Consider the following 56,980-nt stretch of genomic DNA (forward strand, 5'->3'; position numbering starts at 1 on the left):
CGTCATTCCCGGAGTTCCCCCATGGCCCGTATTTCCCCGGCCCCGCTCGCCCTGGCCGTAGCGCTGGCATTGTCCTGGTCCGCCCACGCCCAGCAGGCTCCCGACCAGGCGACCACGCTCGACACCGTGATCGTCACCGGCACCCGCGCCACCGACCGTACCGTGCTCGAATCCACCTCGCCGGTGGACGTGCTCAGCGCCGAGGACATCCGCAAGGCCGGCGTGGTCAACGGCGAACTCGGCAGCGCGCTGCAGGCGCTGCTGCCCTCGTTCAACTTCCCGCGCCAGTCCAACTCCGGCGGCGCCGACCACGTGCGCGCCGCGCAGCTGCGCGGCCTGTCGCCGGACCAGGTGCTGGTGCTGGTCAACGGCAAGCGTCGCCACAACAGCGCGCTGGTCAACACCGACAGCAAGATCGGCAAGGGCACCACGCCGGTGGATTTCAACGCCATCCCGGTCAGCGCGATCAAGCGCATCGAAGTGCTGCGCGACGGCGCCGGCGCGCTGTACGGCTCCGACGCGGTGGCCGGGGTGATCAACGTCATCCTCGACGACGCCCCTCAGGGCGGCGCCATCGAAGCCAGCTTCGGCGCGCACCACACCGACCTGGCGTCGATCAGCCGCACGCTGACCGACGGCCAGACCAGCTACTTCAGCGCCAAGGTCGGCACCGCGCTGAGCGAGGAAGGCGGCTTCCTGCGCGTGGGCCTGGAGCTGAAGAACCGCGAGGCCACCAACCGCGCCGGTTTCGACCAGATCCCGCCGTGGGAGGCGCAGACCCCGGACAACCTGGCGCTGGCCGGCAAGCGCAACTACGCCCTGGGCGATGGCGAAAGCCGCGACCTCAACGCCTGGTTCAACGCCGAGATGCCGTTCGGCGCCACATCCAAGGCCTATGCCTTCGGCACCTACAACCAGCGCGACACCGAGGGCGCCAACTACTTCCGTTACCCCGACGGCGAAGCCAACTGGAAGGAGCTCTACCCGCACGGCTACCGCCCGATCTCCGAGGGCGAGAACCTCGACGTGCAGCTGGTGGCCGGCGCGCGCGGCCAGTGGGGCGACTGGAACTACGACGCCAGCCTCGACCATGGCCGCAACGAATTCACCTATCGCCTGCGCGATTCGCTCAACGCCTCGCTCGGCCCGGCCAGCCCGACCCGCTTCAAGACCGGCGACTACGCCTTCGACCAGACCGTGGCCAACCTCGATGTCGGCCGCATCTTCGTGCGCCAGGACGACAGCCACAGCCTCGGCTTCGGCGTGGAAGCGCGCCGCGAGCGCTACGAGACCGGCGCCGGCGACCCGGCCAGCTATGCCGCCGGCCCCTGGACCGACCGCCCGACCGGCTCGCAGGCCGGCGGCGGCTTGACCCCGCAGGACGAGGCCGACCTGTCGCGCGACGTGTTCAGCGCCTACACCAGCCTGTCCTCGACCTTCGGCGAGAAATTCTCCACCGACGTCGCCGCCCGCTACGAGCATTACCAGGACTTCGGCGGCGAGCTGACCGGCAAGCTCGGCGCGCGCTACGCGTTCGCGCCGGCGTTCGCGCTGCGCGGCGCCATCTCCAACAACTTCCACGCGCCGTCGCTGAGCCAGACCGGTTTCGAATCCACCTCCACCGGCTACACCGCCGGCGGCCAGCTGGTGCAGGGCCGCCTGCTGTCGGTGAACAACCCCATCGCGCGTGCGCTGGGCGCCACCGACCTGAAGCCGGAGAAGTCGGTCAACTACAGCCTGGGCTTCACCAGCCAGATCGGCAGCCACCTGGACCTGTCGCTGGACCTGTTCCAGATCGACATCGACGACCGCATCGCGCTGTCGGAAAGCATCACCGGCGAGGCGCTGACCGACTTCGTGCAGCAGCGCTTCGGCGTGGGCGGCCTGGAGAGCGCGCACTACTTCGTCAACGCCGCCGACACCCGCACCCGTGGCGCCGAGTTCGTCGCCAATTGGCGGCAGACGCTGGCCGGCGGCGACCTGCTGCTCACCGGCACCTGGAGCTATGCCAAGACCGAGCTGAAGAACGTGCTGGCCACGCCGGCGCAGCTGCTGGCGCTGGACCCGGACTACGTGCTGTTCGGCGTGGAGGAAAGCAACACGCTGACCGACGCCGCGCCGCGCACGCGCGCGCAGCTGGCCGCCAGCTGGGCCGACGACCGCTGGTCGCTGAGCAGCCGCCTGAGCCGCCACGGCAGCGCGCGGCGCGTGTTCGATTTCGGCGGCGGCTACATCCCGACCCAGACCTATGCCGCCGAATGGCAGCTGGACGCGGAAGTGGAATACCGCATCACCCCGAAGTGGAGCGTGGCCGTCGGCGGACAGAACCTGACCGACAACTACCCGGACCGCTCCAACGAAGACATCCGCTACTTCGGCAACCTGCCCTACGACGTGCTGTCGCCGATCGGCAGCAACGGCGCGTACTGGTACGGCCGCGTGCGCTACGCGTTCTGACCCGGCGCCGGGCGCGCGCCGCCGCAGTGCGGCGTGTGCTCCCGGCGCGCGCGTGGCACGGTGCCGGCCTCTCCACGAGGACGCCGCCATGACCGACACCGATGCCATCGCCGCCCTGCAACAGCGCCTGTCGCGGCTCGACCGCAGGATCCACTGGCTGGGCGGCGCCTGCGCGCTGCTGTCGTGCGCACTGGCCGCCATGCTGCTCACCGGCGCCCGCGCGCCGGCGGCGAAGACGCTGGACGTGGAGCGGATCAACATCGTCGAGCCCGACGGCAGCGTGCGCCTGGTGATCTCCAACGCCAGCCGTTTCCCGCTGCCGCGGCTGGGCGGCAAGGACTATCCGCGCGCGGTGCAGCCGGCCGGCCTGGTGTTCTACGACGCCAAGGGCGACGAGATGGGCGGGCTGGCGCTGACCGACGTGCAGGCCGGGCGCGTGGCCGCGCTGGCCTTCGACTACCCCAACTACGACGCGCTGGGACTGGTGAGCCGGGTCGATGCCGACAACCGCAGCGCCACGGTCGGCCTGCTCATCAATTCGCACCCGCCGGCCGGCCTGGACGTACTGCAGGCGGCCAAGGTGGTGCAGCGGCGCATCGCCATCCAGAACCAGGACGAGAACGCCGAGATCCTGCTGGCCGATCCGCAGGGCCGCGAGCGCATCCGCCTGCGCGTGGACAACCAGGGCGCGGCGCGCTTCGAGATGCTGGATGCCGACGGCAAGGTGGTTTTCGCCGCGCCACAGGCCGATGCCCGCTAGCGTGGCGATGGCGCGATAACTTCGCGCTCACGTCGCCCATGGCATGGTGGGCGCATGTCAGATGTTTCCCCCAGCCCGCCCCCCGCGCTGGATGCCGCCTGCGCGTTGTTCCTCGACGTGGACGGCACACTGGTCGGCTTCGCCGCGCAGCCCGAGGATGTCCGCCTGCCGCCGCAGGTCCGCGACTGGATCGCCCGCATAGGCGAGCGCCTGCACGGCGCGCTGGCATTGGTCAGCGGCCGCCCGCTCGCCCAGCTCGACCACCTGTTCGCGCCGCTGCGCCTGCCCGCCGCCGGCCTGCACGGCGCGCAGCTGCGGCGCAGCGCCGGCGAAACGCCGCAGCCGGCGGAGACCGCGCAATGGCTGCACGACCTGCACCTGCAGGCGATGCGGTTCGCCCATGCCCACCCCGGCGTGCGCGTGGAAACCAAGGGCCAGGCGCTGGCCCTGCACTGGCGCAACGCGCCGGCAGCGGCGCAGGCGGTCGCGGCCTTCGCCCGCGCGCAGCTGCCGTCGCTGCCGGGCGTGCGCCTGCAACCGGGCAACCATGTGGTGGAGCTGGTTTCGGCCGACCATGACAAGGGCTCGGCGGTGACCGCGCTGATGGGCATGGCGCCGTTCGCCGGGCGCATGCCGGTGTTCGTCGGCGACGACCTCACCGACGAGCACGGCTTCGCCGCGGCGGCGCGGCTGGGCGGCTACGGAATCCTGGTCGGCGACCGCGGCGGCAGCCAGGCGCGCTACCGCCTGGACGACGTGGCCGCGATGCACGACTGGCTGCGCGCGGGCGCGGCATGACAGCGGCGCCGCATCGCCGGCGCGCCACCGGATCCACGACGGGAGGCGCGGACCTCCCCTGCAACAAGGAGGAAACGATGCTTCGGGCAGATCTCGACATGGGCGTCATCGGCAACGGCAGCTTCGGCGCCCTGGTCGACCGCCATGCGCGCGTGGTGTGGGGTTGCCTGCCGTCCTTCGACGGCGACCCGTCGTTCTGCGCGCTGCTGTCGCCGCGCGCGCACGAAGGCGGCGACTTCGCCATCGAGCTGGAGGACTACGCCGGCAGCGAGCAGCACTACATCACCAACACCGCGATCCTGCGCACGGTGCTGCGCGACAGCCGCGGCGGGCAGGTGGAAGTGATCGACTTCGCCCCGCGCTGGCGCCGCAACGGCCGCTTCTACCGCCCGCCCAGCATCATCCGCCGCATCCGCCCGCTGAGCGGCAGCCCGCGCATCCGCGTGCTGGCGCGGCCGCTGGCCGACTGGGGCGCGCGCGCGCCCGAAACCACCTGGGGCAGCAACCACCTGCGCTGGCTGCTGCCGGGCTTCACCCTGCGCCTGACCACCGACGTGCCGGTGCGCTTCGTGCGCGAAGGCCTGCCCTTCGTGCTGGCGCACCCGATGGAACTGGTGCTGGGCGTGGACGAGACGCTGGACTGCCCGCTGGCCAGCTACGCGCAGGAGGCGCAGCAGCGCACCGAGGACTACTGGCGCGAATGGGTGCGTTACCTGTCCATCCCGCTGGAATGGCAGGACGCGGTGATACGCAGCGCCATCACCCTGAAGCTGTGCCAGTACGAGGACAGCGGCGCGATCATCGCGGCGATGACCACCTCCATCCCCGAGGCGCCCGGCAGCGCGCGCAACTGGGACTACCGCTACTGCTGGCTGCGCGATGCCGCCTTCGTGGTGCGCGCGCTCAACCGCCTGGGTGCGACCAAGTCGATGGAGGACTTCCTGCGCTACATCTTCAACCTGGCCACCAGCGACGGCAGCCTGCAGCCGCTGTACGGCATCGGCATGGAGGAACAACTGGACGAGCACGAGGTGCAATCGCTGTCCGGCTACCGCGGCATGGGTCCGGTGCGGCGCGGCAACCTGGCCTGGCTGCAGCAGCAGCACGACGTCTACGGCTCGGTGGTGCTGGCCTCGACCCAGCTGTTCTTCGACCAGCGCCTGAAGGACCCCGGCGACGTGCACACCTTCGCCCGGCTGGAGCCGCTGGGCGAGCGCGCCTATGCCCTGCACGACGTGCCCGACGCCGGCCTGTGGGAATTCCGCGGGCGCACCGCGGTGCATACCTACACCGCGGCGATGTGCTGGGCCGCCTGCGACCGCCTGGCCAAGATCGCCGGCCGGCTCGGCCTGGCCGAACGCGCCGGGCTGTGGCGCGAGCGCGCCGACGCCATCCGCGGGCGGGTGCTGGCGCACAGCTGGAACGCGCGGCAGGGGCATTTCACCGACACGTTCGACGGCACCCACCTGGACGCCTCGCTGCTGCTGCTCGCCGACATCGGCTTCATCGACGCCGACGACCCGCGCTACGTCGCCACGGTCGAGGCCATCGGCCAGGGGCTGCGGCGCGGCGACGCGCTGTTCCGCTACATCGCCCCGGACGACTTCGGCGCGCCGGAAACCAGCTTCACCATCTGCACGTTCTGGTACATCGACGCGCTGGCCGCCATCGGCCGCCTCGACGAGGCGCGCGCGCTGTTCGAAAGCGTGCTGGCGCGGCGCAACCACCTCGGCCTGCTGTCCGAGGACCTGGCCTTCAGCGACGGCGAGCAGTGGGGCAACTTCCCGCAGACCTACTCGCACGTGGGCCTGATCACCGCGGCGATGCGGCTGTCGCGCAGCTGGCAGGAGGCCTCGTGAGCCGCCTGGTGGTTGTCTCCAATCGCGTGGCGCTGCCCGGCGAGAACCGCGCCGGCGGCCTGGCCGTGGGCCTGCTGGCGGCGCTGAAGGAACGCGGCGGGCTGTGGTTCGGCTGGAGCGGGCGCAGCGTGGCCGGCGCCAGCGGGCAGCTGCACGAACAGAGCGAAGGCGCCATCCGCTACGTCACCATGGACCTGTCGCGGACCGACCTGGACAACTACTACAACGGTTTCTCCAACCGCGCGTTGTGGCCGCTGCTGCACTTCCGCCTGGACCTGGTGGACTACGACCGCGGCAAGCGCGAGGGCTACTGGCGGGTCAACACGCTGTTCGCCGACCGGCTCGCGCCGCTGCTGCGCGAGGACGACACCGTGTGGATCCACGATTACCACCTGATCCCGCTGGCGGCGCTGCTGCGCGAGCGCGGCGTCGGCTGCCGCATCGGCTTCTTCCTGCACGTGCCGGTGCCCTCGGCCGACCTGGTGCAGGCGCTGCCCGAGCACCGCTCGCTGTTCTCGGCGCTGTACGCCTGCGACCTGCTCGGCTTCCAGACCCGGCGCGACGTGGACCGCTTCCATTCGTGGGTACGCCTGTTCGGCGGCGGCCGCATCGGCGGCGACGGCTGGATCGAAGCGCCCGGGGGCCGCCGCGTGCGCACCGCCGCGTTCCCGATCGGCATCGATACCGCGCATATCGCGCGGCAGGCGCGCGCGGCCACCGGCAACAGCGCGGTGCGCGCGCTGCGGCAGAGCCTGCAGCACCGCAAGCTGGCCATCGGCGTGGACCGGCTGGACTACTCCAAGGGCCTGCCCGAGCGCTTCCACGGCTTCGAGCGCTACCTCCAGCGCTACCCGCAGCAGAAGGGCAGCATGACCTTCCTGCAGATCGCGCCGGTCTCGCGCGGCAGCGTGACCGAGTACCGCACGCTGCGCGGCGAACTGGAACAGCTGGCCGGGCACATCAACGGCGGCCACGCCGAGGCCGACTGGACGCCGCTGCGCTACGTCAACCAGAACTACGCGCACAGCACCCTCACCGGTTTCTACCGCGAGGCGTCGGTGGGCCTGGTCACGCCGCTGCGCGACGGCATGAACCTGGTCGCCAAGGAGTACGTCGCCTCGCAGGACCCGGACGATCCCGGCGTGCTGGTGCTGTCGCTGCTGGCCGGCGCGGCCGACGAACTGAAACAGGCGCTGCTGGTCAACCCGCACGACCTGGACGGCGTGGCGGACGCCATCGCCACCGCGGCGAACATGCCGCGCGCCGAACGCATCGAACGCTGGCGGGCGATGATGGACCACCTGCGCGAACACGACATCAACCGCTGGCGGCGCGACTACCTGCAGGCGCTGGAAGGCGGCTGAGCGCCCCGGAAAACGGATGCCCGTAGGAGCGGCTTCAGCCGCGAATGCTTTCCGAACGTGCCCAGCAAAGAGCATTCGCGGCTGAAGCCGCTCCTACATTCCGCTGCCGTCTTCTGCCTAGTCCAGGAAACGGACCGCCTGTGCCGGCGTGGGCAGGTAACAGGCGTCGTGGCGCCCGAACCAGCGGTAGCGGTTGCGCGCCAGCCAGCGGTAGCCGCGGTCGCGCAACGGCCGCGGCAGCAGCCGCGCCAGCAGGGCCAGCTTCCAGAGGCCGCCCAGCCCGGCCAGCACGCGCACGATGGCGTCGGTGTCGGTATGGGCGCGGCCCCGCTCGACCAGCAGGAACGACAGCGGATCGTCCGGATCGAGCCCGTGCGCGGCCAGCAGGGCGCGTCCATGCACGGCCTGCATCGCCGCGAAACGGTAGCGGCCGCGGCGGTCGAAACGCAGCAGGAAACGCACCCAGCGGCTGCACAGCGCGCAGACGCCGTCGAACACGATCACCGCCTCGCCCGGCGGCTGGCAACCGTCATCAGCCGTCCCGTGCATGCTCTTCCCCGGGCAGCAACCAGCCTTCGTAGCGGATGAACGGGCCGGCCAGCGGCAGCGCCACATCCACCCGGAATTCGTAGCGGCCGGCATGCTCGCGTTCGCGGCAACGCACCTGCGCGAACCAGCTGGCCGGCAGCGGCACGATGCCGAAGGCCCAGGCCCGCTCGGCCCGCCAGTGGATTTCGCCGTCCACGGCGTCCAGCGCGAAACTGAAACGCAGCGCGCCCAGCCGCTCGAACAGGCGCTCTCCGCGCTGCCACAGGCGCGATTCCATGCGCGCATCGCCGAAACGGCGGTTCCAGCGCTCGTCGGCGACATCGACCACGAACTCGACCGTCACCGGTACCTCGTCCGCGCCTGGCGGCAGCCGCGCCAGCCAGGCGCAGGGCGCCACCAGCCAGTGGCGGCCGCGGCGCACGCTCCCCTGCCCGCGCCAGACCTGCCGCCGCGGCACCGAATGCAGCGCCCGCAGCAACGGCGGCAGCTGCCCGAACGCCGGACCCAGCACGCGCCCGAACAACGGGACGGTCACGGCGCCATCCACACCAGCGTCGCCATGCGCCCGCTGCGGCGGTCGCGGCGGTGCGAGAACCAGCGCGCCGGGTCGGCGATGGTGCACTGGTCGCCACCGTGGATGTCGGCCGGCTGCATGCCGGCCGCCCGCAGCCGTTGCCGCGCCAGTGCGTACAGGTCCACGCGCCAGTGCCCCGGCCGGGTGGCGACGAACGCCGCTTCGGCTTCGGCCGAATGCGCGAGGAAGGCCTCGCGCACGTCGGCGCCGATCTCGTAATGTGCCGGCCCGGCGGCCGGGCCGAGCCATGCCATCACCCCGCGCGCCGGCGTGCGCATCGCCGCCAGCGTCGCTTCCAGCATGCCGTCGGCCAGCCCGCGCCAGCCGGCGTGGGCGGCGGCCACCTCGCGGCCGTCGCGGGCGGCGAACACCACCGGCAGGCAATCGGCGGTGAGGATGGCCAGCACCACGCCGGGCACCGAGGTCACCGCCGCGTCGGCGACGGGTTCGGCATCCACGCCCTGCGCCGCGGGCGGCACCTCGAAGCGCAACACGCCGGTGCCGTGCACCTGGCGCAGCCAGTGCGGCGCCGACGGCAGGCCGGCCAGCCGCTGCAGGTCGTCGCGGTTGCGCTGCACCTGCAGCGGGTCGTCGCCCTCGGCCGAGGTGCGGTTGCCCAGGTTGAAGCTGTCGAACGGCGGCCGCGAACCGCCCGCGCCCTGCCGCAGCGTGGTGAAGGCATGCACGCCCGGCGGCGCCGGCCAAGCGGCCGGCAGCAGCGGGAGCCTGTCGGCCACCATGGCTCAGCGCCGCTCGCGTTCGGCGGAGAGCTGCGAATCCTCGCGCAGCGCCTTCATCAGCGCCAGCATGTCGGCCGGCACCGGCGCGCTGTTGCGGATCGCCTCGCCGGTGATCGGATGCATGAATTCCAGCGTCTCGGCGTGCAGCGCCTGGCGCCTGAAGCCACGCAGCTGCGAAACCAGTTCGTCGGTGGCGCCCTTGGGCAGCTTCAGCGCGCCGCCGTACAGCGGGTCGCCGATGATCGGGTGCTTCAGGTGCGCCATGTGCACGCGGATCTGGTGGGTGCGGCCGGTTTCCAGCCGGCACTCCAGCGCGGTGTGGGCGCGGAAGCGCTCGCGCAGGCGGTAGTGGGTGACGGCGTCGCGGCCGTCCTCGCGCACGGCCATGCGCAGGCGGTCGCGCGGGTGGCGGTCGATCGGCGCGTCGGCGGTGCCGCCGGACACCAGCGCGCCGCTCACCACCGCCAGGTACTGGCGGTGCACCTCGCGCGCGGACAACTGCTCGACCAGCGCGGTCTGCGCCTGCAGGCTGCGGGCCACGACCATCACGCCGCTGGTGTCCTTGTCCAGCCGGTGGACCACGCCGGCGCGCGGCACCGACGCCAGCGACGGGTCGCGGAACAGCAGGGCGTTGACCAGGGTGCCGGTGGGGTTGCCGGCGCCCGGGTGGACCACCAGCCCGGCCGGCTTGTCGATCACGAAGACGTGCTCGTCCTCGTACAGCACCGACAGCGGGATGTCCTCCGGCTGGGCGTCGGTCTCGGTCTCCAGCGTCGCATTCAGGGTGGCCAGCTCGCCGCCGCGCACCGGGTCGCGGCCGCGCACCGGGGAACCGTCGAGCAGGACCGCCCCGGACTTGATCCATTCGCTCAGGCGGGAACGGGAGAATTCGGGGAACAGCTCGGCCAGCACGGCGTCGAAACGGCGGCCGGCGGCGGCATCGGGCACCCGCGCCTGGCGGGAAGGAAGGGAAGCGTTGTCGGACATGGCAGGGGCCAGAGGAAGGAATTCGGGAGGTCCCGGCGACGGGAGTCAGTCGCAGGACAGGCCACTAGGCTATCATCGCCCCTTCGTATTCCTGCCGCGTCCCGCCCCGACCCATGATCCGACGCTCCCCGTTGTTGTCCGCGCCCGTCCGCATCACCGCCCTGCTGCTGGTCCTGGTCTTCGCCGCCACAGGCTGCCATCGCGGCACCAAGGGCAAGAACGCGGACGAAGGCATGCCGGTCGAACAGCTCTACGAAAAGAGCCACAAGCTGATGGAAGGCGGCAACTGGTCCGGCGCCGAGAACAGCTTCAAGCGGCTGATCGCCCAGTACCCGTACGGCCCGTACACCGAGCAGGCGATGATCGAAAGCGCCTACGCCCAGTACAAGGCCGGCAAGAACGACGACGCGGTCTCCAGCATCGACCGTTTCATCCGCACCTACCCGACCCACCGCAACATCGCCTACCTGTACTACCTGCGCGGGCTGGCCAACGGCAACAGCGACACCGTGTTCCTGCGCCGGGTGTGGTCGCTGGATTCCAGCCGCCGCGACCTGTCCACGCCGCGCCAGGCCTACGCCGACTTCAACATCGTCACCGAGCGCTACCCCAACAGCCGCTACGCCGCCGACGCGCGCCAGCGCATGATCGAGCTGCGCGACGTGTTCGCCCAGCACGAGATGGACAACGCCCTGTACTACGCCCGCCGCGGCGCCTGGGTCTCGGCCGCCGGCCGCGCCACCTACCTGCTGGAAACTTACCCGCAGAGCGCCTTCCAGAACGACGCGGTGGCCCTGCTCGGCGAGGCCTACACCCACCTGGGCAACAAGACCCTGGCCGACGACGCCCGCCGCGTGCTGGAACTGAACGAGGCCGACCACCCGTGGCTGCGCGGCGACTGGCCGAAGTATCCGTGGATGGTGCGCAAGCTCAACCCGTTCGCCGGCGAGAAGTCCGCCGCCACCGGCCAGCGCAACGCGCAGATGAACCGCCGGTAATCCCTACCCGCCAGGCCGGATCCAAGCACGACGCCCCGCAAGGGGCGTCTTGCGTTTCGGAGGGATGGTGTGTGCGCGAAGCGCTCCTGCCCCCTGTTCGTCGTAGGAGCGGCTTCAGCCGCGATGGGGCCTTCGCCGGGAAAGCCCCATCGCGGCTGAAGCCGCTCCTACCGGGTACCGGCCGTTACGGCTTGGTGGATTCGGCCGCGTCGTCGGCCTTGAACACCGTCCTGCAGTCGCGGCGGAATTCCTCGCCGCTGCGGCGCCAGACGAAGCTGCGGCAGTGGCGGTTGCCTTCCACGGTGTCGGCCACCTTCACCGCGTAGAAGGACTGGAAGAACTCGTCGCGGCTGACCTGGCCGTCGCCGTTCCAGTCCATCTGCTCCTTTTCCACGCCGCGGGTGATGGCGATGCCGGCGTACCAGGCCCAGCCCAGCCAGCCCAGCGCCAGCAGCACCAGGACCAGCAGCGCGCGGCGGCGCGGGGTGAACCTGCCGCGCAGGATCATGCGCTCACCCGGCGGATGCGCGCGCCGAGCGCACCGAGCTTCTCCTCGATGTTCTCGTAGCCGCGGTCCAGGTGGTAGATGCGGTCGATGGTGGTGTCGCCCTCGGCCACCAGCCCGGCCAGGATCAGGCTGGCCGACGCGCGCAGGTCGGTGGCCATCACCGGCGCCCCGCTCAGGCGCTCGACGCCGCGGCAGATGGCGGTATGGCCTTCGATCTGGATGTCCGCGCCCAGGCGCAGCAGTTCGTTGACGTGCATGAAGCGGTTTTCGAAGATCGTCTCGTTGATCACGCCCACGCCCTCGGCCACGCAGTTGAGCGCCATGAACTGCGCCTGCATGTCGGTGGGGAACGCCGGGTACGGCGCGGTGGTCAGGTTGACCGCCTTGGGCCGCCTGCCCTGCATGTCCAGGGTGATGCTGTCCTGCGTGGTCTCGATCTTCGCGCCGGCCTCGATCAGCTTGGACAGCACCGCGTCCAGCGTGTCCGGGCGCGCGTTGCGCGCGGTGACGCGGCCGCCGGTCATCGCCGCGGCGACCAGGAAGGTACCGGTCTCGATGCGGTCGGGCAGCACCGCGTGGCGGCCGCCGTCCAGGCGCTCGACGCCCTCGATCACCAGCCGCGCGGTGCCCAGGCCCTCGATCTTCGCGCCCAGCGCGATCAGGCAGTGCGCCAGGTCGGTGACTTCCGGCTCCATCGCCGCGTTCTCGAGCACGGTGGTGCCTTCGGCCAGCACCGCGGCCATCAGCACGTTCTCGGTGCCGGTCACGCTGACCATGTCAAAGGTGAAGCGGCCGCCCTTCAGGCGGTCGGCGCGGGCCTTGATGAAGCCGTTCTCGACGGTGATCTCCGCGCCCAGCGCCTGCAGGCCCTTGATGTGCTGGTCCACCGGGCGCGAACCGATCGCACAGCCGCCGGGCAGCGACACTTCCGCCGCGCCGTACCTGGCCAGCAGCGGGCCGAGCACCAGGATCGAGGCGCGCATGGTCTTGACCAGCTCGTACGGCGCCACGTGCTGGTTGACGCTGCGCGGGTCGACCACGATCGCGCTGCCGCGCGAGAGCGTGCCCTGGTCGATGGTGACCTTGGCGCCCAGTTCGCCGAGCAGCTTCACCGTGGTGATCACGTCGTGCAGGTGCGGCACGTTGGTGATCTCCACCGGCGCATCGGCCAGCAGGGTCGCGCAGAGGATGGGCAGGACGGCGTTCTTGGCGCCGGAGACATTCACTTCACCGTTCAGCGCGTTGCCGCCGGTGACCACGATTTTCGCCATGTGTGTGAGGCCAGTAGGTGGGAGGGGGCCGGCTCAGCCGGCTTCGCCGGGAGTGACGGTTTTCAGGGCCAGCGCGTGGATCGCGCCGCCCATCAGGTCGCCCAGCGTCGCATAGACCATGCGGTGCCGGGCCAGCGGCAACTTGCCGGCGAAGGCCTCGCAGACCACGGTGGCCTCGAAGTGCACGCCGTCCTCACCCTGCACCTCGGCGCGGGCGCCGGGGAGGCCGGCTTCGATCAGGTTCTGGATGGTCTCGGCGTCCAAGTCGCTTTCCTAATAAAATGAACGCCCATTCTACTCTCCGAGTGGCGCCCGCATGGCTGCTTCCCCCCCTTCGCTGGACTCGCTGCACGACGCCGACCTGGTCGCCAGCGGCCGCCGCGTGTTCGAGATCGAGCGCGCCGAACTGGAGCGGACCGGCGGCCGCATCGGCGCCGAATTCGCCGCCGCCTGCCGGCTGATCCTGGGCTCGCGCGGCCGCGTGGTCGCTACCGGCATGGGCAAGTCCGGGCACATCGCGCGCAAGATCGCCGCCACCCTGGCCTCCACCGGCACCCCGGCGTTCTACGTGCACCCGGGCGAGGCCGGCCACGGCGACTTGGGCATGATCACCGAGGACGACGTGGTGCTGGCGCTGTCCTATTCCGGCGAGTCGGACGAGGTGCTGATGCTGCTGCCGGTGCTCAAGCGCCAGGGCAACCCGCTGATCGCCATGACCGGCCGGCCGCGCTCCAGCCTGGCCGGCGCCGCGGACGTCCACCTGGACGTGAACGTGGACCACGAGGCCTGCCCGCTGGCGCTGGCGCCGACCTCCAGCACCACCACCTCGCTGGCCATGGGCGACGCGCTGGCGGTGGCGCTGCTGGACGCGCGCGGCTTCACCGCCGACGACTTCGCGCGCTCGCACCCGGCCGGCAGCCTCGGCCGCCGCCTGCTGCTGCACATCACCGACGTGATGCACAGCGGCGCCGACCTGCCCAGCGTGCGCGAGGACGCCAGCCTCAGCGAGGCGCTGATGGAGATGAGCCGCAAGCGCCTGGGCATGACCGCCGTGGTCGACGCCGGCGGCCGCCTGGTGGGCCTGTTCACCGACGGCGACCTGCGCCGCGCCCTGGACACCGACCTGGACGTGCGCACCGCCGGCATCGCCCAGGTGATGACCCGCGCGCCGCGCACCATCGGCGCCGACCAGCTGGCGGTGGAGGCCGCGCGCCTGCTGGAACAGCACAAGATCAACGGCCTGATCGTCGTCGACGGCGACGGCCGCGCGGTCGGCGCCCTGAACATTCATGACCTGTTGCGGGCAAAAGTGGTTTAAAAGCCCGCACAATCATGCCCTTGCCGCAATGGATCGCCCGCTGATGCCCTGGACTCCCCTCGCCCGCTTCCCCGCCGAACTGCACGCCGTCGCCGCCGGCATCCGGCTGGCGTGCTTCGACGTGGACGGGACGCTGACCGACGGGCGGCTGTTCTACGACCACGCCGGCAACGAGAGCAAGGCGTTCTTCGTGCAGGACGGACTGGGCCTGAAGCTGCTGCAGAAGCACGGCATCCACCCGGTGCTGATCACCGCGCGCAACAGCCTGTCGGCGCAGCGGCGCGGCGCCGACCTGGGCATCGACACGCAGATCGCCGTCGGCGACAAGCTGGCCAGCGTGCGCGCGCTGTGCGAGCGCTTCGGCATCGGCCTGGAGCAGGTGGCGTTCATGGGCGACGACCTGCCCGACCTGGCGCCGCTGTGCGCGGTCGGGCTGGCGGTGGCACCGGCCAACGCGCATCCGCTGGTCGCCGGGCGCGTGCACTGGCAGACCCGTGCCGATGGCGGCCGCGGCGCCGCGCGCGAGCTGTGCGACGTGCTGCTGGCCGCGCAGGGCAGGCTCGAGGCGGCCGTGGCGGAGTTCGCGCGATGAACTGGCGCATGGTCATCGGCGGCGGCCTGCTGCTGGCGGCGCTGGCCAGCGGCTGGTCGGCATGGCGGCACCGCGAAACGAAGGCGCCGTCCGGCGCCTCGCAGGTACGCGCCGATTACGTGCTGGGCGAGTTCGAGATCGTCACCCTGGGCAAGGACGGCAAGGAGGCGGCCACGCTGCGCGCACCGTCCATGGAGCGCAACGCCGCCGACCAGACCTCGACCATCGCCCGCCCGGTGTTCCTGCTGCCCGACGCCGAAGGCCGACACTGGCAGCTGCAGGCCGATACCGGCTGGGTCAGCGCCAAGGGCGAGGAACTGCGCCTGCGCGGCAACGTCGCCGGCGACAGCCCGCAGGACGGCAGCACCCCGCCGACGACCTTCCGTACCACCGCGCTGGACGTCTTCCCAGAACGCAACCTGGCCCGCACCGCCGAGCGCGTCACCCTGACCCGCCCGGGCCTGGAGCAGACCGGCGTCGGCTTCGAGGCCCAGCTCAAATCCCGGCAATACTCCCTTCTTTCCCAGGTCAAGACCCGTTATGAACCCACTGCTGCCCGCCAGGCCCGCTAAGCTCGCGCTGCCCGTCCTGCTCGCCGCCGCGCTCGTTCCCGGCGTGGTCGCGGCGAAGGAATCCGACCGCACCCAGCCCATGAACATCGATGCCAACCACAGCGAGGGCAACCTGGCCGGCGGCAACGGCAAGTACCGCTTCAACGGCAACGTGGTCATCACCCAGGGCACGCTGGAGATCCACGCCGACACCGCCGACGTGATCCAGAAGAACGGCGAGACCGAGCGCGTCGTGCTCACCGGCAAGCAGGCCACGCTCAAGCAGCAGATGGACGACGGCACCTGGATGAACGCCCGCGCCGACAACCTCGACTACAACGTCAACAGCGAGGTGATCGTGTTGACCGGCAACTACAAGGTCGATTCCGAACGCGGCTCCAACGCCGGCCAGCGCATGGTCTACAACACCCGCAGCGGCGACATGCAGAGCGGCGGCGACGGCACCCGCGTGCGCACCGTGATCCAGCCCAAGAACAAGGCGCCGGCCGCGGCGGGAGAGAAGAAGTAATGCTCGTCGCCGAAGGCCTGCGCAAGCGCTACAAGAACCGCGAGGTCGTGCGCGAGTTCGGCCTGACCCTGGACGCCGGCGAAGTGGTCGGCCTGCTCGGCCCCAACGGCGCCGGCAAGACCACCTGCTTCTACATGATCGTCGGCCTGGTCGAGAGCGACGCCGGCCGCATCGTGCTGGATGGCCGCGACATCACCGGCGAACCGATGTACGCGCGCGCCAAGCTCGGCGTCGGCTACCTGCCGCAGGAACCGTCGGTGTTCCGCAAGCTCAGCGTGGCCGACAACATCCGCCTGGTGCTGGAACTGCGCGAGGACCTGGATGCCGACGGCCGCGAACGCGAACTGTCGGCGCTGCTGGACGAACTGCAGATCGGCCACGTCGCCGACCAGGCCGGCGCCAGCCTGTCCGGCGGCGAGCGCCGCCGCTGCGAGATCGCCCGCGCGCTGGCCGCCAGGCCACGCCTGATCCTGCTCGACGAACCCTTCGCCGGCGTCGACCCGATCTCGGTCGGCGAGATCCAGCGCATCGTCACCCATCTCAAGCAGCGCGGGATCGGCGTGCTGATCACCGACCACAACGTGCGCGAGACCTTGGGAATCTGCGACCGCGCGTATATCCTCAACGAAGGCAGCGTGCTGGCGCAGGGGGCACCGGAGGAACTGCTGTCCAACACCGACGTCCGCCGTGTCTACCTTGGAGACAGCTTCACGCTCTGATCCGGCCGCGGCAGGTCGCCCTCCCTTCTGCCTGGAACCGGGATGAAAGCACGGCTGCAGACATCGCTTGGACAGCAGCTGGTCATGACGCCGCAGCTGCGCCAGGCCATCCGCCTGCTGCAGATGTCCAGCACGGAACTGGAGCTGGAACTGGTCGAGGCGGTGGAGAGCAATCCACTGCTGGAATGGGCCGAAGAGGCCGCGCCGGGCGAGCCGGCCGGCGAACAGGCCGACGCCCCGGCAACGGCCGACACCGGCGACAACCACGGCGGCGACGGCGCCGAATGGCCCGGCGAAGGCGAGCAGTGGAGCGGCGGCCAAGGGGGCTCGTTCGACGACAACGACGGCGACGCCGGCGAACGCATCGCCGAGATCGACACCCTCGCCGACCACCTGCTGTGGCAGCTGCACCTGTCCCACCTCAGCGCGCGCGACCGCGCCATCGGCGTCGCCCTGATCGACGCGCTGGACGAGGACGGCTACCTGCGCGAACCGCTGCCGGCCATCGCCGAGGCGCTGCGCCCGGACATCGTCGCCGGCGAGGACGAGATCCTCACCGTGCTGCACCAGATCCAGCGCTTCGATCCGCCCGGCGTCGGCGCCTGCACCCTGGGCGAATGCCTGTCGCTGCAACTGGATGCGCTGCCCGCGACCACGCCGGGCCTGTGCCTGGCGCGGCGGATCGCCGAAGGCCCGCTGGAACGCCTGCCGCGCGCCGGCATTCCCGGCATCGCCGCCGAACTGCGGCAGCCGGTCGAGGCCGTCGAGGAGGCCGTGCAGCTGCTGCGCACGCTGGACCCGCGCCCGGGCCGGCAGCTGGGCGAGGTGTCCACGGACACCTACATCGTCCCCGATTGCGTGGTCTGGCGCCAGCGCGGCGTCTGGAAGGCCGCCCTCGCCGGCCACGCCGGCCCGCGCGTGGTGATCCACCGCGGTTACGAGCAGCTGATCCGCCGCTGCGGCGACGCCGACGCCAGCTACCTGCGTGGCCAGCTGCAGGAAGCGCGCTGGCTGCTCAAGGGCCTGGAGGCCCGCGGCGAGACCCTGCTGCGCGTGGTCAACAGCCTGCTGCACCACCAGGCCGGGTTCCTCGAGTTCGGCGCGCAGGCGCTGCGTCCGCTGACCCTGCGCGAGATCGCCGCCGAGCTGGACCTGCACGAATCCACCATCTCCCGCACCATCGCCCGCAAGCACGTGCGCACGCCGCGCGGCACCCTGCCGCTGCGCGCGTTCTTCGCCTCGGGCATCGATACCGACGGCGGCGGCGAGGCCTCCAGCACCGCGATCCAGTCGATGATCCGGCGCCTGATCGAGGCCGAGAACCCACGCAAACCGCTTTCTGACGCCAAGCTGGCCGACATGCTCAAGAGCAGCGGAATACCGGTGGCGCGCCGCACCGTGGCGAAGTATCGTGAAGCCATGAACATCTCCGCCTCCCACGAACGCGTACGTCTTGTCTGAAACGCTCGCGGCCGGCGGCAGGGTTCATTGGCAACCCCGAACCACAGGAGGCATCCGATGCGTATCGAAACGTTTGGCAAAGACGTGGAAGTCACCCCCGCCCTGAAGGAGTACGTGGAAACCAAACTGCAACGGCTGGGCAAGCACTTCGACCAGCACTGCGAAGTCAGGGTGACCCTGTCGCTGCAGAAGAACGAACACCACGTCGATGCCAGCGCCAACCTTCCCGGCCAGACCCTGCACGCCGAGGCCGGCGGCCAGACCATGTACGCGGCGATCGACCTGCTGGCCGACAAGCTGGACCGGCTGGTGATCAAGTACAAGGAAAAGCATCTGCCCCACGCCTCCCATGCACTGCGCGACAATGGCTGACATCCGCCACCGTCCGTTGCAGTCATGCCCTTGAACGACCTGATGGCGGCCGTGAGTACCCGGGTACTCGCGGCCGCCGACCGCGACAGCGCCCTGCGCGCCGCCGCCGGCCTGCTCGCCTGCCGCGAAGCCGGCGCCGAAAGCATCTTCCGCAGCCTGCGCGACAGGGAGAGCGTCGGCAGCACCGCCATCGGCCATGGCATCGCGATCCCGCACGGCCGCTCCCCGACCCTGCAACGCCCGCGCGGCGCCTTCCTGCGGCTGCTGCAGCCCATCGATTTCGGCGGCCCCGAGCCGGTCGACCTGGTCTTCGCGATGGCCGTGCCCGAGCACTACACCCACCAGCACCTGATGCTGCTGTCCGAACTGGCGGAGATCTTCTCCGACGCGCACGTCCGCGACGCCCTGCGCGCGGCCGGCGACGGCAGCGCGCTCAAGCAGATCCTCGACCATCCGCAGCGGATCCGACCCTCATGAACACCCGCATCACCGCGCGCGAGCTGTTCGACCAGCAGCGCGAGAAACTGGACCTGCGCTGGGCCGCGGGCCAGGCCGGCGGCAACCGCGAGCTGGATGCCGGCGACACCGTCGCCCGGCGCCCGTCGTTGGCCGGCTACCTCAACACCATCTACCCGAACAAGGTGCAGATCCTCGGCACCGAGGAACTGTCCTGGCTGGATTCGCTGGATTCGCGCCAGCGCTGGGAAGTGATCGAACGCATCATCCAGGCCCGCCCGCTGGCCCTGGTCATCACCAAGAGCCACGGCTGCCCGGAAGACCTGCGTGCGGCCGCCGACGAATCGCAGACCCCGCTGTGGGTGTCGCCGCGGCGCGGCCACGAACTGCTCAACCACCTGTCCTACCACCTGGCGCGCACGCTGGCGCCGCGGATCATCCTGCATGGCGTGTTCATGGAGATCTACTCCATCGGCGTGCTGATCACCGGCGAGGCCGGTTCGGGCAAGAGCGAGCTGGCGCTGGAGCTGCTCAGCCGCGGCCACCGGCTGGTGGCCGACGACGCCCCCGAATTCACCCAGATCGCCCCGGACGTGCTCGACGGCACCTGCCCGGAACTGCTGCAGGACCTGCTGGAAGTGCGCGGGCTGGGCGTGCTCAACGTGCGCCAGATGTTCGGTGACACGTCTGTAAAGAAGAACAAGTACCTTCGGCTCATCGTCCACCTGACCAAACCGATGACCGAACCCGGCAGCTACGGCTACGAACGCCTGACCGGCGACTCCGGCAAGCGCCACGTGCTCGACCTGGACGTGCCGCTGATCACCCTGCCGGTGATGCCCGGCCGCAACCTGGCGGTGCTGACCGAGGCCGCCACGCGCCTGCACATCCTGCGCACCAAGGGCATCGACCCGGCGGCGATGTTCATCGCCCGCCACAGCAATCTGCTGGAGCAACGCAACCCATGAACGCCGCGCCCTCCCCGGTGCTGGTCATCGTCAGCGGCCTGTCCGGTTCGGGCAAGTCGGTGGCCTTGAAGACCTTCGAGGACCTGGACTACTACTGTTCGGACAACATCCCGGTGAACCTGCTGCCGGAGTTCGTGCGCGGCGTGCTCGGCGAGCGCAACGAGGGCCGCCCGCAGCGCATGGCGCTGGGCATCGACGTGCGCGGCCGCAGCGACCTGAGCCAGCTCGGCCAGTGGCGGCAGAGCGCCCGCGACCACGACATCGACGCGACCCTGCTGTTCTTCGAGGCCGACGACGACACCCTGCTGGCGCGGTTCGCCGACACGCGGCGGCGCCATCCGCTCAGCCAGCTGGGCCTGTCCCTGCCCGAGGCCATCGTCCGCGAGCGCGAACTGACCGCGCCGCTGCGCCACGAGGCCGACGCCATCATCGACACCAGCCGCCTCAACGTGCACCAGCTGCGGCGCAAGCTGATCACCGACTATGCGCTCGGCCACGGCGGCGGCCTGTCGCTGCTGTTCGAATCCTTCGCCTACAAGCGCGGCGTGCCGGCCGAGGCCGACTTCGTGTTCGACGCGCGGGTGCTGCCCAACCCGCACTGGGACCCGGAACTGCGCCCGCTGACCGGCCGCGACCGCCAGGTGCGCGAGCACCTCGACGCCCAGCCCGAAGTGGCCCGCTACGTCGCCCAGCTCGAAGACCTGCTCGACACCTGGCTGCCGAAGCTGGGCAGCGAGACGCGCAGCTACGTCACCATCGCCTTCGGCTGCACCGGCGGCAAGCACCGCTCGGTCTACCTGGCCGAACGCATGGCCCGGCACGCCCGCGCGCAGGGCTGGCCGGACGTGGCCACGTTCCATCGGGAACAGGACTGAATGGCACGCAGAAGACACGATCCGGGCGCTATCGCGGACTGCGCCTGACCTGTTAACGTTCGGCAATGACCTGCGGCATCCTTCTCGTGACCCATCCCGGCGTCGGCTCTTCCCTGCTGGAAGTGGCCACGCGCCTGCTGCGCCAGCTTCCACTGAAGGCCGAGGCCTTCGAGGTGCCGTTCGATGCGGACCTGGACGCGCAGCTGCCGCTGGCCTCGGCGGCCATGCGGCGGGTGGAGGGCGAAGGCGGCGTGCTGGTGCTGACCGATCTGTACGGCGCCAGCCCGAGCAACCTGGCCGCGCGCCTGGCACGGCTGGGAACGCCGGTGCGGCGGGTGTCGGCGCTGAGCCTGCCGATGCTGCTGCGGGTGATGAACTATCCGGAACAGGGACTGGAGCAACTGCCCGCGACCGCCGCGGCAGGCGCCCGCAATGGAGCCATCATCGACGATGCTTGAACGCGAACTCACCGTATCCAACCGCCTGGGCCTGCACGCCCGCGCGACCGCCAAGCTGGTGCAGCTGCTGTCCGGCTTCCGCGCCAATGCCACGCTGGTGGCCAAGGGCCGCGAGGTCAACGCCAAGAGCATCATGGGCGTGATGCTGCTGGCCGCCGGCCAGGGCACGCCGGTCACGGTGCGGGTACAGGGCGAGGACGAGACCGAGGCGATGGCGGCGGTCGTGGACCTGTTCGAGCGCCGTTTCGACGAGGACAGCTGATGGCGCCGGACACAGCGCCGCCGCCTGCACGCACCGCGCCCGGAGGCGCGGTGGCATGACGGCGCTGCGCCTGCACGGCCATGGCGCCTCCCGCGGCAGCGCGCTCGGCCGCGCCCGCGTGCGCCTGCCGCACGCGCAGGAAGTAACCGAAAAACGCATCGCCGCCCATGCGGTCGACGCGGAACTGCAGCGCCTGCACCAGGCCATCGAGTCGGCCCGCGCGGAAATGCGCGAACTGCGCCAGCGCCTGCAGGGCGCGCTGCCGGCCGAGGTCGGCGAATTCCTCGACCTGCACGCCATGCTGCTGGACGACCCCGAGCTGCTGGCGGCGCTGGACGAACGCATCCGCAGCCACCGCTACAGCGCGGCCTACGCCCTGCGGGCGCAGCGCGACCTGCTGGCCAAGGTGTTCGAGGGCATGGAGGACGACTACCTGCGCAGCCGCCTGGACGACCTGGACCACGTCATCGGCCGCATCAACGCGTTCCTGCACAAGCGCCCGGCCGGCATGAAGGGCCTGGCCGGCGAGATCCTGGTGTGCGAGAACGTCGCGCCCTCGGAACTGGCGCAGCTGCAGTCGCAGGGCGTGGTCGGCATCGTCACCAGCGCCGGCAGCCCGCTGTCGCACAGCGCCATCCTCGCCCGCAGCCTGCACCTGCCGCTGGTGGTCGGCGCCAGCGGCGTGCTGCACCGGATCAACGACGGCGACGTGCTGATCGTGGACGGCGGCAGCGGCGAGGTGGTGCTGGAACCGGCCGCCGACGACCTGCGCCAGTACCGCCAGCGCCTGCGCGAACTGGCGCGCGAGCAGCGCGAGCTCGGCCACCTGCGTTCCAAGCCGACCCGCACCGTGGACGGCGTGGACATCACCCTGCTGGCCAATGCCGAATCGCGCGAGGACGTGGCGCGCGCGCATGCGCTGGGCGCGCACGGGCTGGGCCTGTACCGCACCGAATTCCTGTTCCTGCAGCGCAACGGCCTGCCGGACGAGGAAGAACAGTTCCACCACTACCGCGACGCCGTGCTCGGCATGAGCGGGCGGCCGGTCACCATCCGCATCCTCGACCTGGGCGCGGACAAGGCCGACCGCAGCGGGCTGGTGCTGGGCCGCGAGGAGAACCCGGCGCTGGGCCTGCGCGGCATCCGCCTGCTGCTGGCCCATCCCAGGGTCGCCGACACCCAGCTGCGCGCGCTGCTGCGCGCGTCCGGCTACGGTCCGGTGCGCATCCTGGTGCCGATGGTCAGCACCCGCGAGGAAATCCTCGCGCTCAAGCGCCGCACGGTGCGGCTGGCGGCAACGCTGCGCGAGGAAGGCCATGCCCTGGCCGACCACGTGCCGGTCGGCGCGATGATCGAAGTGCCTGCCGCGGCCATCGCGCTACCGACCTTCATCGACCAGGTGGACTTCCTGTCCGTCGGCACCAACGACCTGGTGCAGTACCTGCTGGCGGCCGACCGCAACAACGAGGCGGTGGGCGAACTGTATTCGCCGCTGCACCCGGCGGTGCTGCAGTTGCTGGCGCAGGTGATCGAGACCGCGCGCGCGCACGGCACGCCGCTGTCGGTCTGCGGCGAAATCGCCGGCGATGCGCGCATGACGCCGCTGCTGCTGGCCCTGGGCCTGGCGGAGTTCAGCCTGCACCCAGCCACGCTGCTGGAAGTGCGCCGCGCAATCCGCGACTGCGACCATGGCCGGCTGCGCGCCGGCGCCGGCAAGCTGCTGCAGGCGCGCGACCGCCGCGGCATCGAGCGCTGGCTGGCAGGTGTGGGCGCACCGTAGAAACACACGCCTCTGCACGCAAGGCGCCCACCGGCGCATTCGTGCCGTACAAGGGTGTGCACCGAAACATGGGCGCGTGATAATGACGCGCCCGACACGTCCCTTGCCGCATCCTGCATCGCGGCCCTCCCCTGCCCGGAGCCCCGATGGCCGACCCCGTACGCCACGACAAGACCGCACGCCAGCTGCGCATGCTTTCCGACGCGCTGGACAGCGGCCGCCTGGGACCGGTGCGGCGACTGGTCAACACGCTGGCGCCGGCGGAGATCGGCAACCTGCTCGAATCGCTGCCGCCGGGCAAGCGCGAAGTGGTGTGGGGCCTGGTCGACCAGGAAGACGACGGCGAGGTGCTGGTCCACGTCGGCGAGGAAGTGCGCGAAAGCCTGCTGGCCGACATGGACCCGGACGAGATCATCGCCGCGGTCGAAGACCTGGACATCGACGACCTGGCCGACCTGGTCGAGGACCTGCCTGACACGGTCATCGACGAGGTCCTCAAGTCGATGGACCGCGAGAACCGCGAGCGTCTGGAACAGGTGCTGTCCTATCCGGAGGACACCGCCGGGCGCCTGATGAACCCGGACGTGGTCACCGTGCGCGCCGACGTCAACATCGACGTGGTGCTGCGCTACCTGCGGCTGCGCGGCGAACTGCCCGACCACACCGACTACCTGTACGTGGTCAGCCGCCGCCACCAGTACCTGGGCCGCGTCTCGCTGGCCTCGCTGGTCACCCACGAGGACAGCACCCCGATCAACCGCCTGGTCGACGACGAACAGCCCGCCATCGACGTGGGCGAGAACGCCGACGAGGTCGCGCGGCAGTTCTCCGACCACGACTGGGTGTCGGCGCCGGTGGTGGATGACAACAACATCCTGATCGGGCGCATCACCATCGACGACGTGGTGGACATCATCCGCGCCCAGGCCGAGCACCAGGCGCTGGGCGCCGCCGGCCTGGACGAGGACGAGGATCTGTTCAGCCCGGTCTGGCGCGCGATGCGCCGGCGCCTGGTGTGGCTGTTCGTCAACCTGTGCACGGCCTTCGTCGCCGCCAACGTGGTCGGCCAGTTCGAAGGCACCATCGACAAGCTGGTGGCGCTGGCGGTGCTGATGCCGATGGTCGCCGGCCTCGGCGGCAACGCCGGTACGCAGGTGCTGGCGCTGATGGTGCGCGGCCTGGCGCTGGGCCAGGTCGGCGCCTCCAACGTGAAGGCGCTGCTGTGGAAGGAACTGCGCGTGGCCCTGCTCAACGGCCTGCTGATGGGCGCGGTGCTGGGGCTGATCGTGCTGGTGTGGTTCCACAACCCCGGGCTGTCGCTGGTGATCTTCGTCGCCCTGACCTGCAACCTGCTGCTGGCCGCGTCGGCCGGCGTGCTGATCCCCATGACGCTCAAGCGGCTGGGGTTCGATCCGGCGCTGGCCAGCGGCATCTTCCTGACCGCCATCACCGACTCGATGGGTTTCTTCACCTTCCTCGGGCTGGCGACCCTGGTGCTGCTGCGCTGAGCGCCGCGCGCCGGAACCGCATGCGGTTCCGGCGCAGCATGCCCGGTTTTCCGGTCAGAAGCTGGCGCGCACGCCCAGGCGGTAGAAGCGCACGTCCTCGTAGAACTCCGCCTCGCCCACCAGGCCCCATTCCGGGGTGAAGCGGTACTGGAGGCCGACATTGCCGACCATCGAATGGTCGACCAGCAGGTTGTCGTCCACCCGCAGGTAACCAGCCTTCGACCACAGCTCCAGGTTCCGCGCCGGCCGGGCACGGATGCCCAGCATCAGCTTGCCGGCGTACAGATGATCGCGGCCGCTGATGTCGTCCTGCGGGTATTCGCCGTCGCGGTAGTCCAGCTGCGCCCCCAGCCGCAGCAGCGACAGCTCGCTGATGAAATCCGCGCGCGGGGACAGGGAAAGGCTCGCGCCAAGGCCGATCTCGGCCTGGTCGATGGCGACCTCCAGCTGCTGGGCGCCCATGTTCCAGTCCCGGGAAACCCGGTCGTAGCCGCCGAAGACGTAGAGGCCTTCGGCTACCGCCACCGAGCCGCGCGCATAACCGCCGTTGCCGTGCTCGCCGGCGTCGTACAGGTCCACGTCCAGCCGGGCCACGCCGGCCTCGACCCACGTATAGCCCGGCCCTTCGGTCTTTTCGCGCCTGACCGCGGGCGCCTGCGACCAGGACTGCCGTACGGGAGATTGTGCGGCATCGGCCGGCATGGCGACGCCGCCGCCGTCCGCCTGCGCGGCGGCCTGCGCCGCCTTCTGCCGCTCCCACCACGGCGCGCGCTGCGCCTGCGCATCCTGCATCGCGGCCATCGCCATCAGTACAGCGACACTGGCGCAGGCGGCCCTGACTTCCTTCTTCATGCGTTCACTTCCTGTGTGGACCGATGCCCGGACGGGCGGCGGCGATTCTAGCCGAAGCCGCGTCTCCGGCCGCGGCCGAGCCGACGGACGGATGGCGACGCCCGCCGCTATCATGCGGACGACACGCCGGACATTTGGCCATGACCACCACCGTCACCGATTACTACCAGCCCGGCTGGCGCGAACACCCCCACCCCTGCCCCGCCTGCGAATGGCAGGGAAGCTCGCGGCAGATGGAAATGGAACTGCACGACGAGCAGAGCGAATACGCCTGCCCGCAGTGCGAGCTCCCGCTGCTGGTGGTGCTCCATCCCGACCTGGCGCAGGTGCAGGCCGCGGCGGCGGCTGGCAATGCCGAGGCACAGCAGCAGTTGGCAATTCTGGCGATGGCGCCACGCGACTGATCCAAGGCCCACCGGATACTGGCAGGCGCATGGTTCGCATGCGAAGCTGGCCGCCAACGCCACTGCGCAAGGAAGTCGTATGCGTCTGCTGTTGATGACCGCCCTGCTGTACTGCACTTCCGCGCTGGCTCAAAGCAAAGCCGACAACATACGGATGAGCACTACGTGGTTGAAATCCACCCAGGCCGAGGCCGGTCTGGGCATGGAGTTGCGACCGATCGTGCAGCGTGCCGCCAGGGAAAGCCGGAATGGCGGCAACGACAGTGCAAGGGCGCTCCTGCTGGATGTTGCCCGACAATGCGATGCCTATCGCGCCGCACCTGATCGGCACGTGGTGAGCTTCCGCAGCCAGCGTCAGTACGAACTCTATCTGGACGCACACAGCGATGGCCGCCCCATTGACTGGCTCGATATGGCCTGCGGCGATGCATACAAACAACTTGGCTATCTTGCGGTCGAGAACCGCGACTACCCTCAGGCACTGCAGTGGCTGGACAAGGCGCAGGCTACCGCACCCTACGAGCCGGAGATGCTGACCGAGCGCGGCGCAGCCCTGAACCTGAGCAAAAACTGGAAGGCCGCACTGGAAAGCTACCAGCAGGCGCTGGATTTGATCGGCAGCCACCCCGAAGCCGCCTACGCAGAAGCCTTGGCGCTGCGTGGCATGGGCTTCGCGCTGATCGAACTCGGCGATCTGGACGCCGCCCGCGACGCCTATGAAAGTTCGTTGAAACTGGAACCAGGCAACAGGAATGCCGAGCGCGAACTGACCTACATCAAGCAGCAACAGGCACGCCTGGATAAACCATAGAAACAGACCCGAAGCGTTGGCCGGCCCCTGTTGCGGTGGCTCATATCAGCCCAGCAGCGTCTCCAGCACCGCCATGCGTACCGCCACGCCATTGGCGACCTGGCGCAGCACCCACGACTGCGGGCCGTCGGCCACTTCGTCGGTGACTTCGACGCCGCGGTTGATCGGGCCCGGGTGCAGGACCGCCGCATCGGTAGCAGCGCGGCGCAGGCGCGTGGCGGTCAGGCCGTACTCGGCGTGGTACTGCTCCAGCGACGGCACCAGGCCTTCCTCCATGCGCTCGCGCTGCAGGCGCAGCATCATCAGCGCGTCGGCGCCTTCGAGCATGGCGTCGAAGTCCTGCCCGACCACGCAACCGCGCAAGGTGTCGTCGTCCGGCAGCAGCGACTGCGGGCCGCAGACGCGGATCTCGCCCACGCCCAGCGTGCGCAGCGCGTGCAGGTCGGTGCGCGCCACGCGCGAGTGCTTCACGTCGCCGACGATCAGCACCTTCAGTTTCGAGAAGTCCGCGCCCTTGGCCTGGCGTAGGGTGAGCATGTCCAGCAGACCCTGCGTGGGGTGCGAACTGCGACCGTCGCCGGCATTGACCAGCGCGGTGCCCTCGCCCGCTGCAGCGGCCAGTTCGGCCACCGCGCCGTCGTCGGGATGGCGCACCACGAAACCGCGCACGCCCATCGCTTCGAGATTGCGCAGCGTGTCGCAGGCGGTCTCGCCCTTGCGCGTGGACGAGGTGGAGGCGTCGAAGTTCAGCACGTCCGCGCCCAGCCGCTGTGCGGCCAGCTGGAACGAACTGCGGGTGCGGGTGGACGGCTCGAAGAACAGCGTGCACACCGCGGTGCCGGCCAGCACGCCGCGCTTGTTGCCGACGCGCCCCACCGCCGCGTCGCGGATCTGCCCGGCGCGGTCCAGCAGCTGCAGCAGGTGTTCGCGCGGCAGGCCCTCCAGGGTCAGCAGGTGGCGCAGGCGTCCGTCGGCATCGAGTTGGGAGGCGGTCATGGCAGGGTCTTGGGGTCAGGAAACAGGGGTGGCGTCGCCCGGAGCGGACAGCCAGCGTTCGATGATGACCGCGGCCGCCACCGCGTCCAGGCTGGCGGCGTCGCGCCGGCGCTTGCGGCCTTCGGCACGTTCGGTGGCGAAACGGCGCGCGGCTTCCACCGAGCTGGAGCGCTCGTCCACCAGCAGCACCGGCAGCCGGTAGCGCTGCAGCAGTTGCCGCGCGAAGGCCTGCGCGCGCCTGCGGTTGGGCTGGTCCTCGCCGTCGAGGGTGAGCGGATCGCCGACGATCAGGCCGTGCGGCCGCCATTCCTTGTGCAGCCGGTCGAGCGCGGCCCAGTCGGGACCGTCGGCGCGCACGTCGATCATCGCCAGCGCGCGGGCGCCGACGCTGAAGGCGCTGCCGATGGCCACGCCGATCCGGCGCGAACCGACGTCGAAACCGAGCACGGTGCTGTCGGGCGAAAGCGCCGCCGGATCAGGCATGGCCGCTGTATCCGGCCAGGCGGAACAGGTCCACGCCGATGCGCGCGGCCGCCAGCTGCCAGCGCTCGTCCATCGGCGCGTCGAACAGCACCGCCGGATCGGCCGGCACGGTCAGCCAGCTGTCCTCGGCCAGTTCCTGCTCCAGCTGCCCGGCACCCCAGCCGGCGCAGCCCAGGGTGACCAGCGCGTTGCGCGGGCCGTCGCCGCGGGCCATCGCCTCGAGGATGTCGCGCGAGGTGGTCAGGTACAGGCCTTCGCCCACCGCCAGGCTGGAATCCCAGTCGCGGGCGTCATCGTGGATCACGAAGCCGCGGCCGGTGTGCACCGGGCCGCCGTTGAGCACCGGCACCGCGCGCAGGCGTTCGTCGCCGGTGTCGATCTCCATCTGCGAGAGCACTTCGCCCAGCGTGTACTCCGAGGGCTGGTTGACCACCACCCCCATCGCGCCGTTGTCGTCGTGCTGGCAGATCAGCGCGACGCTGCGCGCGAAGCCCGAATCGGCCAGCGAGGGCGAGGCCACCAGCAGCTGGTTGGCGAGATTGTCGAAAGGCACGGACATGGCGGCATTCTACCGTCAGGCCCGCGTACCCGCCCGTACCGCGCTCACGCCGCGACGACATGCCGCCCCGCCGGCATGCGTCCGGGGATGCGCAGGAAGAACACGCTGCCCCGGCCCGGCTCGCTCTCGGCATGGATGCTGCCGCCGCCGGCCTCGACCAGGTCCTTGACCACCGAAAGCCCCAGTCCCGTCCCCTGCCCGCGCGGCCGCGTGGTGAAGAACGGTTCGAAGATGCGCGCCAGCACCGCCGCATCCATGCCGGTGCCGTCGTCGCCGAAGGCCAGCAGCAGGCTGCCGCGCGCGTCCTGGCGCGCGCTGATGGTGAACGCGCCGCCGCCGGGCATCGCGTGGTCGGCATTGGCGGCGATGTTGAGCACCATCAGCTCGAAGCGGGTGCGGTCGAAATGGATTTCCGGCAACGGCGCGGCCAGCGACAGGCGGATCCGCACCGAGGGCGCGAGCAGTTGCCGCAGCATCGGCTCCAGCCCGGCGATCGCGGCGGCCGGGTCGAACCATTCGCGCGCTTCCTCTTCCGCGCGCGAGAACGCCATCAGCCGCCGGGCGAGCACGGCCGCGCGCGATGCGGCCGATTCCACGCCGGCCAGCGCGTCCTGCATGCGCGCCGCGTCGTCCGTGCATCGCCCCCGATGCGCGTGGCCGCGGATGATGCCCACCAGGTTGCCGAAATCGTGCGCCACGCCGCTGGCCAGCCGCCCCATGGCCTCGGTCTTCTGCGCCTGGACCAGCTGCGCCTGGGCGCGTTCGCGCTCGGCCATCTCCGCCTGCAGGCGCGCATTGGCCGCTTCCAGCGCGCGGCCGTGCGCGGTGGCCTCGCGCAGGCTGTCGCGCAGCGCGGCCGAACTGCGGTCGAGCACGATCGCCAGCATCAGGAAGATCGCCGCGCTGACCGCCAGGTCGGTCAGCCTTGCAGCCATCTCGCCGTTCGCGCCGATGTCCACCGCGATCCCGAAACCGAACGCGACCAGCAGGCCCGCGTACATCAGCCACAACGTGCCCCGCCCCAGGGCAAGGGCGGCGATCGCCATCCACACCCCGAGCACCGGCTGCTCGAAACGCTGGGCGGCAAAGCCGGTGGCGGCATGGGCCAGCAACGTGGATGCCACGAAGCCGACCAGCAGCAGCCGCGCGGCAGGCATGAAGCGCCCGCGCCGAAGCAGCCCGAAACTCAGCGCCGCCAGCGCGCTGACCGACAGCCCGACCAGCATCGAGGTGATCTCGCCGGGGCGCCACGGCACATCCGGCATCATCGCCCGCAGCAGCCACATCAGCGGCGGCAGCACCGCCAGCAGCAGCGCGATCACCTGGATCACCGGCGCGTTGCGGCGATCCACCGGATCGGCGATGGGCACATCGCGCAGCCAGCCACGCAGCGACCGCAGGGCAGACGACGGGACGGCAAGCAAACGAACGACGAACGGCCGCGGCATCTGGAATCCGGTTCTGCGGGGGGCGAGGGCACGATGCGCGAGGCGGCGCCTCCGGGCAAGTGCGGCATCGGCCAGCCCCTATACTGGCCCGCCCCACGGTCCAACGCCGCCCCATGAGCGCCTACTGCGACATCGCGCCGGGCCATCCGGTCCATGCCCGTTACCACGCCCGCGAATATGGGTTCCCGCAGCGCGCCGAGGCGGAACTGTTCGAACGCCTGCTGCTGGAGATCAACCAGGCCGGACTGAGCTGGGAAACCATCCTGCGCAAGCGCGAGGGCTTCCGCCGCGCCTACGACGGCTTCGACGTGGACACCGTGGCCGCCTACGGCCAGGCCGACATCGCGCGCCTGATGGCCGACGCCGGCATCATCCGCAACCGGCTCAAGGTGCTGGCCGCCATCCACAACGCCGGCGTGATCCGCGGCCTGCGCGATTCGCACGGCGGCTTCGCGCGATGGCTGGACGCGCACCATCCGCGGCCCAAGGCCGACTGGGTGAAGCTGTTCAGGAAGACCTTCCGTTTCACCGGCGGCGAGATCACCGGCGAATTCCTGATGAGCCTGGGCTACCTGCCCGGCGCGCACCGCGACGATTGCCCGGTGATGGCCGACATCCGCACGGCGTCGCCGCCGTGGCTGCAGGAAGCTACACGCTGACCGCGGCCAGCCGGCTGCCGCCGCTCCACATCGACATCGCCGAGGCGGAAGGCACCCTGCCGGGCGCCTTCCGCGGACGAACGACGTCGCTTCCCTACAGGATCAATAACGACCGCTGAGATTGACGAACCACCCCTTGTGGTCGTAATCGAAGTCCGTCAGGTCGTCGCTGAACTCGGTGAAGTTGTAACCGGCGCCGATGCGGAAGTTCCTGCCCAGGTCGCGGTCCACGCCGGCCAGGAAGCCCTGCCGGCTGCCGCCGTCCTTCACGTCCAACCGGCGGTACTCGCCCAGCGCGTGCCATTGCGCGCGCAGTTCGTAACGGACCTGCGCCGCCATGAAGGTGGTCGCCGAATCCAGCCAGACCCCGGCGCCGCGCCCCATGCGCACCTCGCCTTCGCGGCGCGCCAGCTTGCCGGCCAGTTCCCAGTGCTGGTCGTGCCGGTAGACGCCCTCGAACGAAACGATCTGCGAGCGCTGGTCGTACTGCGCGCCGCCCAGCTGCCCCATCGACGCCAGGTCGTACAGGTAGGTGTAGCGGCCGAACAGGCCCCAGCGGGCGCTGTTCCACGGACGGTAGGCGAAGCCGAAGTTGCCTTCGACGAACTTGGCGCCTTCGCCGGGATGGATCGCGTCGTCGGTATCGGCGTAGTTGAAGCGCGCGGCGATGCGCCAGCTGTCGTTGATGCGGTGGGTCAGGCGGGTGGTGCTGACCCACTGTTCGCGGCGCTCGGCACCGCTGTCCTCGCGCCACTCGACCTTGCTCTGCCAATCGGTATCGGGCGAGGTACGGCCGCCGGAAACGCTGATCGCCCGCCGCTCGACCACACCGCCCTGCGCGTTCTCCAGTTCGCCGTCGGACAGCGTGAAGCCGGTGTTCCAGCCCTGCGCCGGATAGAAATCCATGCCGAAGGTATGGGCCAGGCCGGCCTCGCCGCGTTCCTTCAGGAACTGGCTTTCGTTGAACACGTTGACCTGGCTGGAGAGGCGCCAGCGCTGGCCCAGGCTCCAGCCGTTCTGGCCGCGCGGGTTGAACAGCGGATCGCGTTCGGTGGTATCGGCCGAATAGGTATAGGCGCCGTAGAACGAATGCTCCGGACTGAGCCGGTACTCGGCGTCGAGCGTGGCCGCATGGCCGCGATCGCCATCGGTGACTTCCGCGCCAACCGACGAGTTGTTGCCGAACAGGTGCTTGGCGCCGAGGGTCCAGGCGTCGTTGTCGGCATACTTGCCGCCATCGTCGTCCACCGTCAACTGCGCCAGTCCGTACAGCTCCATCGTCGCGCCGAAACGGTGCAGGTACTTGACCGCGGCGAGCGTGCCCACGGCATCGAGATACCCGCCCTGCTGGTCCACCCGGCGCAGTTCCGCGCTGAAGGTGCCGGCGTCGCTGGCCTGCCACTGCAGCGTGGCCTGGGCCTGGGTCAGCGTGTCGGCGCCGCGCTCGGCGCGGGTGTAGCGGCTGTACAGCCCGAGGTTGGGCGTGAACTGCCCCAGCAGTTCGGCACCGTATTCGGTTACCGGCAGGCCGTTGTCGTAGCGGGATATCGAATAACCGGCATCGGTGCGGCGCCACCAGGCACCGCTGCTCCAGTCCTGCTGGGTCCAGCCGAGCTCCCTGAAATTGGCGCGCGCCTCGAGCGACAGGGCATCGCCCTTGCGGTTCAGGGCCGTGTCGTTCTGCTGGACGAAGCTCAGGCCGCCGTTGTCGGAGAAGAACGCAGGCACGCCGAAGGATTCGGTGCGGGCGTACTCGGCCTTCAGATAGGTGCCCTTGCCGGCCTGCAACGTCAGGTCGGCACCCTTGAGGGTGTAGTCCTGGCCGGCACGGTTCTCCTCCACCCAGGTCGCGCCCAGGCCGACGTGGTCGCCCAGCCAGTGCTTGCCGCGGAACCCGAGGGTCACGTCGTCCGCGTCGAAGCCGTTGGGGACCCATTCGTAGTCCACCAGCAGGCGCTGCTCGAAACCGTCCAGCGGCGTGTCGCGGGTCAGCGTCGGGTTGTTGTCGCGGGCGATCTGCGCCAACGGGCGCGTGAGCAGGATGCGGCCCTGCAGTTCGTCGATCTCGTAGTCGGCGCCACGCTGCAGCACCGCCCTGCCTTCGGTACGGCCGGTGCTGCGGTCGCGGATCTCCAGCGTCACCACGTCCGAACCCGGGAGCAGGTCGGTATGGCGCAGGTAGTACAGGCTGCCGCCGGTGCCGATGAACTCGTTGTGTCCCGGTGCGGTTTCGGCCTGCGAACCGAACACGCGCAGTTCGCTGCCGGCGTCGCCCCAGCGGTTGCTGGCGTTGGAGCGCCAGTTGAGCGCAGCGCCGTACAGCGAGCGCTGGTACTGGCCGAACTCGGTGCCGGTCAGGCCGGTGGCGTAGTTGCCCCACAGCGCCTGGTTCTTGTCCCAGTCCATGCGCAGGTAGAAGCGCCCCATCGTGTCCACGTCGCGGCGGGTGCTGGAATCGTCGCCGTACACCGGGTAGTACAGGTCCGGGTCGAGGCGGCGGAAGATGTCCTGCGGATCGGCCTTGCCGAAGCCGTCGAACAGGCGGTCCAGGTCGCGCTCGGTGGTATCGGCCTGCGCCGTCACCAGGTAGCGGCCGCGCAGCTTGGCCTTGCCGTAGAACGCCAGGCGGCCATCGCTGATGATGTCGTCCCGGTAGTTGGCATCGCCGCGGAACGCTTCGCTGGAACCGCTGACCTTGTTCTGCGCGATGGTCACGTCGGCCAGGGCCACGCCGAAGAAATAGCGCCCGGTGACATCCACGTTCAGGCTGTGGGCGGGCTTGCCCTCGCCACCCAGCCCGATGTCGAAGCGATGCCGGCCGACCGGCATCAGGTACTCGGCGACGAACTTGCGCTCCAGGTCCACCGGGTAGTTCTCGCCGTTGATGCTCAGCGCCTTCCCTGCGGGGATGTCGCGGCCCTGGATGCGGATGCGCGAACCGTACAGCGGGATGTTCTGCTGGCGCAGTCCGCTTTCGCCAAACACATCGTCGATCAGGCTCTGCGTCTGCGCCTGCTCGACGCTCAGCGCATTGCCCAGCCGCTTCTCGGTGCTGTTGCGCAGCGCGCTGGCGCCGCGCTCGGCATCTTCCGGCGATACCAGCTGCAGCGTGCGCGGCGAGGTCTCGTCGAACTGCCCGCCGGCGCCCGTGGCGCGCAGCACATAGACCAGTTCGTCGCCCTTGCGGAAGCGGTACCTGCCCGGCAGCGCGCCGTCCCAGTCGGCATGGCTGACCGCCGCCACGTCCAGCGGCACGGTCGCCAGCGGTTCGATCAGGTCGGCATCGCCGGCGCGGTACAGGCGGACTTCCAGGCGTTCGATGAAGGCCGGGTAGTTGCCGCGCACGTAGAACTGCACCGGCTTGAGGATGCGTTCGCCGTCGAAGGCCACCATCGTCGGCGCCGATACCGACAGCTCCGGCACGCCGAGGGTGGGATCCTCGGTCGCCCAGATCACCCCGCCGCCCGGCAGGTCGATGGAGAACTTGCCCGTCGCCACCGCCTTGCCCGGCGGCTCGACCGATACCTCGACGCGGCGATCGGGCTGCAGCGCGTCGGAGGACGAACGCGCGTCGGTATCCCGGGTCACCGGGACGTCACGGCTGCGCGTGCGCAACCGGAACAACAGGCCTTCCTCGCCGGCGCAGGCATCGGCGCCACAGTCCACCGGCGAGACCGGCTGCTGCGTCGCGCCGGCCTTGCCGGGTCCGGGGCCTTCGGTCTGCTCGCCGGCGACAGCCAGGGGAGCGGCGGTGCCGGCCAGCAGGCACAGCAACGTGTAGTCCAGCACCTTCATCTTCATACGCTTGTCCATGACCGGCCCCCTCACTTCCGCACGCCAACCGGCGCGGCCGGAACGTCTGCGATGTCCACCCGTAGCCTGCTTCGCGCTTGCGCTCCCAGGCGCTTGCCCAGCGCATCGGACACGGCCTTGGCGCGGTCCAGGCCCAGGGCCGTGTTGTAGGCGTCCGAGCCGCGTACGTCGGTATGCCCGACGATCGAGACGCGGCCGCCCCCCAGCCGTTCCAGCGCGGCGGCCACCTTGTCCAGCAGCGGTCCGAATTCGGGCCGGATCGCCGATTTCCCGGTGTCGAACAGCACGGTTCCCAGCAGCACGCCATCGCCATCCATGCCCGCCACCAGCGATGCGGCGTCGTCCACCTTCGCCCGCGCTACGACGCTCAGTCCCTTCGCCGCAGTGGCATCCAACTGCGCCAGCAGGGCGGCCTTGACGGCCGCGGCGCGCTCGAACGCCAGCGCCTCGGTCGTGGCATCGGCCTGGATCACCACCTCCACGCCGGGGTGCTCGCGCACCTTCGCGGCCATGGCCTCCACCACCGGCAGATAACGCGCCGGTACCTCGGCGCTGCCGGGGGCGAAGAACACTTCGCCCATTTCCAGCTCCACCTGGCGTGCGCCGGTCTCGGCCGGCGGCGCCGGCAGCTTCACGCCCCAGTCGAAGCGGACCGGCATGCCCGGGGTGACCCGGCGCAGCAGCGGGTTGTCGGTGCTGAACTCCGCACCGACCGGCAAGGTGGACGGATCGACCTTCAGGATGACGTTGCGGCCGCGCTCCCACGCACCGCCGGGCATGCCGGCCAGGTGGTAACGGCCATGCTGGTCGGTTTCGATCAGCAGGCCTTCCACCGACGCGATGCGCACGCCGGGAATGCCGCGCTCGTCGATGCCGGCATTGCCGATCACGTAGTCCACCACGTAGTCGTTCTCGCCACGGGCGATGCGGCGCTCGACGATCGGGGCCGCGGCGTTCATGCCCTTGGCCGCTTCGCCGCGCTTCTCGACCGTGGTCGCGCCCGCGCGGTCCATGCGCACGGTCACGCCCTGGTCGCTGGTCAGCACGAAGTCGTCGGTGAATGCCAGTTCCCGCAGGCGCTGGCGGATCACCACCTGGCGGGCCGCGGCGGGATCGGCTTCGGACTGGCGCCCACCGATCGGCCCCACCGCGATGCCATGCAGCAGCGGCGAACTGGCGTCCGCCTCCGGCTGCATGCCGGCGCCGCGGTCCACGGTGGTGGAATGGGCCACGTAGGCGTCCGGCGCGAAGCCGCCCTGGACCGCCACGCCGGTGAGCATGGCGCTGTCCTGCCAGCCGTCGCCGTCGCGGTCGTTGAAGACCGTGCCGAACACCAGGCTGTCGTCCAGCAGCGCATCGGACGCCAGGGTCACCTCGGCCGTGGCCACGTTGGACAGCGGCTCGCCCTCGGGCGAGCGCGCCTGCGCCTGGTTCACCAGGGTGCCGGCGCGCACGCCCGCCCCCACCCGCATCAGGTACACCAGCCGCGCCTTGCCGCCGGCCGGGACATCCACGCCGTCGAAGCGCAGCGGATGCTGGCCGGCCACGGTGGCGGCGTTGTCCGCATCCTCGGCCAACAGCGAGCCTTCCACGTAGCTCAAGCCCGCCGGTGGCGTGTCGACGATACTGCCGCCGGCCAGACCGACGTTGCCGCTGTTCTCCACGGTCAGGGTGTAGCGCACCAGATCGCCCAGCCGCACCTCACGCATGCCGGCGGTCTTGGTCACGCGCAGCTGCACCTGGCCGGCGACGATCACGGTCGCCGTGGCCGAAATGCAGTTGGTGGGGTTCAACACCTCGCAGATCGTGTACGGATAGGTATAGGTACCGGTCGGGATCGAGGTCCCGATGCGGATCGTGCCATCCGGGTTCATCTTCAGCCCCGGGTGCGACGGTACGCCCGGCGTCACCGTGACTTCGCCCGGACGGATCGGACGGCCGCCCAGCGTGTGCCTTTCCAGCACGCTCGGCGTGGTGCCGCCGCCATCGCCGGAAAGCGGCTCGGAGGTATCGCCCACCGGCTCGAACGCCGGTGCGGTCACCGTCAGCGTCACGCTCGCTTCGGCGCAGTTGCCCGGATACAGCACCTCGCAGATCCGGTAGCCGATGGTGTACTCGCCCGCCGGCGTTCCCGGCGGCACGCTCACTTCGCCCGTGACCGGATCCAGCATCGGCACCGGGCCGCCGTTGACCGGCCGGGCCGGCGCAGTCACCGTGCCGGTGATCTTCGACGGATCGACCGGCATGCCGTCGATGGTGTCATTGCCGTAGACATTGCCCACGGAGGTCGCGCCGGCGCTGCCATCCACCGCCGGCAGCGCATCGTCTTCCGCCACGATCACCAGCAGGGTCACCGACACCGTCACCGTGGCGGTGTCGCACACCGTCGCGTTGGGGGCGGCCAGGCACACCTGGTAGGAATAGCGGGTGGTACCCGAGAAACCGGGAGCCGGGATGAAGGTGATCGTCCCCGTCGCCGGGTCGATGCCGACGGTACCGTCCGGCGAGGGCGTGGTCACCGTCACGCTGGCCGGATCGATCGCCCCGCCGGTGTGGACATCGTTGCCCAGCACCGGCGTGGCCACCGGCGTGCCGACCTTGGTCGTGGCGGTGTCGTCGTTGGCGCGCAGCGACACCACCGGCGTGGTGATCGTCGTCGTGCAGCGCGGGTCCACGGTGCCAGCCGGGCACAGCGGGCCGCCCGCACGCGCGGTGTTGCGGATCTGGCCGGCGTCGGCATCGGCCTGGGCCACCGTATAGCTGCCCACCAGCTGGCAGGTCGCGCCGGGCGCCACGCTGGCGCAGACGACGCTATGCGGCGTGATCAGCGCATCGCTGACCTCCACGTCCAGCAACGTGGTGTTGCTGCGGTTGGTGAGCGTCACCGTATAGGTCAGCACATCGCCCACGGCCGCGTCGCCGCCGTTGCTGTCGGCCGTCACCGCCTTGACCAGCGTCTGGTCCAGCGAATGGGTGATCGGGGTGCTGGTGCTGCTGCTCCCGGTCACGGCCGTCGGCGGGACGCCGGGCGCCGGGGACGGCGGCAGGCCGCTGGCGCTGGCGGTATTGACCAGCACGCCGGCATCCACGTTCGCCTGGGTCAGGGCGTAGATCCGCGGACCGCAAGTCATGGATGCTCCCACCGCCAGCGTGGTGGCCGGGCAGGCCACCGGACCGCCCAGCAGCGGATCGTTCAGCGCGATGCCGGTCAGCGCCACGTTGCCGGCGTTGGTCAGGGTGAAGGTATAGGCAAGGGTCTCGCCGGCGCCGTAGCCCGTCGGCGAGGTCGCGCTCTTGAGCAGGTCCAGCACCGGGTTCTGCGCGATGAGCGCGGTCGTCACCGGCGCACTGGCGCAGGGCGCGCCCACCGGGCAGGCCGGATCGCCGGCGCCCGCCACGCGGGCCGTGTTCAGCGCATTGCTGCCATGGACGATCGGCGACACGTTGATCGTGATCGTCGCCGTGCCGTTCACCACCAGGCTGGCCTGGGCCACGACGCAGGTCACCGTCTGGCCGCTGATGTTGCAACCGGCCGCCGAATTGATCACCAGGCCCGCGGGCACCTCGTCGGTGACCGTCGCATCGGCCGTGGCGTCCGCCGTTCCGGTGTTGCTCACGGTGATAACGTAATCGAACGGCACGCCCACGATCGCGCTCGCCGGGCCGCTCTTGGCGAGCGTCAGCGCAGGCGCGGTGATCGTGGTCGGCGTCGCGTTGCTGCTGCACGGCGCCAGCAGGGTGCAGGCCGGATCGCCACCGCCGCCCACGCGCGCGGTGTTGCTCACGCTGCCGCCGGCGGCAACCGTCGGCGTCACGTTGATGGTGAAGTCCGCCGGAACCGCGGCCGTCAGCCCTGCCGGAACCGTGCACGTCACCGTCTGGCCACTGATGGCGCAGCCGGTCGCGGTGTTGATGTCCAGGCCCGCCGGCACCTCGTCGGTGACCGTCGCGGCGGCCGTCGTGTCGGCCGTGCCGGTGTTGCTCACGGTGAGGGTGTAGTCGAACGGCACACCCACGACCGCGCTCGCCGGCCCGCTCTTGGCGATCGCCAGCTTCGGCGCGGTGATGGCGGTCACTACCGCCGGGCTGGCGCAGCCGGCCGCGCAATCCGGGTCGCCGCCGCCGCTCACGGTGGCGGTATTGCTGACGCTGGCGGCAGCCGCGGCGGTCGGCGTCACCGGAATCACGAAGGCCGCTGTGTTGCCCGGCGCCACGCTGGACAGACCGGTGGCGACGGTGCAGACCACGGTCTGGCTGCCGGCCGGGTCCACCGCGCAGGCAGCCGGCAGGCTGCCGATCGTCAGGCCATCGGGGATCACGTCGGTCACCGTCGCAGCGGCCGTCGTCGGGCCCGTGCCGGAATTGGTCACGGTGAGGGTGTAGTCGAACGCCACCCCGCCCACCGCCGTGGCCACCGACGCACTCTTGGCGATGGCCAGATCCGGCAGGCTGCCGAGCGAGGTGGACACGGTGTTGCTGCGGCAGGGCGTGGCCGCGGGACAGGCGGTGTCGCCACCGCCGCTCACCGTGGCGGTGTTGTTCGCGGTGGCGGTGGCCGTCGGCCTGACGGTGATGGTGAAGGTGCGGCTTTCAAGCGCCGGCAGGCCGGCACCGATGGTGCAGCTCACCAACTGGCCGACCACGGCGGCGCAACTGGTGCCGGCCACCGCCGGGGTTACCGCCACCGAGATGTTGCCCAGGCCGACCGGAATCATGTCGGCCATCGTGGTCACGTCGGTGGTGGCCACGCTGCCGATGTTGGTGACCTTGACGGTGTAGGTATAGCTGGCGCCGATCGCGGCGCTGGTCACCGAGGCGCTCTTCTCGACCTGCAGCTGCGGCGCCGGGAACGACACCGTGAACGCGCAGTCGGCGTGCATCGCATCGGTGGTGAAGGTGTAGTTGCCCGCGACCGGCCCGGTCAGCGTACCGCCGCAGGTCGCGATGGTCAGCGTCGCCACCGCGCCGGGCGACGGGGGAATGATGGTGAAGACGCCGGTCTGCCCCTCTTCCACCTGCGGCTGCCCGCTCCAGGTGCCGCCGATGACGGTGGGCGTCACCACCCAGGCGCGGACGAACTCCGCCGTGACGTTCTTGTCGGCGGTCCCCATGTTCACGTGGCATTCGTTTCCGGTGACGGCGGCGCACTGCCCCGTCCATCCCTTGAAGAGGGTTCCCGCACCGGGGACCGCCGTCAGGTAGACGTCCTCGTTCTGGCCGAACTGCCGCACGCTGCAGCTTGCCGCCGGGACGGCGGCCGATGCGCAGGCCGCCGCGGCGGGCACCGCGTTCACCGCGCCGATGCCCAGGCCGTCGGTGTTCACCGTCAGCGTCTGCTGGGCAGCACTGACCGGCGTGCTCAATCCGGCGGTGTTGTTGGAAGCCACGCTGTCGGTCATGCCGGCCGGCGCGGCCACGGTGACGACGGTGACGACCGGGGTACCGGCGGCCTGCGCGTTCAACGTGGTGATGGTGTAGACCAGGCTCTGGCCCACCGGCAGGTCGCCCACGGTATCCAGCAACCCGCTGCCGCTGGCGGCACCGCAGGTGGCCGTGCCCGCGCCGGCGCAGGTCCAGGTGGCCCCCGCGGCGTTGGTCACGCCGCTCAGCACGGTCTGCTTGATGAGCGCGCCCGCGACGTCGACCGGACCATTGTTGGTCACCGTCACCGTGTAGGTGACGGCCCCTCCCACCGCGTGCGACGGCACGCCGCCGTTGTCGATGGCGATGCCCAGATCGACCAGGGTGGTGCCGCCGACGATGTTGGTCCTTACCAGCGGGCCGATGTACGGGCTCACCGAGCTGGCGCGGATGTCGTAGTCGCCGTTGTTGATGACGTTGTTGGGACCGCTGGTGGCCGCATCGGCCGGCACGGTGAACGTGACCGGGAAACTGCCGCCGGCGCCGTTGACCAGGTCGCCCACCGGGCAATCGATGTAATCGGCACGCGGCGGAACGCCGCTCTGGACGCTGCTGCACGAGGCCGGGTACGAGCCGGGCACGAAGGTCAGGTACTTGCCGTCCACGGTGACCGGCGCCGCCAGGCGTACCCGCGAATCCAGCGCGTAGACGCCGCTGTTGTTGGTGTAGCTGTAGGTATAGGTGACCTGCTCGCCGGGCTTGGTGGTGGAGGGGCCGGTGGCGGCCACGCTCAGGCCCGGCATCTTGGAGCCGAACACGTCCATGTAGATCTGGGCCGTATGGCTGGAGCCGCCATCGGCGCAGTTGGACACCACCACCCGCAGTTCCACCACGTCGCCCGGATCCAGCTGGCCGTTGCCCGGCGCGATGTCGAAGCCCTGCCAGTTGGTCGAGCGGTAGCTGCCGACCTTCGTCCACGGGATGCCGGCCTGGTTGGCGAAGTTGAAGGTAGTGAAGAGCCGGGCATTGCCCTTGCTCCTGTTGATGACCTCGACGAAGAAGAACGGCTGCCGCCAGGCGTTGTGCCCGGCGTCGTACAGCACCGGCGCCATGGCGAAGCGGATGTGCACCTTGCCGTCGACCGGATCGACGTCGGAAAGCGACATCGTGGCGGTCTGCTCGAGCGTGGTGGCTTTGAAGCCTCCGTCGGAGCCCAGGCGCGCCGAAGCCGAACCGGCGAACGGATACCTGACGATGCCGCCGGTATTGGCCGCCGTTCCCGCGGTCGTCAGGATTTCCGAGCGGTAGGTCGCGTTCTGGTTCGCGCCGCCGTTGGTGATCTGGTTGTTGGCATAGTCCAGCTTCAACTGGCTGAACTGGGTGGGGGCGACGAACAGCAGGTTATGCGGACCGTCGCTGTTGGGCTGCCCCGCTCCGCCATCGAGCATGGCGTTGCGCGTGTAGTCCTTCAGCGTCCAGTCGGCGAACGTGCGGGTCTCGAAACCGCCGTTCTTGATCTGCGCCTGTGCGACCGGCGCGACCGACAGCAGGGACACCAGGCCCAGCGCGGCAAACGCCCCGCCGATGCGGCGCCGCCAGTCCATGAAGCCGGCGCGCCGATGCCGCGGCGCCCTTGCCTCAGGCATGGCCTGTCCTGCGTTGACGACGGAATGATCTGAAGCCTTCATGGGCGGTACCCGTGATTCGAATGCAGCGTGTGGATTGGAGAAGCGGCCACGTGGCCGCGTCCGGACACTCCCGCGATGCGGGAGCCGGAAGGTGTGATGTCGTTCAATGGGCGTGTTCCTGGACGCGTGCGGCGTCGTCCACCACGTTCACCGTGACGCCGTTGGGCAGGACCATGTCGCCGGCGCGCTGGCCCGGCCTGCAGCTTCCCAGCCAGCGGCCCTGGAACGGCACCGGGCCCACGTTTTCCTGGGGGGCCTGCGGGAACCTGACGCTGAACGTTCCGCCGTAGACCGACTGCAGGTCGCCCCACAGCTCCATGCGCCCCTGGACAGGGCTGCCGTGCGTACTGCAGGTCGTGGCGATCTCATGGCCTCCGCCCGGCCCGGCGCGCCTGGCCACGCGCGTTGCGCTGCAGTTTTCCTGCCCCGGCAGCAGCGCGAGCAGCATGACCGGCTCGGCGGCGGGACTGGTGCATTGCTGCACCGTCACATCGGGCTGCCTCGCACTGCCCGGGCCCTGCGGGGCATGCGCCGACAGCGTCACCTCCCACAGCCCCGCCTTGCGCGCCGGCAGGTTCGAAGCGGCAGCGGGAGGAGTTTTGCCCGCCGGTCCGGCAGAGGCCACGCCAGACAGGCACAACAGGAACAGGGACAGGGCCAGGCACCACCGGCGCGAAGCACGCGCGAACAGCGTGCCCGGCAGGCCGGCAAACGCGGCCCGGGCAACCTCTCCAGACACTGGAACCATCACGCCCCCTCTTCAAACCGTGCCGCCATCCGCCGCCAAAGGACCACGGAGACACGAAACGCCCACTCCCGCGCACGAACCCGCGCCACTACCGTCCGGCAGCAGCGCGTCCTACGAAAAATCGGAAGCCCCCTTGCGAAACCGTGCCATTCCCCACAGCACAATTCCTGTATGCATCACATTTTCATGAAAATTTCACGAAATTACAACTGTCGTCTTACGGTGCCGTCGAGCGAAGCGCCTGGCTTACGTTCCGCCGTTTCGCGGTTTCCAGCAGTTGAGATGAGAACGGTAAAGACGCGCCGACCGCCGTCACTCCACGGACTCTAGCCGTGGAGTGACCGCATCACACTCACGCATACTCTCGATCGGCAACACCGCAGATCGGGATCTACGGAAGAATCAGTTTCCGCACCGCGTGGTGCGAGGCGGGAAATCCGGAACCGCGGCACGTGGTGGAAGCAGCACGTGGTGAAAAAGCAACGCGGCTTCCCGCCACGGACGACGGCGCATAAGGAGCGCCACATCCAGGGCAGGAAGCCGCGTCGATTATCCAGTGGCCGGCAGTCGACCGCCCGCCTACCCCTTCAGGGAGCGCAGTCGCCCGCGGGCACGGAGCCCCGCGGCTCAGCGCGTACCGGCGATCTCCACCCCGTCCAGCCCCTGCGACAGGGTCTTGGCATCGCCGCCCTGCGAGAGCTTGATGCGCAGGCGCACCTCGTTCTGCGAATCGGCATGGCGCAGCGCGTCGTCGTAGCTGATCTCGCCGGCCTGGTACAGCTCGAACAGGCTCTGGTCGAAGGTCTTCATGCCCAGCTGCACCGATTCCTTCATCAGCTCCTTGAGCTTGTGGATCTCGCCGTCGCGGATGTAGTCCTGCACCAGCGGCGTGCCCAGCAGGATCTCCATCGCCACGCGGCGGCCCTTGCCGTCGGGCGTCGGCACCAGCTGCTGCGCGACCACGCCCTTGAGGTTGAGCGAGAGGTCCATCAGCAGTTGGCCGCGGCGGTCTTCCGGGAAGAAGTTGATGATGCGGTCCATCGCCTGGTTGGCGTTGTTGGCGTGCAGCGTGGCCAATACCAGGTGGCCGGTCTCGGCGAAGGCGATGGCGTGGTCCATGCCCTCGCGGGTGCGGACCTCGCCGATCATGATCACGTCCGGCGCCTGGCGCAGGGTGTTCTTCAGCGCCGCCTCCCAGCTGTCGGTGTCGATGCCGACCTCGCGCTGGGTGATGATGCAGCCCTCGTGCTTGTGCACGAATTCGATCGGGTCCTCGATGGTGATGATGTGCCCGGTCGAGTTCTGGTTGCGGTAGCCGATCATCGCCGCCAGCGAGGTCGACTTGCCGGTGCCGGTGGCGCCGACGAACAGGATGATGCCGCGCTTGGTCATGGCCAGCGTCTTGATCACCGGCGGCAGGTTCAGTTCCTCCACCGTCGGGATGCGCGTCTCGATCCGGCGCAGCACCATGCCGACCTGGTTGCGCTGGTAGAAGCAGCTGACGCGGAAGCGGCCCACGCCGGACAGGCCGATGGCGAAGTTGCACTCGTGGGTCTTCTCGAACTCCTCGCGCTGCGCCGGCGTCATCACGTTGAGCACCATGTCGCGGCTCTGCTGCGGGGTCAGCGGCGTCTGCGTGATCGGGCTGATCCGCCCGTGCACCTTCATCGACGGCGGCATGCCGGCGGTGATGAACAGGTCCGACGCCTTCTGGTGCGCCATCAGCTTGAGGAACGAGGTGAAATCGATGGTGCTCATGATGGGCTCCTGTGGAACCTTGATCTGCATGCCGGCGCCGCCCTCCCCCCGGATGACGGCGCTGCCGGTACGGACTGTACGCCTTCGCCGGCGCGACGGCGACGCGGTCGCCCGCGCCAGCGTCCTGCCTTATTCGAACAGGCGGCGGTCCTTGGCGTACTCGCGGGCCTGATTGCGGGTGATCAGGCTGCGCTTGACCAGGTCCTGCAGGTTCTGGTCGAGCGTCTGCATGCCCACCTGCTGGCCGGTCTGGATCGCCGAGTACATCTGCGCGACCTTGTCCTCGCGGATCAGGTTGCGGATCGCGGGAGTGGCCACCATGATCTCGTGCGAGGCGATGCGGCCGCCGCCGACCTTCTTCAGCAGCGCCTGGGAGATCACCGCGCGCAGCGACTCGGACAGCATCGAGCGCACCATCGGCTTCTCGCCGGCCGGGAACACGTCGATGATGCGGTCGATGGTCTTGGCCGCCGAACTGGTATGCAGGGTGCCGAACACCAGGTGGCCGGTTTCCGCGGCGGTCAGCGCCAGGCGGATGGTTTCCAGGTCGCGCAGTTCGCCGACCAGGATGTAGTCCGGGTCCTCGCGCAGCGCCGAGCGCAGGGCCTCGTTGAAGCCGTGCGTGTCGCGGTGCACCTCGCGCTGGTTGATCAGGCACTTCTGCGGGGTGTGCACGAATTCGATCGGGTCCTCGACGGTGAGGATGTGGCCGTATTCGTTCTTGTTGATGTGGTCGACCATCGCCGCCAGCGTGGTCGACTTGCCCGAGCCGGTCGGGCCGGTGACCAGGATCAACCCCTGCGGCTGCTCGATCAGCTGGCGGAACACCGGCGGGCAGCCCAGGTCCTCCAGGGTCAGCACTTCGGAGGGAATGGTGCGGAACACCGCGCCGGCGCCGCGGTTCTGGTTGAACGCGTTGACGCGGAAGCGCGCCAGCGAGGGAATCTCGAAGGAGAAGTCGACCTCGAGGAATTCCTCGTAGTCGCGGCGCTGCTTGTCCGACATGATGTCGTACACCAGCGCGTGGACCTGCTTGTGGTCCAGGGCCGGGATGTTGATGCGGCGCACGTCGCCGTCGACGCGGATCATCGGCGGCAGGCCGGCGGACAGGTGCAGGTCCGAGGCCTTGTTCTTGACCGAGAACGCCAGAAGTTCAGCGATGTCCATGCGCTGCGTTTCCCCGAGGTTGCGGATGGATGGAAGGTGTTTCCCCTGCCGCGCAGTATAGCCCTCCGGCGTAAGAGGTCGATCCGCGTCCGCCGGATGCCGGCAGCGCGTCACAACGGTTCCCCGGCCCCGGGTGCGGCGCCGCGGACGCGGGGCGGAAACGGCCGCCGGCGGCCCGTCGCCCTCCCCGCTGGCTACACTGTCCGCAGGCCGGGGCGGCCCTTCGGCCAAGCCCCCGGGACACTGGCCAACATCGCAACCGAGGCTCCCATGAACGGCAACCACGACACCTCCCCCCTTCCTTCCGGCATCGCCTTCGTCGGCGGGGGCAACATGGCGCGCAGCCTGATCGCCGGGGTGACCCGGGCCGGCGTGCCCGCCGCCGCGATCGAAGTCGTGGAACCCCAGGTCGCCCTGCGCCAGACCCTGCAGCAGGAACACGGCGTGCGCACCGCCGGCTCGATCGCCGCGGCGGCGCTGGACGCGCGGGTCGTGGTGCTGGCGGTCAAGCCGCAGGTGATGGCCGCCGTCTGCGCCGAACTGGCGCCGCGGCTGGCGGCCGGGACGCTGGTGGTATCCATCGCCGCCGGCATCACCACCGCCGCCCTGCGCGACTGGCTGGGCGCGGGCGCCGTGCTGGTCCGCGCCATGCCCAACACCCCCGCGCTGCTGGGTGCCGGCATGACCGGGCTGTACGCCGGCGCCGAGGTGGGCGATTCCGACCGCCAGGCCGCGCAGGCCATCCTCGCCGGCGCCGGGCAGACCCGCTGGATCGACGACGAGGCGTTGATGGACGCGGTCACCGCGGTATCCGGCAGCGGCCCGGCCTATGTATTCGCGCTGGCCGAGGCGATGGAGGACGCGGCGCGCGCGCAGGGCCTGGCCGACGATGCCGCGCGGCAGATGGTGGTGCAGACCGTGCTCGGCGCGGCGCGCATGCTCGCCGAGAGCGGACAGGGCGCAGGCGCCCTGCGCCAGGCCGTCACCTCGCCCAACGGCACCACCCAGGCCGCGCTGGAAACGCTGGCCGACGGCGGCTTCCACCAGCTGGTGGGCGACGCGGTGGCTGCCGCCGCGCGACGCGGACGCGAGCTCGCGCGCGACGGCTGAAACGGTCGCCCTTCATCCGATGCCGGTAACGCGCGCCCTGTCCGCGCCGCCCGGCTTTCCCGCGGGCGGTGAGACCGCCGATCCGTTCCTGGCACAGAGCGCGGGCAGGAGGACCGTTCGTCGCGGCAACCGCTGGACCATACCCCGCCGGCATCCGGCGGCCACCGTCTTTCAGCGGTGCGCGCCGGCCTGGTGCGCGCGCAGGTCCTCGTGCAGGATGCGCCGCACTTCGAGCACGGCCTCCGGCGTTTCCTGCACGCTGTGCCCGGAGACGATCACCTTCTCCGACAGCACGTTGTCCAGGTGCGCGCTCCAGTAAGGCACCAGGCCGTCGTCGGAGTCGGCCAGTTCTCCTTCCGCCTTGCGCCTGGCGATGATCGAGTGGTACTTCACCCCCGGCGCCATCGGCAGCGCCGACGAGGCAAGGATGAACGGGTCGCTGGCCTTGAGGTTGTCGATGCTGTTGCCGATGCGCGGCGCCTTGGGCTTGCCGCCGGGCTCGCCGGCGTCCTGCATGGCCAAGAACACGTCCTCGAACTTGCCCAGGATGGTCAGCGGCAGGCGCACCAGCTTGCCGATCAGGCGGCCGAGGCGGTCGCCGGCGATGTTGGTGCCCCGGTGCGGCGAGGCGATGAAGATCGCGCGCCCGACGTCGGGCTGCGGCGAGAAGCGCGCCAGCGGACCGAGCCGGGCCTCGACCCGCCGCAGCCGCTCGCCGTGCAGGTTGAAGCGCTCCACCGCGCCGTTCCACAACGTGTCGCCCGAGTCGCTGAGCATCAGCCGCGCGATCACCCCGCCCATGCTGTGGCCGATGAACACCATGTCGTGGCTCGCCGGTGCGCTGCGATGCGGATCGAAGTGGTCCAGCGTCTGGTTGAAAGCGTTGCTAACCGTATAGCGGTTCAGCGCGATCGGCGCGTTGGTCGGGTAGTAGACCGACCATATCTGGTAGTTCCGGCGCATTTCCGGGTCGCCCATGATCTCGTTGGCGAGGTTGACCCAGGCCTCCGGGCTGCTGGCCAGGCCGTGCAGCAGGAAGATGATGCGGCGGTCCGGGTCGTAGGGCTGCATCAGGTAGATGTGCGGCTCGCGGATGCCTTCGCCACGGCCGAACAACGTCCGCAGCGACTCGGTGGCGAACCCCGACTGCGCCATCCACACGCCGTAGGCCGCGGTGAAGTTGGCCGCCAGCGGCACCTGCTGGCCCTGCAGCTGGAGGGTGGCGGTGGCGTCGGCCGGCCACGCTTCCAGGCCGATGTCGCGCGTGGCCAGCACCTCGTCCAGCGTGGTCCCGCCGAACCGCAGCAGGGCGGTGGCGTTGACCGCCGGCATCTCGCTGAACACCGGCGACGACGCCGCCGCGCTGCCGCCCTCCACCGGGATCGCCAGCGGGGGCGCGTCCATCACCACCACCAGTTCGGCACCGAAGCCGTCACGGCGATAGGTGCTGCGCAGGCCGGCGAAGCTCACCGAGGCCGCCGCCACCAGCTGTCGCGGAATGCCGTTCAACGGCAGCCGGTCGAAATCGGAGCGGATGGTCCAGCGCCCCACCTGCACCGGGCTGCGGTAGTCGGCGCCTTCCAGCGCGCGTGCGCGGACCTGCTGGAACACCACCGCCGCGGTCTGTTCGGCCGCGTAGTTGTAGTAGTCGCGCACCTGGGTGAGCCGGTCCTCCAGCGCGCGCTCGGCCGGCGTGCGGCCGCTGAAGAACAGGTAGGCGTAGGAATAGCGCGCGGTTTCCAGCCAGGCATCGAGCGCGGCATCGGACAGCGCCGCCGGCTCGCCCATCCTGGCCTTCGGGGCCAGGGCCAGCGCTTCCTGCATCCACAGTTCGGCCAGCGTGGACAGCCGCTGCTCGGTCGGCAGGCCGTCGATGTCGGCGACCGTCCGCCGGCACGCGTGCAGGTCCTTCGCGCATTGCCCCGGGGTCAGGCCGATCACGCTCAGCGATTCCCGCGACAGCGCGCTCAGGCGCCCGCTGTTGAGCACGTCGTCGCGCTTGAGCATCGCGTAGTCGGCCGGCGTGACCTGCTTGATCTTCACCATCGCGCAGCCGCTGGACAGCAGCAGCGAGGCGGCGAACAGCGGAACCAGGCAGCGGCGCAGACGCGCCTGCAGTCCCTGCATCATGGAGCGCCTCCCTCGGCAATGCCGGGGACGCCTTCGCGGATCCGCCGGGAAAAATCGTCCGTATCGCCCGCCGCGCGCGCGCGCAGGGTGATGCGGCCGCGCTCGTGCAGCTGCGCGTACGGCACGCCCGGCGTCAGCCCGCCCACGTCGGCCGCGTACCGGGCCAGATAGCCGGACAGCAGCAGGCGGTAGTCCAGCGGCAAGGCCGGCACGATCCGCCGCATCAGCGCGAAGACCACCGTGGTGCAGTTGCTGGTCAGCGTGTTGTAGAACGCCGGCGCGCGTTCCAGCGCCTGCGCCTGCCCGACGTAGAAGCGCAGCAGTTCGCGCATGTCGCCACGGGTGAGCCCATGCAGGCGGTACAGGTAGACGTCCTCGCCGCGCACGCTGGTGCGTACCTGCACGATGTCGCGCTCGTCGGCGGCCACCAGCACCGCCTCGAACCTGCGGAAGAAGCCGCCCAGCGCCGAGAACGATTCGCCGCGCTCCTTGCGGATCTCCAGCGAGAACACCAGTTGCCGGCCGTCGGCGAAACCGAAGGAGACCAGCGTGTGCGCGATCGCCGGCCCCATCCAGTAGGAAAGGATCAGGTCGACCGAACGCACCTGCGACAGGTCGTACTCGCGCCGTTCCCAGCGGATGTCGTAGTCGTCCTCCGTGCGCCAGTGGAAATCGCGCACGTTGTCCAGCAGCAGACGGTCGCCCTCGATGCGGGCATGCAGCGGCTGGGCGACGTCGTCGGCCCACTGCCGGTCCTGCGCCGGCCGGATCGTCGTCCACCAGCCCAGCAGCAGGACGAAACACGCGGCGAATACCGCGAACGAACGCCAGTGCGGTTTCCACGCCAAACCGACGCGCAGCGCCAGCATGCAGGGCACGCACCAGACAAGGATCGCCACGCCCTTGGCGACGGCATTGCCGGGAAACTGGAACCACAGGGCCAGCCCGCCCCAGATGCCCGCCGCCAGGCAGGCCAGCACCAGCGCGAAGCCGCCGACCCGGCGCAGGAGCCTGCGCGGACCGCCCAAGTCAGTGATCGCCAAGCCCGCCCCCGCATCCGGCCGATACGCACGACGCACGGCCACGGCCGACCCTTCCCTTCCGGTTTGCCGCATCGACTTCCGATGCCATCGCGATCGCTCCCTTCCGTTGCGCCTTCCCGGCCGCGCAACGATAGCGTGCAGGCCGCCGAAAGCCGAGTGAAGCCTGCCCCGCCACCGCGAAGGCCTACCCGCAGGATCGCCCCGGACCGGAGGCATAAACGCGCACGGGCGACGCCTCGCCCGGCCTGCCGGCGGCACCGGCTTCCTTCATGGAAACAGGCACAAAAAAACCGCCGGGAGCGGTTTTCGACATCGCCTGTCGATGGCCCGAAGGGTGACCGCCACGGAGATGGCGGGCACAAAAAAACCGGCCATGGGGCCGGCTTTTTCTTCGCTTGGTGGGCGGTGCAGGGTTCGAACCTGCGACCCTTGCCGTGTGAAGGCAATGCTCTACCGCTGAGCTAACCGCCCGTGTTGCGAGCCGCTCATTATAGGGGCAATCGCGACGACGTCAACGGATCGAAGCAACTTTCTGCGATCCCTTCCGGTAGCGGCCGCGGACATGCCGATGGCGGCATCCCTGCTGGCTTTCCGGGCCTTCCGGCGCACGCCGGATGGCTCACATGGTCTGGGTCGGCTTGTCCGAGCCGGCGGTGCCGGCCAGCAGCGTCTCGATCCGGCTGCGGATCGATTCGCCATCGACGCCGTCGGCCAGCTGCACGCCGATGCCGGCCTGGCGGTTGCCCTGCGCGCCCAGCGGCGTGACCCAGACGACCTTGCCCGCTACCGGCAGGCGTTCGCTGGAATCGGGCAGGGTCAACAGCAGGAACACCTCGTCGCCCAGGAAATAGCGCTTGGGCGTGGGCACGAACACGCCGCCGTTCTTCACGAACGGCATGTAGGCGCTGTACAGCGCCGCCTTGTCCTTGACCGCCAGGGAAAGGATGCCCTGGCGGGCGTTCGTCGCACTCATCGGATGCTTCCTTTGGATGGCGCCGGGTTGGCTGCTGTCCAGGCCAGCAGCAGTTCCACCACGGCCAGATCGGCGCGCACCGTGGTGCGCAGCAGGTCGCGGGTGCGGTTGGCCGCATCGAACCAGGCCGCCAGCTTGTTCAATCGATTCGGGTCGGTCAAGCCGTCGCCGGCCCGGCGCAGGGCCAGGTCGGCGGCGTGGCGCAGGCGCAGGTCGGCGTGTTCGTCGCCGCTCCAGCGCTGCGCCAGTTCCACTGCGCCGACGCGGCCGGCGGCGAGCCTGTCCAGCTCTTCGGCGACCTGGCGGCGCAGCACCATGCCCTCGCCCTGCAGCCAGCGGTCGGCCAGGCCGGGATGGCCGCGCGCGGCATCGAGCGCCTCGCGCGCCGCGTTCTCGTCGTGGCCGCGGCGCTGCAGCCAGGCCAGCGCTTCCTCGCGCGGCGGCAGACGGAATTCCAGCCGCTGGCAACGGCTGCGGATGGTCTGCGGCAGGCGCGCCGGATCGGCGCTGACCAGCCACAGGTAGCGGCCGGGCGCCGGCTCTTCCAGCGTCTTGAGCAACGCGTTGCAGGCGGCGCGGTTGATCGCGTCGGCCGGGTCGACGACCACCACCTGGGCCACGCCGTACTGCGGCGTCAGCGCCAGCTTCTGCGAGATCTCGCGCACCTGCTCGATCACGATCTCGGTGCGCAGCTTGTCGCCGGTCTTGTTCGGGATGAAGGAGACCACCTGCAGGTCCGGGTGGGTGCCGGCGGCGATCAGCTGGGCGTTGCGCGCGCGCGCGGCCGCGTCCACGCCGTTATCCAGCACGTGGCGCGCCAGCGCCATCGCCACTTCGCGCTTGCCCATGCCGGCCGGTCCGCACAGCAGCAGGCCGTGGCCGAGGCGGCCGGCGTCCAGCGCCGCCACCGTCTGCTCGTAGGCGCGCTGCTGCCAGGGGGCGAAACCCTCGCTCACTGCCGTACCTCCGGCGCGCGGTTCTCGCGCAGCTGGCGCAGGTAGCGCGCAACGGCGGCGTTGTGCTCGGCGTAGGTCGCGGAAAAAACGTGCGCGCCGCTGCCGTCGCCGACCGCGACGAAGTACAGCGCGTCGCCCGGCGCCGGCTGCGCGGCGGCGGCCAGCGCGTCCCTGCCGGGCAAGGCGATGGGCGTGGGCGGCAGGCCGGCGCGGGTGTAGGTGTTGTACGGCGTGTCCGTGGTCAGGTGCACCTTGCGGATGTTGCCGTCGTAGGCGCTGCCGATGCCGTAGATCACGGTCGGGTCGGTCTGCAGGCGCATGCCCAGCTTCAGGCGGCGCGCGAACACGCCGGCGATCTGCGGCCGCTCGGCGGCCAGGCCGGTCTCCTTCTCCACGATCGACGCCAGGATCAGCAGTTCGTAGGGCGAGGCCAGCGGCAGGTCGTCGCCGCGCGCGGCCCAGGCAGCGGCCAGTTCCTTTTCCATCGCCGCGTGGGCGCGCCCGAGCACGTCGAGATCGCTGTCGCCGCGCTGGTAGACGTAGGTCTCCGGCAGGAAGCGGCCTTCCGGGTGCTGGTCGGGGAAGCCGAGGCGGCGCATCAGTTCGGCGTCGTCCAGCGCGTCGGTCTCGTGCAGCAGCGGCTCGGCACGACGCAGCGCGGCGCGCAGCTGGCGGATGTTCCAGCCTTCGACGATGGTCACGCGGTGCTGCAGCACCTTGCCTTGGCGCATGCGCAGCAGCAGCTCGCGCGGGGTGAGCGTGTCGTCCAGCGCGTACTCGCCGACCTTGAGCTTGCCGGCGGCGTCGAGCTGACGCGCCAGCAGCTGCCACTGGTAGTTCCTGCCTTCCCCAATGCCGGCCTGGCGCAGTTTGCCGAGCACGGCGTTGAAACCGTCGCCGCGGGCGACCACGACGCTCTCCTGGTTCGGCGTGAGCCGCACATCGGCAAACTGCACCTGCCGGTAGTAGAACCAGCCGCCCACGCCGGCGGCGATTCCCGCCACGACCAGCAGCAGCATCAGCACCACCAGAAGACAGCCGCGTTTGGCTCGCGCCATGGATTACCTCGAAGTCCGATCCTGCCGCGCAGGATACCGCGCACCGCCTCGCACCCGCCAAAGGAATCGCCGGAACGATCCCTGACATCGCCTGCCGATAGCCCAAAGGGTCGCCGCCAGGGAGGGCGGCGACAAAGGAATCGCCGGAGCGATTCCTGACATCGCTTGCCGATGGCCCGAAGGGTTGCCGCCAGGGATGGCGGCAACAAAGGAATCGCCGGAACGATCCCTGACATCGCCTGCCGATGGCCCGAAGGGGTGCCGCCAGGGAGGGCGGCGACAAACCGATGCGCGCGCCGGCTACAGCGCGCGCAGCAGGCCGCGCGCCTTGGCGCGGGTCTCGTCCAGTTCGCGGGATGGGTCGGAATCGACCACGATGCCTGCGCCCGTGCGGAACCGGACCGTATCGCCCTGCACCTCGGCGGTGCGGATCAGGATGTTCAGGTCCATGTCGCCGTCGCGGTTGAGCCAGCCGAAGGCGCCGGTGTAGGCGCCGCGCGCGGTCTGCTCGAGCTCGGCGATGATCTCCATGCAGCGCACTTTGGGGCAGCCGGTGATGGTGCCGCCGGGGAACGTCGCCGCGATTACCTGCCCGGGCGTCGCCTCCGGCCGCAGCCGCGCGCGCACATTGCTGACGATGTGGTGCACGTGGGCGTAGCTTTCGACCGTCATCAGCTCGTCCACCTCGACGCTGCCCGGCACCGCGATGCGGCCCAGGTCGTTGCGCTCCAGGTCGATCAGCATCACGTGCTCGGCGCGTTCCTTGGGATGGCCCACGAGCTCGCGGATGCGCGCGGCATCGTCGTCGCCCTCGAAACGCGGGCGCGTGCCGGCGATCGGCCGGGTCTGCACCAGGTCGCCCTCCACCGAGACCAGCCGCTCCGGCGAAGAACTGACCACCGCGCGCCCGGCCGCGTCGAACAGCCCGGCGAACGGCGCCGGATTGGCCTGGCGCAGGCGCGCGTACAGCGCTGCCGGCTCCGGCGGACGCGCGAAACGCGCCTGCCAACGGCGCGACAGGTTGACCTGGAACACGTCGCCGGCATACAGGTAGTCGATCACCCGGCGCACACCGTCGATGAACTGTCCGTCGGGATCCTCGTCCACCGCCAGCGGCGGCTGCCATGCCGGCAGCGCCGGCAGATGCCGCGATTCCTGCATATCCCGCTCGAGCTGCTCGAGCAACGCGTCATGGCCGTCTTCGGCCACCGCCATGCACCGCCCGCTCTCGTGGTCGCGCAGCACCGCAGCCGGACAGCGCAGGGCCAGTGCCGGCGGCAGGCCGTCGGTGCGGTGCGGCAGCCGCAGTACAGGTTCGACCTGTCCGGCAAGTTCGTAGTCGAGCAGCAGCGCCCAGCCGCCGCGGAACGGAACATCGGCATCGGCCGGATCGCGCGCGGTGCGCAGCGCCTGCCAGTCGCGGTCCAGTGCGTCGAGGAAGCGGCCTTCGACCGGCGTGCCGTCCTCGCGCCGCACCTGGCCGGCGGCGTCCAGCCGCAGCTGTCCGCCATCGGCGATCAGCAGCAGGTCCCAACGCCCCTGCCGGCCGGCGGCGGTGGATTCGAGCAGCAGCGGATAGCGCCGCGGGGCGAGCCGGTGCAGCGCCAGCAGGTCGGTGTCGGCGTGCAGGGGGAACAGGTGCATCATCGCCCCAGGAGAGTCCAGGAGAGCCAGCCGTTCTCCCGGTGGGAGACAGTCCGGCAGGATTGCCGGGCTGCACGGCGAAGCCGCCCGGAGGGTGAGGCACAGGGATGTGCCGAATGCAGGTGCCCCGAAGGGGCGGATGAGGGAGCGAACGGGGCCAGTGATGTCCGAACCGTCTGGACTGCCGCGGCCCCTCACCCCAACCCCTCTCCCGCAGGAAGAGGGGCCAACGGCGTCAGACGCGCTTGAACACCAGCGTGCCGTTGGTGCCGCCGAAGCCGAAGCCGTTGGACATCACCACGTCCACCTTGGCCTGGCGCGCGACGTTGGGCACGTAGTCCAGGTCGCAGCCTTCGCCCGGCTCGTCCAGGTTGATGGTCGGCGGGATCACGTCGTCGCGCAGCGCCAGCACCGAGAAGATGGCTTCCACACCGCCCGCGGCGCCGAGCAGGTGGCCGGTCATCGACTTGGTGGAGCTGACCATCATCTTGTAGGCGTGATCGCCGAAGGCGGTCTTCATCGCCATGGTCTCGCCCAGGTCGCCCAGCGGCGTGGAGGTACCGTGCGCGTTGAGGTAACCCACCTGTTCCGGGGTGACGCCGGCGTCCTTCATCGCCGCGACCATGCAGCGCGCGGCGCCCTCGCCGTTCTCGCTCGGCGCGGTCATGTGGTAGGCGTCGGAACTGGCGCCGAAACCGGCCAGTTCGCAGTAGATCTTCGCCCCGCGCGCCTTGGCGTGCTCGTATTCCTCGAGGATCAGGATGCCGGCGCCGTCGCCCAGCACGAAGCCGTCGCGGTCCTTGTCCCACGGCCGCGAGGCGCGGGTCGGGTCGTCGTTGCGGGTGGACATGGCCTTCATCGCGCAGAAGCCGCCCACGGCGGTCGGCGAGGAACCGCGCTCGGCGCCGCCGACCACCATCACGTCCGCGTCGCCGTACTGGATCATGCGCATGGCGGTGCCGATGGAATGGTTGGAGGTGGCGCAGGCCGAGACCGCCGAAAACGATGGTCCCTTCAGGCCGGCGATGATGCTCAGCTGGCCCGGCAGCATGTTGATGATGGTCTTGGGCACGTAGAAGGGCGAGATCTTCCTGCCCTCGTGGAACTCGATGGTCTGTTCCTCGATGCCCAGCAGGCCGCCGATGCCGGCGCCGACGATGGCGCCGACGCGCTCGGCGTTAGCCTCGGTGATCTCCAGGCCCGAATCGTGCAGGGCCATGAACGCCGCACCCAGGCCGTAATGGATGAACGGGTCCATCTTCTTGGCGTCCTTGCCGCTGACCCGGTACTTGCCGAACTGTTCGTTGTCGGCGGTGATGTCGAACTCCTTGACCTCACCTGCGATCTTGGTGGTGAAGCGTTCCAGGTAGGCGTCGGCGATGTGGGTCAGCGGACCGATGCCGGAACGGCCTTCGATGATGCCCTGCCAGCTGGTGGCCAGATCATTGCCCAGGGGCGAGACCATGCCCAGGCCGGTAACGACGACGCGACGCTTCATTGCGGTTTCTCCTGACCCGATAGCTCGATGCGGGTATGGCGCGGGGGACGCTCGGATGCACGTGGCCGCTCGCGGCCCGGTTTCGGACTTCAACGGGATCGCGCCGCGGCCGCGGCCGACACCTGAATTGGATGGGGCCGCTGTCGCGGCCCCATGGGCTTGCCGTGCGCGGCGGGCGGTCCTGCCGCCGCCACGCACCAGCCGCCGGTCATCAGGCCTTGACGTGGGCCTTGATGTAATCGATGGCAGCCTGCACGGTGCTGATCTTCTCGGCTTCTTCGTCCGGGATCTCGCACTCGAACTCTTCTTCCAGCGCCATCACCAGCTCGACGGTGTCCAGCGAGTCAGCGCCCAGGTCATCGACGAACGATGCGCTGTTGGTGACTTCCTCTTCCTTGACGCCAAGCTGTTCGACGACGATTTTCTTGACGCGTTCTTCGATGGTGCTCATTGGATATCGCTCCAGATGGAGTAGTGGTTCAAAAGGCGCCATCGGAAGCGATGGCCGTGGGATAGTGTAGTGGAAAGCGCCGGGGCCTTGCATTCTGGCAAAAAGCCACGGCGATCAACCACTTGGGCGCAGTCCCTGCGCCGCACGCTTACGGCATGTACATGCCGCCGTTCACGTGGAGGGTTTCGCCGGTGATGTAGCCGGCCGACGGGCCGGCCAGGAACGCCACCGCGCGGGCGATGTCCACCGGCTCGCCGAGGCGGCCGAGCGCGATCTGGCCGAGCATCGCGGTCTTGGCGTCCTCGGGCAGGTCCTTGGTCATGTCGGTATCGATGAAGCCCGGCGCCACGACATTCACCGTGACGCCGCGGCTGCCGATTTCCTTGGCCAGCGACTTGGAGAACGCGATGATGCCGGCCTTGGCCGCGGCGTAGTTGGCCTGCCCGGCGTTGCCGGTCACGCCGATCACCGAGGCGATGTTGACGATGCGGCCCTTGCGCGCCTTCATCATGCCGCGCATCACTGCCTTGGAAGTGCGGTAGACGCTGGTCAGGTTGGTGTCGAGGATGGCCTGCCAGTCCTCGTCCTTCATGCGCATCAGCAGGTTGTCGCGGGTGATGCCGGCGTTGTTCACCAGGATGGTGATGGCGCCGAAC

50 protein-coding genes and 1 tRNA gene (1 of these 51 cut by a window edge) are annotated in these 56,980 nt (G+C 70.1%); 24 read left to right on the forward strand and 27 right to left on the reverse strand.

The features are described 5' to 3' along the window. Window positions 1-21 precede the first annotated feature (21 nt). From CQ393_RS13730 to otsA, 5 genes are all read left to right on the forward strand, one after another. Complete coding sequence (locus tag CQ393_RS13730; protein WP_153192172.1) at window positions 22-2,457, forward strand: TonB-dependent receptor; 2,436 nt, start codon at window positions 22-24, stop codon at window positions 2,455-2,457. An 88-nt stretch (window positions 2,458-2,545) separates the two neighbouring features. Continuing rightward, complete coding sequence (locus tag CQ393_RS13735) at window positions 2,546-3,217, forward strand: hypothetical protein (protein ID WP_153192174.1); 672 nt, start codon at window positions 2,546-2,548, stop codon at window positions 3,215-3,217. 54 nt (window positions 3,218-3,271) lie between these two features. After that, complete coding sequence (gene otsB, locus CQ393_RS13740) at window positions 3,272-4,015, forward strand: trehalose-phosphatase (RefSeq protein WP_153192176.1); 744 nt, start codon at window positions 3,272-3,274, stop codon at window positions 4,013-4,015. Window positions 4,016-4,092: 77 nt separating this feature from the next. Continuing rightward, a complete protein-coding gene (locus tag CQ393_RS13745; RefSeq protein ID WP_153192178.1) occupies window positions 4,093-5,874 on the forward strand; it encodes a glycoside hydrolase family 15 protein in 1,782 nt (593 codons plus the stop codon). Further along, window positions 5,871-7,238: an alpha,alpha-trehalose-phosphate synthase (UDP-forming) gene (gene otsA / locus CQ393_RS13750; protein ID WP_343199977.1), complete on the forward strand. Its 1,368-nt coding sequence runs from the start codon at window positions 5,871-5,873 to the stop codon at window positions 7,236-7,238. Before CQ393_RS13745 ends, otsA begins: the two co-directional genes overlap by 4 nt. 117 nt (window positions 7,239-7,355) lie before the next feature. On the opposite strand, the gene CQ393_RS18085 is transcribed toward otsA, so the two are convergent. The 4 genes from CQ393_RS18085 to rluD are packed head-to-tail and all read right to left on the reverse strand — an operon-like array spanning window position 7,356 to window position 10,088. Then, a complete protein-coding gene (locus CQ393_RS18085; RefSeq protein WP_194269674.1) occupies window positions 7,356-7,787 on the reverse strand; it encodes a thiol-disulfide oxidoreductase DCC family protein in 432 nt (143 codons plus the stop codon). Continuing rightward, window positions 7,771-8,322 (reverse strand): DUF4166 domain-containing protein, encoded by a 552-nt coding sequence (locus CQ393_RS18090; RefSeq protein WP_343199978.1) that lies wholly within the window; start codon window positions 8,320-8,322, stop codon window positions 7,771-7,773. Before CQ393_RS18090 ends, CQ393_RS18085 begins: the two co-directional genes overlap by 17 nt. Then, the gene (gene pgeF / locus CQ393_RS13760; protein ID WP_153192180.1) at window positions 8,319-9,101 is read right to left on the reverse strand and encodes a peptidoglycan editing factor PgeF; all 783 of its coding nucleotides are present in this window, start codon (window positions 9,099-9,101) and stop codon (window positions 8,319-8,321) included. The genes CQ393_RS18090 and pgeF overlap by 4 nt, the downstream gene beginning before the upstream one ends. Before the next feature lie 3 nt (window positions 9,102-9,104). Continuing rightward, entirely contained in the window at window positions 9,105-10,088 is a 984-nt protein-coding gene (gene rluD / locus CQ393_RS13765) for a 23S rRNA pseudouridine(1911/1915/1917) synthase RluD (RefSeq protein ID WP_153192182.1), read from the reverse strand. 113 nt (window positions 10,089-10,201) lie between these two features. Between rluD and CQ393_RS13770 the strand changes: the two genes are divergently transcribed. Further along, window positions 10,202-11,086, forward strand: a complete 885-nt coding sequence (locus CQ393_RS13770) for an outer membrane protein assembly factor BamD (RefSeq protein ID WP_153192184.1) — start codon at window positions 10,202-10,204, stop codon at window positions 11,084-11,086. A 184-nt stretch (window positions 11,087-11,270) separates the two neighbouring features. Here the strand turns inward: CQ393_RS13770 and CQ393_RS13775 are convergent, their stop codons facing one another. Genes CQ393_RS13775 through CQ393_RS13785 form a run of 3 tightly spaced genes read right to left on the reverse strand, consistent with a single transcriptional unit; the run spans window position 11,271 to window position 13,129 of the window. Beyond that, the gene (locus CQ393_RS13775; protein ID WP_153192186.1) at window positions 11,271-11,594 is read right to left on the reverse strand and encodes an EF-hand domain-containing protein; all 324 of its coding nucleotides are present in this window, start codon (window positions 11,592-11,594) and stop codon (window positions 11,271-11,273) included. Next, window positions 11,591-12,865 carry a UDP-N-acetylglucosamine 1-carboxyvinyltransferase gene (gene murA / locus CQ393_RS13780; RefSeq protein WP_153192188.1) on the reverse strand — a complete coding sequence of 425 codons (1,275 nt, stop codon included), beginning with the start codon at window positions 12,863-12,865 and terminating at the stop codon, window positions 11,591-11,593. Before murA ends, CQ393_RS13775 begins: the two co-directional genes overlap by 4 nt. Window positions 12,866-12,898: 33 nt before the next feature. Continuing rightward, the gene (locus CQ393_RS13785) at window positions 12,899-13,129 is read right to left on the reverse strand and encodes a BolA family protein (protein ID WP_055767883.1); all 231 of its coding nucleotides are present in this window, start codon (window positions 13,127-13,129) and stop codon (window positions 12,899-12,901) included. A gap of 52 nt (window positions 13,130-13,181) precedes the next feature. Between CQ393_RS13785 and CQ393_RS13790 the strand changes: the two genes are divergently transcribed. From CQ393_RS13790 to mgtE, 14 genes are all read left to right on the forward strand, one after another. Next, window positions 13,182-14,183: a KpsF/GutQ family sugar-phosphate isomerase gene (locus CQ393_RS13790; protein ID WP_153192190.1), complete on the forward strand. Its 1,002-nt coding sequence runs from the start codon at window positions 13,182-13,184 to the stop codon at window positions 14,181-14,183. Window positions 14,184-14,226: 43 nt separating this feature from the next. Next, window positions 14,227-14,775 (forward strand): HAD hydrolase family protein, encoded by a 549-nt coding sequence (locus CQ393_RS13795; protein ID WP_153192192.1) that lies wholly within the window; start codon window positions 14,227-14,229, stop codon window positions 14,773-14,775. Further along, a complete protein-coding gene (gene lptC / locus CQ393_RS13800) occupies window positions 14,772-15,347 on the forward strand; it encodes an LPS export ABC transporter periplasmic protein LptC (protein ID WP_153192194.1) in 576 nt (191 codons plus the stop codon). The genes CQ393_RS13795 and lptC overlap by 4 nt, the downstream gene beginning before the upstream one ends. Beyond that, entirely contained in the window at window positions 15,316-15,855 is a 540-nt protein-coding gene (gene lptA / locus CQ393_RS13805; protein ID WP_153192196.1) for a lipopolysaccharide transport periplasmic protein LptA, read from the forward strand. Before lptC ends, lptA begins: the two co-directional genes overlap by 32 nt. After that, window positions 15,855-16,574, forward strand: a complete 720-nt coding sequence (gene lptB / locus CQ393_RS13810; protein ID WP_153192200.1) for an LPS export ABC transporter ATP-binding protein — start codon at window positions 15,855-15,857, stop codon at window positions 16,572-16,574. The genes lptA and lptB overlap by 1 nt, the downstream gene beginning before the upstream one ends. A gap of 42 nt (window positions 16,575-16,616) precedes the next feature. Continuing rightward, the gene (locus CQ393_RS13815; RefSeq protein ID WP_153192203.1) at window positions 16,617-18,035 is read left to right on the forward strand and encodes an RNA polymerase factor sigma-54; all 1,419 of its coding nucleotides are present in this window, start codon (window positions 16,617-16,619) and stop codon (window positions 18,033-18,035) included. 57 nt (window positions 18,036-18,092) lie between these two features. Beyond that, window positions 18,093-18,407, forward strand: coding sequence for a ribosome-associated translation inhibitor RaiA (gene raiA, locus CQ393_RS13820; protein ID WP_153192205.1), 315 nt, complete (start codon window positions 18,093-18,095; stop codon window positions 18,405-18,407). A 24-nt stretch (window positions 18,408-18,431) separates the two neighbouring features. Further along, entirely contained in the window at window positions 18,432-18,884 is a 453-nt protein-coding gene (locus CQ393_RS13825; RefSeq protein ID WP_153192207.1) for a PTS sugar transporter subunit IIA, read from the forward strand. Beyond that, a complete protein-coding gene (gene hprK / locus CQ393_RS13830) occupies window positions 18,881-19,831 on the forward strand; it encodes an HPr(Ser) kinase/phosphatase (protein ID WP_153192209.1) in 951 nt (316 codons plus the stop codon). Before CQ393_RS13825 ends, hprK begins: the two co-directional genes overlap by 4 nt. Then, window positions 19,828-20,706, forward strand: a complete 879-nt coding sequence (rapZ, locus tag CQ393_RS13835) for an RNase adapter RapZ (RefSeq protein ID WP_153192210.1) — start codon at window positions 19,828-19,830, stop codon at window positions 20,704-20,706. Before hprK ends, rapZ begins: the two co-directional genes overlap by 4 nt. Before the next feature lie 65 nt (window positions 20,707-20,771). Next, the gene (locus CQ393_RS13840) at window positions 20,772-21,164 is read left to right on the forward strand and encodes a PTS fructose IIA subunit family protein (RefSeq protein WP_153192212.1); all 393 of its coding nucleotides are present in this window, start codon (window positions 20,772-20,774) and stop codon (window positions 21,162-21,164) included. Beyond that, window positions 21,157-21,426, forward strand: a complete 270-nt coding sequence (locus tag CQ393_RS13845; RefSeq protein WP_153192214.1) for an HPr family phosphocarrier protein — start codon at window positions 21,157-21,159, stop codon at window positions 21,424-21,426. Before CQ393_RS13840 ends, CQ393_RS13845 begins: the two co-directional genes overlap by 8 nt. A 55-nt stretch (window positions 21,427-21,481) precedes the next feature. After that, on the forward strand, window positions 21,482-23,206 hold the full coding sequence (ptsP, locus tag CQ393_RS13850; protein WP_153192216.1) for a phosphoenolpyruvate--protein phosphotransferase: 1,725 nt from the start codon (window positions 21,482-21,484) through the stop codon (window positions 23,204-23,206). A 146-nt stretch (window positions 23,207-23,352) separates the two neighbouring features. Beyond that, window positions 23,353-24,714 (forward strand): magnesium transporter, encoded by a 1,362-nt coding sequence (gene mgtE / locus CQ393_RS13855; protein WP_153192218.1) that lies wholly within the window; start codon window positions 23,353-23,355, stop codon window positions 24,712-24,714. 54 nt (window positions 24,715-24,768) lie between these two features. On the opposite strand, the gene CQ393_RS13860 is transcribed toward mgtE, so the two are convergent. Further along, the gene (locus CQ393_RS13860; protein ID WP_153192220.1) at window positions 24,769-25,566 is read right to left on the reverse strand and encodes a hypothetical protein; all 798 of its coding nucleotides are present in this window, start codon (window positions 25,564-25,566) and stop codon (window positions 24,769-24,771) included. A gap of 140 nt (window positions 25,567-25,706) precedes the next feature. On the opposite strand from CQ393_RS13860, the gene CQ393_RS13865 reads away from it, so the two are divergent. Beyond that, complete coding sequence (locus tag CQ393_RS13865) at window positions 25,707-25,970, forward strand: hypothetical protein (RefSeq protein ID WP_153192223.1); 264 nt, start codon at window positions 25,707-25,709, stop codon at window positions 25,968-25,970. A 79-nt stretch (window positions 25,971-26,049) separates the two neighbouring features. Continuing rightward, the gene (locus CQ393_RS13870; protein WP_194269675.1) at window positions 26,050-26,781 is read left to right on the forward strand and encodes a tetratricopeptide repeat protein; all 732 of its coding nucleotides are present in this window, start codon (window positions 26,050-26,052) and stop codon (window positions 26,779-26,781) included. A gap of 45 nt (window positions 26,782-26,826) precedes the next feature. Here the strand turns inward: CQ393_RS13870 and CQ393_RS13875 are convergent, their stop codons facing one another. The 4 genes from CQ393_RS13875 to CQ393_RS13890 are packed head-to-tail and all read right to left on the reverse strand — an operon-like array spanning window position 26,827 to window position 30,267. Further along, complete coding sequence (locus CQ393_RS13875) at window positions 26,827-27,777, reverse strand: aspartate carbamoyltransferase catalytic subunit (RefSeq protein ID WP_153192228.1); 951 nt, start codon at window positions 27,775-27,777, stop codon at window positions 26,827-26,829. 15 nt (window positions 27,778-27,792) lie between these two features. Then, window positions 27,793-28,260 (reverse strand): Holliday junction resolvase RuvX, encoded by a 468-nt coding sequence (gene ruvX, locus CQ393_RS13880; protein WP_153192231.1) that lies wholly within the window; start codon window positions 28,258-28,260, stop codon window positions 27,793-27,795. Beyond that, the gene (locus CQ393_RS13885) at window positions 28,253-28,819 is read right to left on the reverse strand and encodes a YqgE/AlgH family protein (RefSeq protein ID WP_153192233.1); all 567 of its coding nucleotides are present in this window, start codon (window positions 28,817-28,819) and stop codon (window positions 28,253-28,255) included. The genes ruvX and CQ393_RS13885 overlap by 8 nt, the downstream gene beginning before the upstream one ends. A 44-nt stretch (window positions 28,820-28,863) precedes the next feature. Continuing rightward, window positions 28,864-30,267: an ATP-binding protein gene (locus CQ393_RS13890; RefSeq protein ID WP_153192236.1), complete on the reverse strand. Its 1,404-nt coding sequence runs from the start codon at window positions 30,265-30,267 to the stop codon at window positions 28,864-28,866. Between the two features lie 113 nt (window positions 30,268-30,380). Here CQ393_RS13890 and CQ393_RS13895 point away from each other — a divergent pair, with 113 nt between their 5' ends. Beyond that, a complete protein-coding gene (locus CQ393_RS13895) occupies window positions 30,381-30,926 on the forward strand; it encodes a DNA-3-methyladenine glycosylase I (RefSeq protein ID WP_153192238.1) in 546 nt (181 codons plus the stop codon). 102 nt (window positions 30,927-31,028) lie between these two features. On the opposite strand, the gene CQ393_RS13900 is transcribed toward CQ393_RS13895, so the two are convergent. The 5 genes from CQ393_RS13900 to CQ393_RS13920 all read right to left on the reverse strand — a co-directional run bounded on the left by CQ393_RS13900 (window position 31,029) and on the right by CQ393_RS13920 (window position 45,461). Continuing rightward, a complete protein-coding gene (locus CQ393_RS13900) occupies window positions 31,029-34,739 on the reverse strand; it encodes a hypothetical protein (RefSeq protein ID WP_228114565.1) in 3,711 nt (1,236 codons plus the stop codon). A gap of 11 nt (window positions 34,740-34,750) precedes the next feature. Then, the gene (locus CQ393_RS13905; RefSeq protein ID WP_153192240.1) at window positions 34,751-41,746 is read right to left on the reverse strand and encodes an OmpA family protein; all 6,996 of its coding nucleotides are present in this window, start codon (window positions 41,744-41,746) and stop codon (window positions 34,751-34,753) included. 145 nt (window positions 41,747-41,891) lie between these two features. Continuing rightward, window positions 41,892-42,536: a DUF3617 family protein gene (locus CQ393_RS13910; RefSeq protein ID WP_153192242.1), complete on the reverse strand. Its 645-nt coding sequence runs from the start codon at window positions 42,534-42,536 to the stop codon at window positions 41,892-41,894. A gap of 627 nt (window positions 42,537-43,163) precedes the next feature. After that, on the reverse strand, window positions 43,164-44,294 hold the full coding sequence (locus CQ393_RS13915) for a PilT/PilU family type 4a pilus ATPase (RefSeq protein ID WP_153192244.1): 1,131 nt from the start codon (window positions 44,292-44,294) through the stop codon (window positions 43,164-43,166). Window positions 44,295-44,423: 129 nt separating this feature from the next. Further along, a complete protein-coding gene (locus CQ393_RS13920; RefSeq protein ID WP_153192246.1) occupies window positions 44,424-45,461 on the reverse strand; it encodes a type IV pilus twitching motility protein PilT in 1,038 nt (345 codons plus the stop codon). Between the two features lie 270 nt (window positions 45,462-45,731). On the opposite strand from CQ393_RS13920, the gene proC reads away from it, so the two are divergent. Further along, the gene (gene proC, locus CQ393_RS13925) at window positions 45,732-46,571 is read left to right on the forward strand and encodes a pyrroline-5-carboxylate reductase (RefSeq protein ID WP_153192248.1); all 840 of its coding nucleotides are present in this window, start codon (window positions 45,732-45,734) and stop codon (window positions 46,569-46,571) included. 171 nt (window positions 46,572-46,742) lie between these two features. Here proC and CQ393_RS13930 read toward each other — a convergent pair whose 3' ends face one another. The 10 genes from CQ393_RS13930 to fabG form a co-directional block, all read right to left on the reverse strand. Further along, window positions 46,743-48,701 carry an alpha/beta fold hydrolase gene (locus CQ393_RS13930; RefSeq protein ID WP_153192250.1) on the reverse strand — a complete coding sequence of 653 codons (1,959 nt, stop codon included), beginning with the start codon at window positions 48,699-48,701 and terminating at the stop codon, window positions 46,743-46,745. Next, on the reverse strand, window positions 48,698-49,708 hold the full coding sequence (locus CQ393_RS13935) for a DUF4105 domain-containing protein (RefSeq protein WP_228114570.1): 1,011 nt from the start codon (window positions 49,706-49,708) through the stop codon (window positions 48,698-48,700). The genes CQ393_RS13930 and CQ393_RS13935 overlap by 4 nt, the downstream gene beginning before the upstream one ends. A gap of 432 nt (window positions 49,709-50,140) precedes the next feature. Further along, a tRNA-Val gene (locus CQ393_RS13940) sits at window positions 50,141-50,215 on the reverse strand. Window positions 50,216-50,363: 148 nt separating this feature from the next. Further along, window positions 50,364-50,717 carry a PilZ domain-containing protein gene (locus CQ393_RS13945; protein WP_153192255.1) on the reverse strand — a complete coding sequence of 118 codons (354 nt, stop codon included), beginning with the start codon at window positions 50,715-50,717 and terminating at the stop codon, window positions 50,364-50,366. Then, on the reverse strand, window positions 50,714-51,673 hold the full coding sequence (locus CQ393_RS13950) for a DNA polymerase III subunit delta' (protein WP_343199979.1): 960 nt from the start codon (window positions 51,671-51,673) through the stop codon (window positions 50,714-50,716). Before CQ393_RS13950 ends, CQ393_RS13945 begins: the two co-directional genes overlap by 4 nt. Next, on the reverse strand, window positions 51,670-52,731 hold the full coding sequence (gene mltG, locus CQ393_RS13955; protein WP_153192257.1) for an endolytic transglycosylase MltG: 1,062 nt from the start codon (window positions 52,729-52,731) through the stop codon (window positions 51,670-51,672). Before mltG ends, CQ393_RS13950 begins: the two co-directional genes overlap by 4 nt. A 300-nt stretch (window positions 52,732-53,031) precedes the next feature. Further along, window positions 53,032-54,378 (reverse strand): aminodeoxychorismate synthase component I, encoded by a 1,347-nt coding sequence (locus CQ393_RS13960; RefSeq protein WP_153192259.1) that lies wholly within the window; start codon window positions 54,376-54,378, stop codon window positions 53,032-53,034. 232 nt (window positions 54,379-54,610) lie between these two features. After that, a complete protein-coding gene (fabF, locus tag CQ393_RS13965; protein WP_153192261.1) occupies window positions 54,611-55,873 on the reverse strand; it encodes a beta-ketoacyl-ACP synthase II in 1,263 nt (420 codons plus the stop codon). Window positions 55,874-56,084: 211 nt separating this feature from the next. Continuing rightward, entirely contained in the window at window positions 56,085-56,324 is a 240-nt protein-coding gene (gene acpP, locus CQ393_RS13970) for an acyl carrier protein (RefSeq protein ID WP_005415509.1), read from the reverse strand. 148 nt (window positions 56,325-56,472) lie between these two features. Beyond that, a protein-coding gene (gene fabG, locus CQ393_RS13975) for a 3-oxoacyl-ACP reductase FabG (RefSeq protein ID WP_153192263.1) crosses the window boundary here: on the reverse strand, window positions 56,473-56,980 show its 3' portion. Its footprint extends 236 nt past the window's final position; only the last 508 of its 744 coding nucleotides appear in the window; its start codon lies beyond the right edge, outside the window — the gene reads right to left on this strand; the stop codon is at window positions 56,473-56,475.

The organism is Stenotrophomonas sp. MYb238 (assembly GCF_009496535.1).
Classification (GTDB): Bacteria; Pseudomonadota; Gammaproteobacteria; order Xanthomonadales; family Xanthomonadaceae; genus Stenotrophomonas.

Coding starts and splice junctions, on each gene's coding strand:
- CQ393_RS13730 (WP_153192172.1), top strand. CDS start 22: ATGGCCCGTATTTCCCCGGCCCCGCTCGCCCTGGCCGTAGCGCTGGCA.
- CQ393_RS13735 (WP_153192174.1), top strand. CDS start 2,546: ATGACCGACACCGATGCCATCGCCGCCCTGCAACAGCGCCTGTCGCGG.
- otsB (WP_153192176.1), top strand. CDS start 3,272: ATGTCAGATGTTTCCCCCAGCCCGCCCCCCGCGCTGGATGCCGCCTGC.
- CQ393_RS13745 (WP_153192178.1), top strand. CDS start 4,093: ATGCTTCGGGCAGATCTCGACATGGGCGTCATCGGCAACGGCAGCTTC.
- CQ393_RS18085 (WP_194269674.1), bottom strand. CDS start 7,787: ATGCACGGGACGGCTGATGACGGTTGCCAGCCGCCGGGCGAGGCGGTG.
- pgeF (WP_153192180.1), bottom strand. CDS start 9,101: ATGGTGGCCGACAGGCTCCCGCTGCTGCCGGCCGCTTGGCCGGCGCCG.
- rluD (WP_153192182.1), bottom strand. CDS start 10,088: ATGTCCGACAACGCTTCCCTTCCTTCCCGCCAGGCGCGGGTGCCCGAT.
- CQ393_RS13770 (WP_153192184.1), top strand. CDS start 10,202: ATGATCCGACGCTCCCCGTTGTTGTCCGCGCCCGTCCGCATCACCGCC.
- CQ393_RS13775 (WP_153192186.1), bottom strand. CDS start 11,594: ATGATCCTGCGCGGCAGGTTCACCCCGCGCCGCCGCGCGCTGCTGGTC.
- murA (WP_153192188.1), bottom strand. CDS start 12,865: ATGGCGAAAATCGTGGTCACCGGCGGCAACGCGCTGAACGGTGAAGTG.
- CQ393_RS13790 (WP_153192190.1), top strand. CDS start 13,182: ATGGCTGCTTCCCCCCCTTCGCTGGACTCGCTGCACGACGCCGACCTG.
- CQ393_RS13795 (WP_153192192.1), top strand. CDS start 14,227: ATGCCCTGGACTCCCCTCGCCCGCTTCCCCGCCGAACTGCACGCCGTC.
- lptC (WP_153192194.1), top strand. CDS start 14,772: ATGAACTGGCGCATGGTCATCGGCGGCGGCCTGCTGCTGGCGGCGCTG.
- lptA (WP_153192196.1), top strand. CDS start 15,316: ATGAACCCACTGCTGCCCGCCAGGCCCGCTAAGCTCGCGCTGCCCGTC.
- lptB (WP_153192200.1), top strand. CDS start 15,855: ATGCTCGTCGCCGAAGGCCTGCGCAAGCGCTACAAGAACCGCGAGGTC.
- CQ393_RS13815 (WP_153192203.1), top strand. CDS start 16,617: ATGAAAGCACGGCTGCAGACATCGCTTGGACAGCAGCTGGTCATGACG.
- raiA (WP_153192205.1), top strand. CDS start 18,093: ATGCGTATCGAAACGTTTGGCAAAGACGTGGAAGTCACCCCCGCCCTG.
- CQ393_RS13825 (WP_153192207.1), top strand. CDS start 18,432: ATGCCCTTGAACGACCTGATGGCGGCCGTGAGTACCCGGGTACTCGCG.
- hprK (WP_153192209.1), top strand. CDS start 18,881: ATGAACACCCGCATCACCGCGCGCGAGCTGTTCGACCAGCAGCGCGAG.
- rapZ (WP_153192210.1), top strand. CDS start 19,828: ATGAACGCCGCGCCCTCCCCGGTGCTGGTCATCGTCAGCGGCCTGTCC.
- CQ393_RS13840 (WP_153192212.1), top strand. CDS start 20,772: ATGACCTGCGGCATCCTTCTCGTGACCCATCCCGGCGTCGGCTCTTCC.
- CQ393_RS13845 (WP_153192214.1), top strand. CDS start 21,157: ATGCTTGAACGCGAACTCACCGTATCCAACCGCCTGGGCCTGCACGCC.
- ptsP (WP_153192216.1), top strand. CDS start 21,482: ATGACGGCGCTGCGCCTGCACGGCCATGGCGCCTCCCGCGGCAGCGCG.
- mgtE (WP_153192218.1), top strand. CDS start 23,353: ATGGCCGACCCCGTACGCCACGACAAGACCGCACGCCAGCTGCGCATG.
- CQ393_RS13860 (WP_153192220.1), bottom strand. CDS start 25,566: ATGAAGAAGGAAGTCAGGGCCGCCTGCGCCAGTGTCGCTGTACTGATG.
- CQ393_RS13865 (WP_153192223.1), top strand. CDS start 25,707: ATGACCACCACCGTCACCGATTACTACCAGCCCGGCTGGCGCGAACAC.
- CQ393_RS13870 (WP_194269675.1), top strand. CDS start 26,050: ATGCGTCTGCTGTTGATGACCGCCCTGCTGTACTGCACTTCCGCGCTG.
- CQ393_RS13875 (WP_153192228.1), bottom strand. CDS start 27,777: ATGACCGCCTCCCAACTCGATGCCGACGGACGCCTGCGCCACCTGCTG.
- ruvX (WP_153192231.1), bottom strand. CDS start 28,260: ATGCCTGATCCGGCGGCGCTTTCGCCCGACAGCACCGTGCTCGGTTTC.
- CQ393_RS13885 (WP_153192233.1), bottom strand. CDS start 28,819: ATGTCCGTGCCTTTCGACAATCTCGCCAACCAGCTGCTGGTGGCCTCG.
- CQ393_RS13890 (WP_153192236.1), bottom strand. CDS start 30,267: ATGCCGCGGCCGTTCGTCGTTCGTTTGCTTGCCGTCCCGTCGTCTGCC.
- CQ393_RS13895 (WP_153192238.1), top strand. CDS start 30,381: ATGAGCGCCTACTGCGACATCGCGCCGGGCCATCCGGTCCATGCCCGT.
- CQ393_RS13900 (WP_228114565.1), bottom strand. CDS start 34,739: ATGGACAAGCGTATGAAGATGAAGGTGCTGGACTACACGTTGCTGTGC.
- CQ393_RS13905 (WP_153192240.1), bottom strand. CDS start 41,746: ATGCCTGAGGCAAGGGCGCCGCGGCATCGGCGCGCCGGCTTCATGGAC.
- CQ393_RS13910 (WP_153192242.1), bottom strand. CDS start 42,536: ATGGTTCCAGTGTCTGGAGAGGTTGCCCGGGCCGCGTTTGCCGGCCTG.
- CQ393_RS13915 (WP_153192244.1), bottom strand. CDS start 44,294: ATGAGCACCATCGATTTCACCTCGTTCCTCAAGCTGATGGCGCACCAG.
- CQ393_RS13920 (WP_153192246.1), bottom strand. CDS start 45,461: ATGGACATCGCTGAACTTCTGGCGTTCTCGGTCAAGAACAAGGCCTCG.
- proC (WP_153192248.1), top strand. CDS start 45,732: ATGAACGGCAACCACGACACCTCCCCCCTTCCTTCCGGCATCGCCTTC.
- CQ393_RS13930 (WP_153192250.1), bottom strand. CDS start 48,701: ATGATGCAGGGACTGCAGGCGCGTCTGCGCCGCTGCCTGGTTCCGCTG.
- CQ393_RS13945 (WP_153192255.1), bottom strand. CDS start 50,717: ATGAGTGCGACGAACGCCCGCCAGGGCATCCTTTCCCTGGCGGTCAAG.
- mltG (WP_153192257.1), bottom strand. CDS start 52,731: ATGGCGCGAGCCAAACGCGGCTGTCTTCTGGTGGTGCTGATGCTGCTG.
- CQ393_RS13960 (WP_153192259.1), bottom strand. CDS start 54,378: ATGATGCACCTGTTCCCCCTGCACGCCGACACCGACCTGCTGGCGCTG.
- fabF (WP_153192261.1), bottom strand. CDS start 55,873: ATGAAGCGTCGCGTCGTCGTTACCGGCCTGGGCATGGTCTCGCCCCTG.
- acpP (WP_005415509.1), bottom strand. CDS start 56,324: ATGAGCACCATCGAAGAACGCGTCAAGAAAATCGTCGTCGAACAGCTT.